The organism is Pseudomonas sp. GX19020 (genome assembly GCF_023371075.1).
Taxonomy (GTDB): Bacteria; Pseudomonadota; Alphaproteobacteria; order Rhodobacterales; family Rhodobacteraceae; genus Pseudogemmobacter.
The window spans coordinates 57,340-111,724 of sequence record NZ_JAMCCR010000002.1 but is presented as its reverse complement, the minus strand read 5'-3'; the positions used below and the strand labels follow the sequence as shown (position 1 = coordinate 111,724).

Genomic DNA, 54,385 nt, shown 5'->3' with positions numbered 1-54,385 from the left:
AGATGGGGCGACGCGCGACATGTTCCACTGGATTTCCGGCGCCATCGCGCTGCCGACCGTGGTGTTTTCCGCGCAGCCGTTTTTCAGGGGCGCCTGGCGCTCGGTGAAGGCGGGGCGGCTCGGGATGGATTTCCCGATCAGCCTCGCGATTGTGCTGGCCTGTTTCATCTCGATTTTCGAGACGATCAATTCCGGGCCGCATGCCTATTTCGATGCCGCCGTGATGCTGACTTTCTTTCTGTTGATCGGGCGCTATCTCGATCACCGCACCCGGGCGATTGCGCGTTCTGCTGCGCAGGAACTGGCTGCGCTGGAAGTGCCGCGCGCCATCGTGCTGACGGAGGGCGCCGAACTGGTCAAACCGATCAGCGAGGTTGCGGTCGGTGATCTGGTCCTCGTGCGCCCCGGCGGGCGGATGCCGGTTGATGGCGTGGTGACTGCCGGCGCCTCCGAGATCGACCGCAGCCTTCTGACCGGTGAGACACTGCCGGTCGCAGCCCTTCCCGGCGCGCAGGTATCGGCGGGAGAGGTCAATCTGACCGGCCCGCTGACTTTGCGCGTCACGGCGGCGGGCAAGGACAGTTCGCTGCATCAGATGGCCGATCTGGTCGCGGTGGCCGAGGCCGCAAAGACCCGCTACACCTCTCTGGCCGAACGCGCGGCGCATGCCTATTCGTCGATCGTGCATGTGCTGGCAGCTGCGGCCTTTGCCGGCTGGCTGATCTGGACCGGCGGCGATTTCCGTCTGTCGGTCAATATCATGGCGGCGGTGCTGATCATCACCTGCCCCTGTGCGCTTGGCCTCGCCGTTCCGGCGGTGCTGACCTCTGCTAGCGGAAAGCTCTTCCGCAAGGGGATGCTGATCAAGGACGGCACCGCGCTGGAGCGGATGTCACAGGTCGATACCGTGGTCTTCGACAAGACCGGCACGCTGACCATGGGCCAGCCGCTGGTGACGAATCTCGACGATCACCCGCTGCCCGCGCGCGAGGTGGCGCTGGCACTGGCGGCGGCCTCGTCGCATCCGCTGGCCATGGCGCTTGCCGGTGCGGCGCGCGCCGCAGGCATACGCCCTGCCCGGGTTGAGGAGATCCGCGAGATGCCCGGCTATGGGATCGAAGGCTGCTGGAAAGGGATGCGCGTTCGTCTTGGCCGCGCCGAATGGTGCGGCGCAGACGCGGGCAGCGAGACCGCAACCTGGCTTTCCACCGGCGAGGGCGCGCCGCGTGCCTTCACCTTCTCTGACCGGTTGCGCCCTGGTGCTGCCGATCTGATGACCGCTCTGAAGGCAGGGGGGCAGCGGGTGATCCTTTTGTCGGGGGACAATGCGGCGGCGGTGTCGTCACTGGCGGCAGAGCTTGGCATTGACGACTGGTCGGCAGGGGTTTTGCCATCTGAGAAAGCCGCGCGGATCCGGGATCTGCGGGCCGGGGGCGCCCGGGTCCTGATGGTCGGGGACGGGCTGAATGATACGGCGGCGCTGGCCGAGGCCTATGTCTCGATCTCGCCCGCCTCGGCGCTGGATGCGGCGCGGGTGGCCTCGGATATCGTGCTTCTGGGCCAGAATATCGCACCTATCGCCGATGCGATCCGCATTTCGCGTCAGGCCTCGAAGCGGATCGTCGGGAATTTCAGGATTTCCGCCGGGTATAATATCGTGGCAGTGCCGCTGGCGCTTTTCGGCCTCGCAACCCCCCTTGCGGCGGCGCTGGCAATGTCGCTGTCTTCGATTACGGTCTCGCTCAATGCCCTGCGTCTGAAATAGGGAGCGCTTATGGAAATCCTTGGCATCCTGATCCCGGTCTCGCTGTTTATGGGGGGCATTGGCCTTCTTGCCTTCATCTGGGCCATGCGGTCACGGCAGTTTGACGACCCCGAAGGCGATGCCAGCCGCATCCTGACGAAAGACTGGGACGACAAGCCGCGCCCGGATTGAGTGGGATTTCCTGACTTCGCGACCGTCTCACATGGGCGCTGGATGACGCTGAGTGACGTGAGGGGGCACCGGATGCGACATATCCTGTCTGCAATGGCTGCGGTCCTGGTTCCGGGGCCGGTCCTGGCCTGTCAGATTGCCCATGTTCCGACGCCGGAAAGCGCGGCTGCGGCGGAGTGACGGGGCAGGGGGAACGAAAAAGGCTCCGGGATCTGATCCCGGAGCCTTTTGCATTCAGTCAAACCTGTCAGCCGGAGAGGCTCAGGCCGGCCCCATCGTCTCGCAGGCGGTGCCGCGTGCGCGCAGCCGGCGGCAGGCAAGGTCAGCCTGGTCTTCGGTGAGGCCCAGGAAGGAGGCACGGTATTTTCCACCCTTCTGCGTGACCTTGCGCAGCCCCTGGTCGAGCGTGGCGCTTTCGGTCAAGCCGGTGCGCAAAAGCGCGCGTTCGGCCTCGTAATGCGAATTATAGGCGCCGACCGCGACACCAAAACCGCGCCCGCCCGAGGTCGATTTCGACACGACGACCAGCTCTTCAGCAGGAGCTTCGGGCACGGGCTCTGCCGCCGCCATGCGGACGGGTTCAAAGATCGGCGCGCGACGGGTCGGGGCCTCGGGATCGGTGACCATGGTTCGCGCATCCGCCGCCACGGTTTCCACGGCTGTCAGCGCGCCCTCATATCCCGACGGGGCAGGGAGTTCCGACACCACTTCGGGAGCGACATCGCTGACCCCGGCAAGCCGGATCTCTTCAGCAGCCGGTTCGGCAGCCGGTGCGACAAGCTCATAGACCGGAGCGGGTGCAGGGGCGACTTCAGCCAGCAGCGTTTCAGGTGCAGCATCGGGCACAACTGCAGCCCGCGTCACATGTTCAGGGCGGGGCATTGGCCGCAGCCCGGCCAGAGCCACATCCTGCGCGGCGGGGGCAACGGTCTCGGGCGCCGGGGTTTCTGCCGGGGCGCCACCCGCGGCCAGTGCCGCAGCCTGGGCCTCAAGGCTGCCCGGAGCGGGGGCTGGTGCCACCGCAGCCATTGCCACAGCCGGCGCCTCTTCGGCGACCGGTGTCGCAGCTGCCGCGACGGCCAGCGCCGCCTCGACCGCTTGCGGGTCAACCGTTTCGGATGCGCCCCCGGATGCGGCTGCAAGTTCGACGGCCTGCGCCTCAAGCGTGCCGGGCGGCGGCGGAACGGCGGTGGCTTCGGCCAAAGCCGATTCGACGCCTTCTGCAATGGCCGCCGAAAGCGCATCCGGCACCACGACCGGCGCCGCCTCGGCGATCAGCGCCTCGGAGGCACCTCCCCGGGCGGGCCGGGCTTTCGGACGCGGCGAGCTGGTCATCGCGCCAGACACGCGCAGCGTCTTGGCGGCGCCACCGGGCACATTCGGCGTGTCGATGGCCGCCGGGCTGTTATCGGCAAGCAGGTCGGCGGCAACGGCATCGCCGCCCTGGATACCGGCGGCCGCCGGCCGCTTTTCACGCACGCCATTCTTCGCGAGGTTAAAGCCCTTGTTCATCAGTTCGACCATCTTGGCGTTGCGCTGTGCGGTCGATGTGCCGCCAAAGACAGTGGCAATGATGCGCTTGTCGCCACGCTTGGCCGATGCGGTCAGGTTGAACCCGGCGGGCACGGTATAGCCGGTCTTGATGCCATCCGCGCCTTCATAGCCATCAAGGAACCGGCTGTTGGTGTTCACCACCTTGGCGATGCCGGCATCAGCGGTGCGGCGCGAGAAGATGTTGTAGAATTGCGGGAAGTCGTAAAACAGGTGCCGCCCGAGCAGGTTCATATCGCGCGCGGTCGAAAGATGGCCCGTCGCGGTCAGCCCATTGGCGTTTTTGAAGGTGGTGTTCTTCATCCCGAGCGCGCGGGCGGTGCGGGTCATGCGGCTTGCGAAAGCCGCCTCATTGCCGCCGATATGATCTCCAAGCGCCGAAGCCGCATCATTGGCGGATTTGATCGCGGCGGCGCGGATCAGATAGCGCACTTTGATCTGCTGCCCGGCCTTGAGCCCCAGCCGTGAGGGCGGCTGCGCGGCGGCATGTTTCGTCACGGTGACCACGGTATCAAGCGACAGGCGCCCGGCCTGGATCTCCTGGAAGGTGATGTAGAGCGTCATCATCTTGGTCAGCGAGGCGGGATGCAGCCGTGTATCCGCATTCTGCGACCAGAGCTCCTCGCCGGTGCGCGCATCCATGATGATCGCAGCAAAGGGTGCAGCATGGGCCGGAGTCGGCGCCAGCGCAGGAAGAATCAGCGCAAAAAGCGCAATGAATAGCGTGATGCTGCGGATAAACCGCCCGATAAGCGATGCCACGTCGCCGATCCTTTGCCTGTTTCGGACCCCGGTTTTTATGGGATCTCACTTCTGCCTGACAGACAGGCTAGCACAGGTCACCCTGGTGGAAAACCCGGAAATTTCAAGGGGTTTTCGTGGAAATTTCACCTGATGCAGCTATGTTTCACCCGCCATATCCAGGGTGAATGGCCGCAAACATCGCTATTTCCTGGGGGCCTGGCAGAGGTCTTGCAGCAATCCGGGCAGGAAAGACAGGTCCGCAAGGTGACGGTAGCGGGGGTTTTCCACCGGTTCATCGGCGGATTCCAGCTCCCAGGCGGGTCCGTTGGGCACATGCACACCCCAGGCGCCCGCCTCCAGCGGTGCCACAACATCCGAACGCATCGAATTGCCGGTCATCAGCGCGCGCGATGCCCCCTCGCCATGGCGCGCAAAGATCTTCTGGTACATTTCGGGCGTCTTTTCCGAAACGATCTCGACCGCGTCGAAATGATCACCAAGCCCGGACTGCGCCAGTTTGCGCTCCTGATGTAAAAGATCGCCCTTGGTGATCAGGATCAGCCGATACTGCCCCGCCAGCGCCTCGACCGTTTCACGGGCATGGGGGATCAGTTCGACCGGATGATCCAGCATCGCACGCCCGGCGCCCAGCAGTTCCGCGATCACCGAGGCCGGCACACGGCCCTCGGTCACCTCGATCGCGGTTTCGATCATCGACAGGGTAAAGCCCTTCACCCCATAGCCATAGGCGCCGATATTGCGCTTTTCCGCCGCAAGCAGCCGCTCATGCAGCTGATGCGGGTCGCTGTAATCGTGCAGGAGATCGGTGAAATATTCCTGGGTGAGGCGGAAAAACGCCTCATTCTGCCACAGCGTATCATCCGCATCAAAGCCGATGGAGGTGATCATCTGGCGGTTCCCCGGTGTTGTTGTGACACGGGCGTTGATGCATCAATGCGATCTTAACACTCTCGTGGCTCTTTTCGTGGTGAGAAAAGCGATTATATTCCTGTCAGATTCAAGACAATGCGAATCCTTTCAGCAGCCGGAGAACCCGATTTGGCCTATAACCCGTTTACCCTGTCTGACCGCGAAAATGGTCCGGGCGCCGGTGGGTCGGGTGGCGCGCCGGGCGAGGAGACATCGCTTCTCGCTAAGCCCAAGCCGAAGACACAGCGCCCGCCGCTTTATAAGGTCCTGCTGCTGAACGATGACTACACACCGATGGAATTTGTGGTCCATATTCTGGAACGCTTCTTCGGGATGAACCATGCTCAGGCCTTTGATATCATGCTGATGGTTCATAAAAAGGGTCTCGCCGTGGTGGGCGTGTTCTCGTTCGAAGTGGCCGAGACCAAGGTCGCCCAGGTGATGGATTTCGCCCGTCGTCACCAGCACCCGCTTCAATGCACGATGGAAAAAGAGTAAGGCGGGCAAAACTGGCCCTCGCGTTACAGGCGGAACATGCGTGCATCCCGGATAGAGCTGGCCCTGGAACAGGGCCTTTTTGTGCTTCCTTCAGAAGGCAGGATTGCCGTTTATCGCCCGCAGGAAGGCGATGACCTCTCTGCCCTTCCGAAAGATCGTACCACTGTGCTGACGAGCTTTCGTCCCGACCGCGACCATTTCGCGGCACGCGGTTACGCGGTCGAAGGCGAGGGGCCCTGGGCGGCTGCGCTTGTCTGTGTGCCGCGCGCGCGCGAATACGCACGTGCACTTCTGGCCGAGGCGGCAGCAGCGGTCAGCCCGGGCGGGCAGGTGCTGGTAGACGGGCAAAAGACCGATGGTATCGAGACCGCGCTGAAGGATCTGAAGCCGCTCGTCGCGCTGTCGGGCCCGATTTCCAAGGCGCATGGCCGTATAGCGGCCTTCCCCGCCGGACCGGAACTGGCAGCATGGGCCGCCCGCCCGCGCGAGATCGGGGGCGGTTTCATCACCCGGCCGGGAGTTTTCTCCGCTGATGGGCCGGATCCTGGATCGGTGCTGCTGGCACAGTCGCTGCCTGAAAAGCTCGGCCCGAAAGTGGTCGATCTGGGCGCGGGCTGGGGCTATCTGTCGCAAACGATCCTTGCGCGGACCAGCGTCAAAAGGCTCGATCTGGTCGAGGCCGAAGCGGTTTCGCTGAACTGCGCGCGCGAGAATATCCAGGACGCGCGCGCCCGGTTCCATTGGGCAGATGCGCTGAATTTCCGCCCGGAAAGCCTTGTCGAGACCGTGGTGATGAACCCGCCTTTCCATATCGGCCGCAGCTCTGATCCGAGGCTGGGGCTGGCCTTCATCCAGGCGGCGCGGAAGATGCTGGCGCCGGATGGGGCGCTCTGGATGGTCGCCAACCGCCATCTGCCCTATGATGAGGCGCTGACCACCCATTTCCTGGAATATGAGACGGTCGCGCAGACCAATGCGTTCCGCGTGACCCGCGCCATCAAGCCGCGCCGCCCGACCCGCTAAGCGCCGCCAGAACCCCGAGGCCCAGCATGTCCTTTTCGCTTTCCGGCAAGACCGCCATTGTTACCGGCGCCGCCAGCGGCCTTGGTCTCGCCATCGCGCGCCATCTGATCCACAAGGGCGTGCGGGTCATGCTGGCCGATGCGGATGAGGTGCGGCTGATCGCCGAGATGGGCGAGGCGGCCCAGGACGAAAGCTCGGTGCGGCTTTTCCCCGGCGATCTGACGAAAAAACTGACGCTGGTGAACCTGGTCTCGGCCACAATCGAGGCTTTTGAGCGGATCGACATTCTGGTTAATGCCGCGCGCCGCTGCCAGATCTCAGACGTGCTGAACCCTGAGGCGGATTATGTCGAGACGCTCTGGCAGCAGAATGTGGTTGCGACGCTGCGGCTCAGCCAGCTGGTGGCGAAACGGATGATCCAGGCCGCGGCCGGCAGCGAGCCGGATGAATATGGCGCTGTCGGTTCGATCATCAATTTCTCATCGGTGGCGGCGGTCCGGGTCCAGCCCGAATTGCTGGGCTATTCCATGGCCTCGGCGGCGGTGGAGCAGATGACGCGGACGCTCGCCGTGGCGTTGGCGCCGAAAGGGATACGGGTCAATGCGGTCTCGATCGGCTCGGTGATGAGCGCAAGCCTGCAACTGGCACTGAAAGAAGTGCCCGCGCTGCGGGAACGGATCGAGAGCGGCACGCCCCTTGGCCGGATCGCGGCACCCGACGAACTGGTCGAGACGATCCAGTATCTCGCCTCGGATGCGTCACGCTTTGTCACCGGTCAGGTGCTGGTGGTGGATGGCGGGCGCGGGCTGCTGGATGCAGTGGCCGCGCCTGCGTTTTAACGCCTGCGTCCCGGGGCGCCGGGCTTCAGCCCTGTTCGGCCACGAGCCAGGGCAGTTCCGAAAAATCCGAAAACCGCGCTGTCTGCGGCATCTCTTCGGCCGGCGATTTGCGGTAGCCTTCGGTGAAGAGGAGGAAAGGCAGACCGGCTGCGACCGCGGTATCGGCATCGACTTCGCTGTCGCCGACATAGAGTGCCGTCCCGCCGCCCAGTTCGCTGATGCACAGATGCAGCGGCGCGGGATCCGGCTTCAGCGCGACACGGCCCCCGCCGACGATGGCGGCGAAATAGCCGGTCAGCCCCATCTGGTCGAGGACGATCCGTGCTGCTGTCTCGGGCTTGTTGGTGCAGATGCCAAGCGGGTGGCCAGCGGCCTGCAATGCGTCAAGCGCCGCGATCACTCCGGGATAGATCCGCGTGCGCGCGGTGGGATCGGCCTCATATGCGGCCTCCATCGCGGTAACCAGCCGGGGATGTTGCGCCATGTCAACGCCCCGGGTCTCCATCGCGCGCTGCACCAGATTGGCGATGCCTTTGCCGATGAAAGAGGTGACCGTGGGGAGGTCGAAAGGCGCCAGGCCCTCGGCCTCGAAAACCTGGTTCAGCGCGGCCCGGAGATCGGGTACGGAATCGATCAGCGTGCCGTCGAGGTCGAAGATTACCGGGGTTGCAGAGGCGGTCATTGGCGGGCCGCCTCGGCCACGGCGCGCAAAGCGCGGATGTTCTCGCCATAAGGTGCGGGGTTTTTCACCGACCCGCCAGAGAAGACCGCCGAACCCGCCACCAGCACATCGGCACCGGCAGCAACGACCAGCGGCGCGGTTTCGGTGGTGACGCCGCCATCGATCTCGATATGGATCGGGCGGTCACCGATCATGGCGCGCAGGCGGCGGATCTTGTCGATCTGCGAAAGGATCAGCTTTTGCCCGCCAAAGCCCGGATTGACCGTCATCACATTGATCAGGTCGATCTGGTCGAGCAGATATTCCACCGATTCAATCCCGGTTGCCGGGTTGAGGCAGATCCCTGCCTTGACGCCGTATCCCCGGATCGCCTGAAGCGAGCGGTGCATATGCGGGCCCGCCTCAAGATGGACCGAGATGAAATCGGCGCCGGCTTTGGCAAAGGATTCGAGATAGGCATCGACTGGCGCGATCATCAGGTGGACATCCATCACGCCCTTGATATGCGGACGGATCGCGGCGCAGGTCGCCGGGCCGAAAGTGATATTCGGAACGAAATGCCCGTCCATCACATCGACATGCACCCAATCGGCGCCCTGGGCCTCGATCGCTTCGCATTCAGCGCCGAAATTTGCGAAATCGGCTGAGAGGATCGAAGGGGCGATCTTGATCGCGCGCGAGAAGCTCATTTTCAGTGCCTTTCCGACTGGGATGCGCCTGAAATAGCCGTGATCGGGTCCTGGTGCCAGAGCGGAATGTGGTCAACATCCGCCGCGCGGGGTCAGCCGCGTCGCAGCCAGACGTAAAAGGCGCCGGTGCCACCATGTTTCAGATGCGCTTCGGTCACCTCCTGTACTACCGCCGACAAAGGCGGCAGGCGCAGCCAGTGCGGCACCTGATGGCGCAGCGCGCCGATGGGGCGCGGCACCGGCTCATAGACCTGTTTGCCCTTGCCGGTGATCACCAGCACCAGCCGCTTGCCCGCAGCCTGCGCGCCGAGGAGAAAGGCGATCAGTTCGGGATGCGCCACGGCGAGCGTCATGCCATGAAGGTCGATCCGTGCCTCGGGGGCGATCTTGCCGCGGATCATCTTCTTGTGAAGCCCCGCATCCATCCGCAAAGGCGGCGGCGCGGCGGGCTTTTGCACGGGTACCGCCTTTTCCCCCAGCCGGAAGCGCGGCAGCACCGGCTCACGCGGCGGGAGGGGAAGGGGAAGCGTCTCTTTCGGGACGATGGCCTCCGGCACCAGATCCTCGGGGAGCGCACTGTTCTCAATGCCATGCATCGGGCGCAGGGTCCGCGCCACGGCCTGCCAGAGGTCACGCTCCTCGGGGCGGAGCACCCGTCGCCGTGCCATGGCTCAGTTCCCCCCGGTCAGCGCCCAAGCGCGGTCGATGGGCAAAAGCTGCACCATCCGCCCGCCATCGCGCACGATCCCGGCGGCATCGCCTGCGCGGTCGCCATAGCCGTAGAAAATATCCGCCCGCTGCGCGCCCTTGATCGCGCCGCCGGTATCCTGCGCCACCATCAGCCGGCTGAGGGCGGCCTGGCCCTCTTTCTCGATCCAGACCGGGGCGCCCAGCGGCACGAAAGCCGGATCCACCGCCAGCGAGCGCATCGGCGTGATTGACTTGCCCATCGCACCGATCGGGCCCTTTTCCGGGGCCAGATTGCTGATCTTGCGGAAGAAAATATAAGAGGGGTTGTGGTTCAGCAATTCGGCCCCGATGGCCGGATTGCGGCGCACAAAGGCCTGAATGGTCTGGGCCGAGACCTGATGCGCCGCGAACATACCCCGCCGCACCATCTCTTGCCCGACGGAGCGATAGGCATGGCCGTTGCGGCCCGCATAGCCCAGTCGGATCGTCGAGCCATCGGTCATCTTCACCCGGCCCGAGCCCTGGATATGCAGAAAGAACACCTCAACCGGATCATCGATCCAGGCGATCTCCAGCCCGCGCCCGCGCAGAGCCCCGGCTTCGATCTCGGAACGGCTGTAATGGACCATACCGTCCTGCAGATCCGGCGGGCGGCGGTAAAGCGGCCAGGCATAGATGGGCGTGCGGACCGGCGAGCCGTTCAGCTCCGGCTCGTAATAGCCGGTGAACAGCGCCGGTGGCTTGCCGATGATCACCGGGCGGAACAGGAGTTCAAAAAACGCCCGCGCCGAGGCATCGTCTTTCGGCACATCGCCGGCCAGCTTGCAGACCGGCCGCCAGTAAGGCGCATCAAGCTGGTTGCAGGTGACAAGAAACGCCTCGAGTGCCTCAAGCTGTCCGCCCTCGCGCCAGCCGGACAGGGATTCGAACTCCACCATCTCGGCGCGCGCGTCATCCGCGCCCGTCACCGCAGCCAGTCCGACCAGTAATGCGATGACCAGAGGGCGCAGCAGCATGGCATCAGATCAGTCGCCGGTGGCGACCAGCTGCCAGTTCGGATCGTCCGACCCCATTTTGCGGGCAAAGACCCATACATCGCGCTGACGTTTGACGGCCTTGGCGTCGCCTTCGATGACCGTGCCGTCTTTGTCGCGCACCACCGAAGTCAGCTCGCCGACAAAGCGCACGGTCAGTTCGGCAAAGCCGGAAACGCGGTCGAATGTCGCCTCTTGCAGCGCCATTTCCTTCAGCCCGACGAAATTCGCCTCGACCGTCAGTCCGCGCGCCTCGCGGGCCTGGATCACTTCGGTAAAGCTGGCCTCGACCTCGTCACCGAGGAAATCGCGGATCGGGTCGAGATCGCCACGCTCAAAGGCCATAAGGATCATCTCATAGGCCTGACGCGCGCCCGAGAGGAACGGCGTCAGCGCGAAGGAGGGTTCGGCCTTTTTCATGCCCGCAAGGGCCTTTGCGGCATCCGAGCCCTCAGCCACATGATCGGTGATGTCACGGTCAGGCCCGCCCTCGATCACCTCGAAATCGCGTTTCACCGGGGCCTGCGCATCTTCGAGCGGGAGCGGTGGCTTTTCGAAACCGTCGCGGGTTCCCAGCACCGAACGGAGCTTGAGAACCAGGAAAATAGCGACCCCGGCAAGGACCAGGAGCTGGATAAGCATGGAATTCATCGGTCATCCCGCCAAAAAACACTGTCGCCGCCCTGTCGCAATGGCCGGAAGGTGCGGCAAAGGCTTGGGGAGGCGTGATTGATCTCCTATGTAGGTTTTAGCAGGCCGCAAGTAAACCTTGCGACAATGATGCTTTCGACAAGGACCCCAAAATGCCGCGTTTTTTGCTGATTCTGGCCTGGCCACTGATTGAAATCGGTTTGTTTGTGGTTGTCGGGGGCTGGATTGGCCTCTGGGCGACCCTTGCCTGGGTGGTCGGGACGGCGGTTGTCGGCATTGTGATCCTGCGGATGGTGGCGCAGCGCGGCGCCGGGCTTTTGCGCAACGGCCTCAACGGTGGTCTGAACCGGGGGCTGAGCGGGGCGGCGCTGGCGGCCGATGCGCCGGTTACCGGGCTGATGCGGGGGCTTGCAGCCGTCTTGCTGATCCTGCCGGGGTTTCTGACCGATGCGCTTGGTTTGTTGCTTTTGCTGCCACCGGTGCAGAGCCTGGTGAAAGGCGCAGTGCTGGCCCGCGTCAGCGTCATGGGCGCCGGCGCGTTTTCGCAGCATCAGACTGGCGCGGGCAGGGGGCAGGCCGGCATGCAGCAAGGCGATGTGACGGTCGATGGTGAATGGGTCGAAGTACCGCCCGAACATCCCGCGGGTCCTGGCCGCAACCGCCCGTCGCGCTGGACCGAAATCGAATAGCCGCTGCGGGAGCTGAGCCCGGTCCTGGAACCGGAGCCGCCCCATGGGCCGGCCCCGGAGCTTGCCATTGAGCGCGGCCCCCCGCTCTGCTAGGGGAAGGCGGTAGCTTTGACTGGCGCGGCGCGCCCCCGGGCGGGCAAACTGCCTCTGCCCGCGCAAATTCCAGGAGGATTTCGATGACCGAAGAAACAGGTGCGAACGGGGCTCAGGCTCCGCAGGTCCGGATGCAGGTTCTGGCGCAGTATATCCGCGACATGAGCTTTGAAAATGTCGTGGTGCAAAAGGGCCTCGCCGGCGTCGAAGTGCAGCCCGATGTGCAGGTTGCGGTCAGCCTTGATGCGCGCAAGCGCAGTGTCGAGCACCAGTATGACGTGATCACCAAATTCAAGGTCACCTCGAAGAACAAAACCAATTCCGAAACGCTGTTCCTGCTCGAACTGGAATATGGCGGGACCTTCCTGATCGATGGCGTGCCTGAGGATCAGCTGCATCCGTTCCTGCTGATCGAATGCCCGCGCCTGCTGTTTCCCTTCGTGCGCCGCATCATCTCGGATGTCACCCGCGATGGCGGCTTCCCGCCGCTGAATATCGACAATGTCGATTTCCTGGCACTTTACCGTCAGGAAATCGCGCGCCGTCAGGCCGCGCAGACCGAAGCACCGCTGGTCACCAACTGATCCGCGCGCAACAGGCGCAGAATATGACAAAGGCGGCAGAGCGATCTGCCGCCTTTCTGCTTTCCCGGAGGGTGCGTTCAGACCCTGTGATAGGGCCCGCCCGCAAGGATTGTTGCCGCACGGTACAGCTGTTCGGCAAGCATCACCCGCACCAGCATATGAGGCCAGACCATCGCACCGAAACTGATCGAGTGATCGGCCCTGGACCTGAGGTCAGGGTGAATACCATCGGCACCGCCGATCACAAAAGCCAGGTCCTGGCGCCCGGCATCGCGCCATTTCGCCAGCAGACCCGCGAAATCCGGCGATGACATCTGCCGCCCGCGTTCATCCAGGGTGCAGATCAGCGCGCCGGCAGGAATCGCGCGTGACAAAAGGGCGGCCTCGGCCTCCATGCCGCCGCCTTTTTTGTCCTCGACCTCAATCTCGGCAGCGGGGCCAAGCGCCAGCGCGCGGCCCTGCTTGCCGAAACGGTCAAGATAATCGTCGATCAGATCGCGTTCGGGCGAGGCACGCAGCCGCCCGACCACGCAAAGATGAACCCGCATGGCTTACAGCGTGCGGGCGGCCCCGACCTGTCCGGCGGGCAGCCACATCTTTTCCAGCTGGTAGAATTCACGCACTTCCGGGCGGAAGACATGGACGATCACATCGCCCGAATCGATCAGCACCCAGTCGCCGGTTTCTTTGCCTTCCATGCGGGAGACGATGCCGAAGGCCTGCTTCAGTCGTTCCGACAATTTCTCGGCAATCGCGGCCACCTGGCGCGACGAACGTCCCGAGCAGATCACCATGTAATCGGCGACATCCGAGCGGCCGCGCAGGTCGATCAGCACGACATCCTCGGCCTTGTCATCCTCGACCGAGGCCATGACGGCGTCGCGAACGGCGTCCGAGCTGAATTCCGTCTGGGCAGGGCGTCCGGCGCGCGGGGCAACCGGCAGGCCGGTTGCAGGGTCAGTATGGGACAGGGAAGTGTCCTCCAAAGCAGCGCGCAAGCCCCGCGCCGGGCATCTCAGGCCAGCCTATCACCCGGAGCGGGTAATCTCAACATTCGACGGATCAGGTCGCATGGCAGCGGCGGCCGGGGGCTCAGAGCGCGAAGGCCGCGACTTTGGCGCGGGTGCCGAGGCGGCAGCGCCAGACCATCATCTCGCCCGCCAATGGCCGCCCGCCCACCGAGGCGGGCAGATCTTCGCGCCGCAGTGCAACCCGCTCAGTCAGCGCCTTAATCGCTGCCGACAGCCGGGCTGGGTGATCCGGACCGCCGACCAGAAGTGTAAGGCTGCGCGGGCGGGGTATCACATCGAAGGTGATCCCCTTCCAGCCCGGGACCGGGAGTTTCATGTGCCTGTCTGCTGTCGAAACCGGCAGACAGAACCGTCAGGTCTCGCCCCAGGAGGCCTTGATCAGCGGCTGGTGATCCCGAGCGTCCGCCTGTCGTGATTCTCGCCGTTGAAATAGCCTGAGCGCGCCTTCCATTCCGCGTCAGACGGGGTCTGCCCGCCTTCGCCATGGCGCCATCTGGCCCGACCCTTGCCTGAAACAGGATTCGGGGCTAGATACCAGCTTATGCAAGGGTTCATCTATTTCAACATCACCGACCACGCGCGTCTTCCGGCGCGGTTTTTCGGTGCGACCCGCAACATTCTCGCACGTCTTTGACGCGGCGGGCAGGATCACCTGCCCAGACGCCGCCGGACCTCGTGAACCAGTCAATCTGAAAAGCTATCCCAAAAGGTGAGAGCCATGACCGCCCCTAAATCGGCCGCTCCGAGAACACTCTACGACAAGATCTGGGACGACCACGTCGTCCATACGTCGGAAGACGGCACCTGTCTTCTGTATATCGACCGCCATCTGGTGCATGAAGTCACCAGCCCCCAGGCGTTCGAAGGCCTGCGGATGACCGGTCGCAAAGTGCGCGCGCCCGAGAAAACCATCGCGGTGCCCGACCATAACGTGCCCACGACCGAGGGCCGTGAGACCCATATCGACAATGAGGAATCGCGCATCCAGGTCGAAGCGCTCGACAAGAACGCGCGTGAATTCGGCGTGGTTTACTATCCGGTGACCGATATCCGCCAGGGCATCGTGCATATTGTCGGCCCGGAACAGGGCTGGACGCTGCCGGGTATGACGGTCGTATGCGGCGACAGCCATACCGCGACCCATGGTGCGTTTGGCGCGCTCGCACATGGGATCGGCACGTCCGAGGTCGAACATGTTCTGGCGACGCAGACGCTGATCCAGAAAAAATCGAAAAACATGAAGGTCGAGATCTCCGGCAAGCTCTTGCCCGGCGTGACCGCGAAAGACATCACCCTGGCTGTGATCGGCAAGACCGGCACCGCGGGTGGCACTGGCTATGTCATTGAATATTGCGGCGAAGCGATCCGTGATCTTTCGATGGAAGGCCGGATGACGGTCTGCAACATGGCCATCGAAGGCGGCGCCCGCGCTGGTCTGATCGCACCGGATGAGAAGACCTTCGCCTATTGCATGGGCCGCCCCCATGCGCCGAAAGGCGCGAAATGGGAGGCTGCGGTCTCTTACTGGAAAACGCTCTTCACCGATGAAGGCGCGCATTTCGACAAGGTGATCACGATCAGAGGCGAAGATATCGCGCCGGTCGTGACCTGGGGCACCTCGCCCGAAGACGTGCTGCCGATCACCGCGACGGTGCCTTTCGCCGCTGACTTCGAGGGCGGCAAGGTCGAGGCCGCGCAGCGCTCCATCGACTATATGGGCCTGACCCCTGGCATGAAACTGACCGATGTAAAGGTCGATGCCGTGTTCATCGGCTCCTGCACCAACGGCCGCATCGAAGATCTGCGCGCCGCCGCCGGGATCCTCAAAGGCCGCAAACTGGCGCCGGGCGTCCGTGGCATGGTTGTGCCGGGTTCGGGCCTCGTGCGGCTTCAGGCCGAGGAAGAGGGTCTGGCGCAGATCTTCACCGATGCCGGCTTTGAATGGCGTCTGGCCGGGTGCTCGATGTGCCTCGGCATGAACCCTGACCAGCTGGCCCCGGGCGAGCGCTGCGCTGCCACCTCGAACCGCAACTTCGAGGGCCGGATGGGCCGTGGCGGCCGCACGCATCTGATGTCGCCGGTGATGGCGGCCGCAGCAGCAATTACCGGCCACCTGACTGATATTCGTGATATCATGGCGGAAACCGTCTGATTTCACACAGTCAAAGGACAGTCGTCATGAAGGGTTCCACTACCAGCATTCTTGCAGGCGTGCTCGCCGTAATCGCCGGGCTTATTGCACTGATCTTTCCGCTTCCTGCTTCATTGGCGGTGGCGGTGTTTGTTGGCCTGGCCTTTCTGATTTCGGGTGCGCTAGGGCTCTTTGCCGCCTTTTCGGACAAAGCGCTGCCATCGCGCGGCTGGCTGATGCTTCTGGCACTGATGCAGCTGGTGCTGGGCGTCTGGCTGCTGGCCAATCCGCTGGCGGGCCTGATTTCGCTGACGATTATGGCGGGGGCACTGTTCTTCGCGACCGGCGTGTTGCGGCTGGTCTGGGCCTTCCGTCTTGGAACATCCGCAGGTCAGGGCTTCTGGGTCCTGATCCTGACGGGGCTGCTTTCGGTCGGACTTGGGCTCTATGTCCTTTTCTTCCTTCCCGCAGCCAGCGCGATCCTGCTTGGAACGCTTCTGGCCATCGAACTTCTCTCTGTCGGCGCCGCCTTGATCGCGATGGGCATTGCGCTGAGAAAACTCCAATAGGCGAAAACCCATGGATAAATTCACCACCATCACCGGGATTGCGGCGCCGATGCCGCTTGTGAATATCGACACTGATATGATCATCCCGAAGCAATTCCTGAAAACGATCAAGCGGTCCGGCCTCGGCGTGAACCTGTTTGATGAGATGCGCTACACGCTCGACGGCAAGGAAATCCCGGATTTCGTGCTGAACCAGCCAGCGTATCGCGAGAGCCAGATCATCGTCGCAGGCGATAATTTCGGCTGTGGCTCCTCGCGCGAACACGCGCCCTGGGCGCTGCTGGATTTCGGGATCCGCTCTGTGATCTCGACCTCTTTTGCGGATATTTTCTACAATAACTGCTTCAAGAACGGCATTCTGCCGATCATCCTGCCGCAAGACGCTGTCGACTACCTGATGGACGACGCGAAAAAGGGCGCCAATGCCCGCATCACCGTGGATCTTGAGAACCAGACGGTTTCGGCCTCGGATGGCAAGAGCTTTGCCTTCGAGGTGGACGCGTTCAAAAAGCACTGCCTCCTGAACGGGCTCGACGATATCGGGCTCACGATGGAGAAAGTCTCGGCGATCGACACATTCGAGAAGCAGAACGCGGCCGCCCGCCCCTGGGCCTGACCCCTTTAAGTCTGCCTGGGGCAAACCCGGGGTGGTTGATTTCAACGCGGCATCCCCGGGGTGCCGCGTTTTTTTTGATGCGTTGAATTCTCGTGATTTTTTCTTCCGGATTCACCGGGGATTGTCGCTTTTGCTCCATTCTTGCAACATCTTCGCCCTGTTTCGGCCACAGGGCCAGGGTCTCATAGGGATGATAGTTGCTTCACTCGGCGAAAGTAGGCAAAAGTTGGGCAAAATTGAGGCGATCCGCCATAATGTCGGCGGGATCATGGGAAACAGGAGGCGGCATCGTATCGCTTCCGTCCATGTTGAGGAAGTGAAGGCAGTGGTCTCACGGCTGACCGGCGCCCTTGTGCGCGCATTTCTGGTGATGCTTCTCATCGCCACACCCTCGGTGATCCTGCCGGGGACGGGGCCTGATACGCAGCAGATGGTGGCACTGATCGCTTTGTTCGGCGGTGTCCTGACCTTTGCCGAATATAATGCCGTCTATCCGAGCCTTGTCGAATTCCGCGACGCGCCGCCCTTCAACCGCATCCGTTACCTGGCGCTGTTTCTCACCGTTTTCATTCTTTCGGTGATCGAGGCGGCCAATATCGCCCCCACTTCCTTTACCCGCCTGTTCGAGGCGCTTGGCCTGTTGATCGGGCATTCGCTCGACTTTCCCTATTCGCCCGTCCGCCTTGCCACGATGATGATGTCGGAAAATGCAAGCGCGGCCGATATTTCGGCTGTCCGCAGTGCCGCCGGTACGGCCTATATCATTTCATTGATTTCGCTGGCTTTCTTTGTTGTGATCTTCAAGCTGAAAGGCTGGCCGTCGCGCCACAAGGATTTCAATGTCTGGGTGAACTTGCCGACATTCGAGCCGACTGCCGGCGGCGATGTGGTGGACCGGCTCGAGCGCGACGCGCGTCTTAACCTTTCCTTAGGCTTTCTGCTGCCATTCCTGATCCCGGCGGTGGTGACACTGGTCTCGGGCGGGTTTGATCCGGTAACGCTCACCTCGCCGCAGACCCTGATCTGGACGATGGCGGCATGGGCATTCCTTCCGGCTTCTCTTCTGATGCGTGGCGTCGCCATGGGGCGGATCGCGGCCATGATCCGGCAGCGCAGGGTCGCCAATCTGCCGCCCACTCATCCGGGTATCGTTGCCGCCCTCTGATCGCCTGGCTTTGCCTGATCCTGTTGCCCGTCACTGCCGCGCTGGCTGAGACGGGGGTGAAGCTTGCAGTGTGGAATATCGAGCTGGAGCGCCGGGGGCCCGGCCTTTTGCTGCGCGACATCGTCAGCGGCAAAGATGCGCAGGTCGAGGCGGCGCTTCGGGTGCTGGCAGATCTTGATGCCGATGTGATCCTGCTTGCAGGGTTCGATTATGACCACGGGCTGCTGGCGGCGCGGCATTTTGCCGACCGTCTGGCCCTGATCGGGCCGGATTATCCGCATCTCTTCGCGCTGCGGCCCAATCGGGGCATCGCGACCGGTCTCGATCTGGATCTTGACGGGCGGCGCGGCGGGCCGGGGGATGCCCAGGGCTGGGGCTATTTCGCCGGTCAGTCCGGTATGGTGATCCTGTCGAAGCTCCCGACAGACGGCGCCGCTGCGCGTGACTTCAGCCCTTTTCTCTGGGCCGATCTGCCCGGTGCGCTCTGGCCGCAATCCCTGCCTTCTGAGGCGCGCGAGGTGCTGCGGCTCTCGACCACCGGCCATTGGGAGGTGCCGCTGATCCTCCCTGATGGCAGGCGGCTGCGGCTGCTGACCTGGCATGGCGCGGCTCCGGTTTTCGGTGCGCCGGGCGAGGTGAATGCGCGGCGCAACCATGATGAGACCGCCTTCTGGACCGCGTTGATCGAGGGGCGGCTGCCATGGGCACCGCCTGCGCTCCCCTTTGTGGTGATGGGTGTCAGCAATCTCGACCCGATTGACGGGGATGGCCGGCATGATGCGATCCGCAGCCTGATCACGCATTCCGCACTGCAGGACCCGGCGCCGCGTGCGGCTTTTGCACCGGCAGATCCGGATCAGCTTGGCGATCCGGCGCTGGACACGGCGGTTTTTGCAAAAACCGGGGGCCTGCGCACGGCAGTGATTCTGCCCGATGCCGCGTCTGAGGTGGCTGAGGCGGGGATCCTGCGCCCGGCACCGGAGGATCCGCTTTCGGAAGCCTCCGGTGCCGCGTCGCGCAGCTTTCCGATCTGGATCAGGCTGACGCCATGAGCGCGACGTTCAGCCGATCCGGCCCATCTGGCGCCGGATGCGGCGCGCCTGATCCAGCTCCGCATTGATTGCCCCGCCTGCGAGAATTGCCCAGACCGAGAGGTAGAGCCACATCATCAGGATCACCGCGGCTCCGATCGAGCCATAGATCCTGTTGTAACTGTTGAAATTCTCGAGATAGAGCGAGAAGCCCATCGAGACCCCCGCCCAGGCCAGGGTCGCGAAAATGACCCCGCCCGAGAACCAGCGCGAACGCTCGTTCCGGGGGACATTGGGGCCGTAGCGGTAGAGGATCGAGAGGCAGATCAGCACCAGCAGCAGCATCGCCGCCCAGGGCAGAAAGCGGGTCAGCCGTGGCGCGAAATCATCCAGCGGCATCCAGGACAGGAAGATCGGCACCACCACCACCGTGGCCAGCGTTCCGATCAGCGCGCCGATCAGCGCGAGCGTCAGAACAAAATCACGCGCCATGCCGCCCAGCCAGGAGCGCGGCACTGCGCGATGCACCACATCAAGCCCCTGGACCAACGCCGAAACCCCGTTGCGCGCCGAATAAAGCGCGACCAGCAGCGAAAGCACCGTGGCCCAGCCCAGCGTTGTGCGCGGTGCATTGACCAGTCCCATGACCTGCTCATGGATCAACAGGCTGGCATCGGGGGGCAAAAACCGCTCGGCCACCTGGAGATAGCCCGCGATCACCACCGGATCGGCCATCATCCCCCAGATCGCCACCACTGCCGCAAGGCCGGGAAAGACCGCGAACATGGCGTAAAAGGCCACTCCGGCGGCGACGAGGCCGAAATGGCCATCGGTCATCCGCTCGCCCACCGCCGGGATAAAGCGCCAGATCCGGCGCAGCGCCTTCATTGCCTGATCCATGTGGAGAAATCTGCGCCTGGCGGCATTTCGCGCGCGCGCGGCGAGATCAGGGCGCGGGCGCGCTTTTCGTCCAGCGTGCCGGGCCCGGCAAGGGCGCCGAGGCGGTCGAGATATTCCGGCAGCAGGCCCGGCATCACGAGGCTGCGGTCCAGCGGCAGATCGGAAGACAGCACCCGTGCCAGTTTCCACACCACCGAGGCGCAATTCGCGGTCACGGTATTATACCAGGCGGGCCGTTCGTTCAGGTCATTGCCCAGCCTGAGAAAGCCAAGAAAGACCGCGATCTGCTGATCCTGGGTCAGATCCAGCGGGTAGAGATGCACCTCTTCGGCGCGCGGCACGGCGCGCCATTGCACGATATCTGCCTCATCAGCGGCGATCAGCGACAGCTCGAACTGGCGGAAGAAACCGCCAAGCGCCGAGAAACTCTCGCCTTTCTCGCGGCGGATCTCGACCGAGAAGGTCAGGGGGGTGCCGTCCTGAAAGCGGAAGCTGACCAGCAGATGTGCGATTTTCGGATTACCCCAGGAGGAGGTGATCATATCGACCCCGTCGAGTTTCGCCAGGTCGACGGTCCGGCTGGTCCAGCCCTCAACTGCCGCATCGGCGGTCTTCCAGCGGAAGGTGCGGATGTTTTCCAGATGAACCAGGCTGCCTTCGGCCTCGCCCTTGACTATATACGCGACATCGGGTGCCCAGTCGCGATCCTGGCGCGGCTGCAGGCTGAAAAACCAGCCCAAGACCAGAACCAGCAGCAGGGCAAGCCCGGTCCAGCCCCAGCCGGGCCCCAGCCGCGCCCAGGCCACCAGGAGGACCGCCATTCCCAACCCGGCCAGTGCCAGCGGGCGTGCATGCGGGAACTGCACCCACAGCGCCGCCGCCGCCCAGGCCGCAAAAAGACTAAGGACAAGCCAGAACACCACTGCTTTCACCGTTTTACACTCGCCGTGACATAATTGACCGAAAGATCGCGCGAAGACAGGCTCCAGCGCCAGGAGACCGGGTTGAAAACCATCCCCTTGCGATCCACCGGGTCAAGCCCGGCCTGCCGGATCAGATCGTAAAGCTCATCCGGCGTGATGAATTTCGCCCAGTCATGCGTGCCTTTCGGCAGCCAGCGCATGATCCATTCGGCCCCTATGATCGCCATGGCGAAGCTTTTCGTGTTGCGGTTCATGGTCGAACAGATCATCAGCCCGCCGGGCTTCAGCAGCTGCTGGCAGGCGGTCAGATAGGCCAGCGGATCGGCGACATGCTCGACCACTTCCATATTCAGCACGACATCATAACGCTCACCGGCAGCGGCCAGTGCCTCGGCGGTGGTGTGGCGATAGTCGATCCGGAGACCCTGGGTCTCGGCATGGACGCGGGCCACCGGGATATTGCGCTCGGCCGCATCGGCACCGGTCACATCAGCCCCCAGCCGCGCCATCGGCTCGGATAAAAGCCCGCCACCACAGCCGATATCGAGGAGACGCAACCCGTCAAAAGCGCGCGGTGCTGTCAGATCACGGCCAAATTCGCCGGCAATCTGGCTGGTAATATAGTCAAGCCGGCAGGGGTTCATCAGATGCAGCGGGCGGAATTTACCCTTAGGATCCCACCATTCCTCTGCCATGGCCTGGAATTTGGCGACTTCGGCAGGATCGATAGTGCTTGCGGCTGACATCGCATGTCCTCGTTCGACTTTGTCTTTTCATCACGTTATATAGACCGCAATGGACCAGAGATCAGGACAAAAACGCGCATCGGATTTCCTTTACCCGCCGGTCGAGCCTTTCGACCAGCGTATGATGGATATGGGCGACGGCCATCAGGTCTATGTTGAACAATGCGGCAATCCGGATGGCGTTCCGGTGATTGTCTTTCACGGCGGTCCCGGGGGCGGCTGCAGCCCGCTGATGCGGCGCTATTTCGACCCTCGCCATTACCGGGTGGTGCTGTTCGATCAGCGCGGCTGCGGAAGATCGGTGCCCCGCGCCTCGGTGATCCGCAACACGACCTGGGATCTGGTCGCCGATGTCGAGCGTATCCGCGAGGCACTTGGCATCGGGCGCTATATCGGTTTTGGCGGCAGCTGGGGGGCGACGCTGGCGCTGATCACCGCCATCACCCATCCAGACCGCGTTTCGAACCTCGTGCTGCGCGGGGTCTTCCTCATGACGCGGCGCGAGCTCACCTGGTTTTACGGCGGCGGCGCGGGGGCGTTTTTCCCCGAACTGTGGCAGCGCTTCATCGACCCGATCCCGGAGGAGGAGCGCGGCGATCTGATTGCGGCCTATCACCGGCGGCTCTTTTCGGGCGACCGGATGACGGAAATCCGCTACGCCCGGATCTGGTCGGCCTGGGAAAACGCGCTGGCCTCGATCAGCAGCGACGGCTGGATGGGCGAAAGCCCCGCCGATTATGCCCATGCCTTTGCCCGGCTCGAGAACCATTATTTTATCAATGGCGGCTTTCTGGACCAGGATGGCTGGATCGTACAGAACCGTGCCCGGATCGCAGATATCGACACCGATATCGTCCAGGGGCGCTATGACATGGTCTGCCCGCCGCAATCGGCCTGGAACCTCGCGGAGGGCTGGGCCAAAGCGCGGGTGCATTTCGTGCCCCTGGCTGGTCACGCGCTGTCGGAGCCCGGCATTTCCGAAGCGCTGGTGCGGGTGATGGACCGTCTGCGCTGAAACACCGTGCTTAATTGGGACAAGACTGCTGATAGCTGACTGATAGCTGACATCGAAGTTTGCAGGGCGTGACACGCAAGGTTGCAGCAGTGATAGCTTAGTGTGCGGGGTCTCCTGGCGGGCGAGGTATGGGAGCGGCTTCTAGCTCTAGCCACCAGCCAAGGATCGCCTCTCGGACAATGTGTGCGAAGGTTCCAAGAAGCATCGGCGTTTCGTCGTGTAGCCAGTTTGCATCCCTCGTCTCCGTGCCTACGCCCCACGGGGTCTCCACTACCTCCCCCTGCTTGCCGACCGATGGAGGCAAACACATCGGTAGGGGCATGGCAGTGCCACTATGCAAGGCATTGCTACGGTGTGTGTAGATACTTTTCATAGCCGCTCGAACCGACAACTCTGAGAAGTCAAAGGCCCCGTGCTGAGGTCGTGGTTCGGGCGGTCGCGGTGAGAAGCGGGCTATGAAGTGAAGGAACTTTGCCAAGGCGCGTGTTTGGGGTCGGAGTGCGCCAAGAATCTCGGGCAAGAGGTCCATCCTCCCTGACTTCTCAAGTATTTTCACTATTTTTGGATAGGAAGTTGCGGGGTCAATGTCGGGCGCGCTCGCGCCTGTGTCATATCTAACTGCGGTGGTTTCCGCAGCGGACACGTACATGAGCCACGCCATTGCCGGATCAGCGTTGGCGATCCAAGTCGCGTTCTGGAACATCCGAGCCGCCTTCACAAGCGCCGTCGCATCAGCTTCGCACAGTTGCCCCAGCGTCGTTAGGCGCGAGAGTGGCTCCATGCTGGTTTGACGGAGAAGTCTTGGCATTTGCTCTGAGCGCCTGCCTGGGTTGTAGCTGGGCTCAAAATCTCGGTGGTAAAGTGTGGGCCGGCCAAACGGATCGTCATCGATGAGAAAATCACGTTCTGGCAAACCTGCGGCTACCCTTACATCAAGTATCAGACCTAAAAGCGCGGCTGCCTCGTCAAATATTTGCCCGCCATGATAGTGAGAGAATGATGATGTTTCCTTGGGTGACCAAGCCTCCATTGGTCGATGATCAAAGGTCCGAAGTATCGCAACGGGCTTCATCGCATAGTCGTCACCGTATCGCCTATGCGGGACGCCATTCAACACCGAGATAGGTCCGAGATCTCGGGCTTCTCCCAGCAAGAATGCATCGGAAAAAAGTCGGCACTCGAACACATTGTGGAGTGGTGCCCCCAGCTCGAAAAATTTGAAATTTTTCCAGAGCTGGGGCGCTGCAGTGTGGATGATTTTCTTGATCGGATCTTGATCCATATCGCTCTAGCCGTTCTGGGGTGGGAGGTTGTGAAGACACAATACCCTCCCTCGAATCAAACGATCTCTAGCAGATGCCCCCAGCCGAGTCTTACCTCGACCTGATCAGCAACTCCGGCGCGCGCTGCGTGTTGCCCTTTCCCGCGATGGAATAAGTGGTCTCCACCTCCTCGATCTGCGCCCAGGCGAACATGCGACGGACCTCGGAGACATCGTTGATGGAGAGCAAAAAGCCGCCTTTAAGGCCCCTTAAAGCCTCGGCCAACCGCTCGAAATCCTGCCGCGCGAACAGCTCTTTGCCGTAGTCGCCCTCGCAGCCCCAGTACGGCGGATCGAGGTAGAACATGGTGCTTGAGCTGTCATAGCGCCGGATGAACTCGCCGAAATCGAGGCATTCGATCACCACGCCTGACAGGCGGGAATGCAGATCCTCCAGCATCGGCTCCAGGGTCGAAAGGTTGAAGCGACCGGGTCGATCCAGCGCCACGCCGAAATTCCGCCCCGAAACCTTGCCGCCGAAGGCCGTGCGCTGGAGGTAGAGAAATCGCGCCGCCCGCTCCAGATCGGTCAGGGTGTCGGGCCGCGTTTCTACCAGCCGGTTGAACTCGGCCCGCGTGGTGAGCTGGAATCGCAGCGTGTCGAGGAACTGGGGATAGTGGCGCTGGAGGATGCGGAACAGGTTCGCCACATCGCGCCCGTAATCATTGATCACCTCGGCGCGCGGGCGAGCTGACCGGCGCAGGAAGATACCGCCCATGCCGACAAACGGCTCGGCGTATGTGGTGCAGGGCGTCGCATCGAGGATCTTGCAGATCCGCTTCGCGAGGTTTCGTTTGCCGCCCAGCCATGGCGCAACAGGCGCGACCGGGGTCACGGGAATCATCGACTCTTTCATATTGGTGTGGTCCAAGGTGCCGCCCTCGCGAGGGTGGAGCGGCCATAAGTTTTGACTGGTCGGCGGGGGTGCTTAGCGGTGTTCCCCGTGTCAGAGGGGGTTTGCGGCCCCCTCTGGCCTCCCTTGAGGCCAAATCACTTCAGTTTAGGTCTGCTGCTTTTCCGCCGCGCTATCAGCCCATGCTGCGGCTCCGCCGAGGATCGCCCGTCCCTTACGCGGCCAGAAGTGGCTGGATCTCGTCGTACCGCTCGGTGATGAAGGACAGCACCTGTGCGTCGGTCCAGTTCTGGGGAATCTGCGTGACGCTGCTTCGGTGATACTTGCCACGTACGCTCGAGCCGAAGCCGCCACTGATAGTCATGTATCCAGGGAAAATGGTTCCCGACACCGGACCTTCCTGAGGATTCGTGTGAGGATACGAGCGGTTCGCAAGGGTCGCTCTCAGAACTTTATTTACATAGAGGCGGGCAGTGAAAGTATTCGAGGTCGGAGTGTCTCGTTTGATAACGATCACCAGTTGCAGTGGGATGTTGCGGAGACCGGCCAAAGAAACCTCTTGGGTGGCAGCCCCAGTCTCGGTGGCTCCGTGAACGCGGAACCTGATTGCGTTTGTCACCTGATTTACAGTCAGACCCCACTGCATCCAGATACCGTTCTGGTGTCCGAATCCGATAAGGTTGGCGTCTTGCTCGGTGCCTCCCATACCGGCATCCGTGATCGTAAGCCAATGCTCCATGATCACAGATGCTCCGTCTCCGTAGCTCCTCAGGTTCCACGGGCTGGCGGCAACAGCCGCTATATCGGGGACGTTGTTTCCGAGCCTTGGAGTGAAAGTGAAGCTTTTGTTGGCCTCGTCCCTAAGCAGGCCTTTGTTCGCGTGCACGTTGGAATAGGGGTTGGCGATGTTGGGCATGTTGCCCTGCTGCTGACCGACGATGAAACCCGGAACAAGCGCGTTCTGGGCGAACGCATCAGGGCCGTAATGTCCGATGAAGTCGAAGACAGAGCGGGTTCCGCCCAGAACGACAGCATTGGGATCAGTCTGAATCCCGAGGCCAGAGAGCCGGGTCTCAAGATCTGGGACAAACTGCGGATCAATGATAATCAGTGCCATGGTCAGTATCCTCTTGCCATGAGTGCCCGAGCCACGAACGGCCCTTCGAACTGAGCCTGAAAGGCTGCAGTCATGTGTGTGCTGTCACTGAAGAAGCGATCAGGAATGCAGTCGGCGGCTCGGGCCGCGAGGTCGTCTGCATCAGGGGTCAATCCCATCTCTTCGACCGCTGTCAAAACTGCCGCCTTGCGCATGTCGAGGTATATCTGACCGCCGACTGCTTCCTGGACCAGGCGGTTGGTTTCCATGATCGCTTCATATGCTGCAGTTCCAGACGGTTCTGTGGCGCGGAACTGGTTGTAAATGGAGATGACCACTGCATGCATCTGACGGACGTCAGCATGGTCGATGTGCCGTAAGATCGAGTCACGGATGGCCATGCGCGCAGCATGAGTTCCCTTAACACCATTCCGGCCAAGCCTCAGGACACGAACCCGACCCCGAGGCGGGAGTGTTGCTGGAATGCTTGAAGTCCCCAAGGTCGGATGCAGGATGAAGGTCGTGCCATCAGGAACAGGAATTGCGGCGCCGGCAATCTCCCTGTTGATCGTCCAATTTCCTGCGCTGTCGGAAGTCAGGACGCAGGTATTGCCGATACCAGTGGAAGCAAAATAACCGCGAGCTGTACCGCCGAAAGAGCCGCCACTGGACAGGATGTTCGTCGACTTGGAGCCGACTGCCACAGGTGAGCCGTCGGCGGGCACGGAACCGCCAGCGACAGCACCAATAGTCAGAGGCGCAATGCCGCAGACCACTTCCATGCCGGGGGACGTGAAGCCACCTTTTTGCTGCACGACGGTCGCTCGCCCGCCGAGCAATGACGCCACCACATTGACCCAGTTCCCGGTGGTCATGCTGTCGCCGACAAACGAAAGATCAAGTGATGGAAAGAGCTTAGATGCAACCGGGTCATAGGGGTTACTGTTGGGTAGCCGGGCCGCAATCATATCTGCAAACCGCTGCGAAGGACGCACGGCATCGAACTCGCCAGCGGGGTTCAAACCCCACAGCATGACCTGCGGATCGCCCGCGAAGAGACCGGGAGAACGAGACGGGTTAAGATGCAAGACGTCCGGGGGCAGAAGACCTAGATCTTGGGCACGTTCGACCACTTGGCGGATCGAATAGTCATGCATCTGGAGCAGGATTTTACCTGCCTCGTCCCTTGAGATCAGCGACACATTAGGTCCGCCCCAAAGTGTCTTGGAGGTAACCGCCTTCACGATCCCATCGGAAAATCCGACCTTGATATCGGCAGGACTTCCACCCGTATCCAGCCATACACTGCCGGTCCAGCGATGGAGATGACCATTATCTGCGGTGACAGCAGTCTGGCCGATGCTGGGACTGAGGGCGACAAGCCCTGCGGCAGTCGCCACCCCGTAGCTTGCACCCACCGCCTTCGCCAGCGCGTCCAGAGATGCCTTTTCCGCCAGAGCCGAAGGCATCGGAACCTCATATTGCAGGGCAGCGACTGGCCCAGCGTCTTTTCGGTAAACGCGATACTCGATGCCATTGGCGCGGACAGGAACCGAAAAAAGCCCGCCAATCGCCACGGATGAGCTGGCGAGCGCAGCAGCCGTGGTGTTGAAGCTGGGCGTGGCAGCCAGCGCCGTGGATTGCAGCGCCTGGATGTCCTGACCCTGCTGACCGACATTACCGGTCAGGGACGTGAGATCTGTCCGCAAGCCAGCCGAAACGGCACCTGCAGCATCGATCTGGACCTGCAGGTCGGGAATGACACCCGCCTCTGGAAGTCGTCCGGCAAACGGTTCCGTGCCGGCCACCTGTGCCACGAGATCCCCGAAGGACTGGCGACCGGTTCCCTCAGGCCCATTGACCAGCACCTCGGCAGCGAGGCTGACGGGGTTGATATTTTCAGAGCTGATGCCGCCTGCCATGCCTGTCTCCATTGGGATCAGTCATGGCTTTACGCGCGCGCGCGATGGTCAGGCCGGGGGATGTAGTTTCACCCCGGCCCGGCGAGTGTCAGATCACGATGATCGGGAAAGGACCGCTGACCGGGCCGGGAACGCTCGCTGATGTCTGCGGCTCCAGCCAGATGAAATGCTCGCCCTGCGACAGGCATGCGGCGGTTTCGAGATAGGCAACCACTCCGGTGATCGAGCCGTCGAAATCCGACGACGCCAGAAACTCGATCCGGTTATTGCCGCTGACCGCCTGAATGCGGTCGAGATGCTCGCCATCTGCCGCTGCCGCCTGGCCGGTGCGCTGACTGCCCCCGACAAGGCGCGGCGTGACGCTGCCGGCAGTGCGCCCTGTTATGGTGTAAGCAAGCCGGTAAAACTTGCCTGTTTCCGCCGCGAAGGCCTGCCCGATGGTATCGCTGGTGCCGGGTGTATGAGTGGCGAGACCACCGCTGATCGCCCAGCCTGCGTCCATTGTCCATGCGGCGGGATTGGCCATGGTGCCGCCGGAAATCATGTTGGAGCGGGTCGTGTCGCCCAGCGTGAAGGAATAGGGCTGGAGCGGCGCGACCGGGTGTGGCGCGCCAAAGGCATCGGTTTCGCGATAGAGCAGATCCCAGTTGGCGCGATAGATCTGGATGCGAGCCGTGTTGGTGTCATCGCCGGTCGAGAGCTGGATGAGGGCGCCACCGGGCAAAGCCGTGATCGAGATGGCCGAGGTGTCGATCACCTCGGGCAGATCCACGTCACCGCCGACCACAAGCGTTGCCCTCGGGGTATAGGCGCTCGGAACATTGGCAGCCGAGATCGCGCGAACATGGAGCTGGACGGTGGCGCCGATCTCATAGTCATCAATCGTGGCACCACCATTGACCGCCGGAATGGAGAGCTTGATCCAGGGCGAAAGCAACCCCGAGCGATGCTCCAGCTCATAGCTGACCGCAGGAACGGACCCGGTGCCCGGTGCCAGAAGCACAGAAATCCGGCCCGGAAACTCCGCATCGATCCCGGCTGAGGTGATTTCCAGAAAGCGGGGCACAGCCGGCGCGGCCAGATCGGGCGCGATCTCGCTACCGACCCGGCCAGACCAGGCGGGAATTTCAGCGGCATCAACCAGCGTATCAATCTCCGGCGCAGCATCCACGGCGCGCAGGATGCTGGTCATGCCCTCGCCGGCCTCGATGCCGGTGACAAGAAGGCGGTAGCTTTCCTCTCCTGCAGGCCCAAAATGAAGGATGTCGCCGATCTGGGGCAGATCATCCCCCGGCCCGGTGACGGTGATCAGGCGCGAATCACCCTCCACGGTCTGCAATGCCCTGACAACGGAGCGGCCAATCATGTCCTGAGGCAGATGCGGAGGCCGCTCGTCATAAACGCGGAAGCGGATGGCATAGTCAGTCCCGGATTCCATGGTTACGAGGCTGTCCAGCTCGATCAGATTGCCAGAGACATAACGCACGCGCGCGGCGTCCAGCACACGGTCGAGGATAGGGGTGCTGAGCGCGATGTGATCGCCCCGCGTGGCCACGCGGAACGGCGCATCCTGCATCACCTCATAGGTGTCGGGGCGCAGCATGATCTCATACCAGCGGCGCAGGCCTTCCCGGTAGACCTCAGCCGGATCGGTTTTGCCCGACATCGGCAACTCCTCGGTCAGCTCCGGCTCACCGACGAAGCCGGGGCGCGGCACAAAGCGCTCTGCCGGCTTGTAATCGTTGGTGGCGTCGAGGAACGGAACCCGGAAGGCATCCGGCAGGCGGGTGTAGTTCCGGGTCGATCTGTGCGCCGAGCTGTTGCGCGCGTTCAGGTGATCGATCACCGGCAGATCCGGGCGGTCGATCACCACGGACCAGCGCAGGCCATCATGACGCGGGCTGGCCCGGCCTGCCGCCGCGATCTCGGCCAGAACATTGCGCAAGAGCGTGTTCTGATCGACCAGCTCGCGGTCATATTTCAGGTTCTTCAGGCGGCAGAAATCATGCCAGTCCTGCAGCGCTTCCAGGTCAATGCCGGCATCGGCCTCAGGGCGAGGATTGGCCGGGCTTTGCAGCGCCAGGCGATAGAGGCTCGCCGGGTTCGAGGTGACGCGGGTCACCCATGTGCCAGAGACATGATCCCAGTCGAGGCAGCGCCGGCGGGCGATGAAATTCAGGTTATCGAGCGAGCCGGAGAGCTGGTGGGTGGCTTTCACCCGCACCGCGACCAGCGCGAGCGGCTTGTTGAAATTCAGCGGATATTCCGGGCGCACGGTCTGGAGACCGACCCAGCTCACGCGGCGCTGGCGCTTTGCATCGGTGGATTCCACCGTCAGCATGGTGACGCGGACCTGCCAGCGCCCGCGCATCGGGAATGTCCAGCTATGCTCGCGGTAGAAGGTTTCGAGCTTGCGCGCAGTCATGTCGAGCTGGGCGACCTGGCTCCAGGCCTCGCCTGTGATGAGCCGCTGCTCGATGCGGATGCTAACGGACTCGGATTCGCTGTTCCCCTCGTCATTGTAGCGGATCAGACCTGAGGGAAAGGCGAGGATCACCGTGGCGCCGGAGGCATCAGCGCCGGTGGTGCGGGTCACTGGGGTTTCGGGGCCAGGCAGATCCCCCATGACATTGACGGTGACGGTTTCCCATTCGTCGCGGCTGACCCTTCGCCCCTCAGTCCGGGTGCCGATGATGCCTCGGATGACATTGCCATTCTCATCACGCTGCAGGAGCCGGGTCAGCTCCACGCCAACGCTTTCCTCCAGGATCTGCCGGGGGAACATCTCAACGGGCAATTCGCCTGGAAGGCCGTAGCGGATCTCCAGTTCCAGATTGCTGTACTCGGAGATCGAGGTCTCGCCGATTCGGATGTCATCGATCTCCAGCGGGCCATAGCCGGCGCAGAACAGCGCCCGGACATACTGCCAGTCGCCGACGATCTCGGTATAGGGCAGCGCGGCGAAGGGCGGTGCCACGCGCAATCTACCCATGATCTCGGGCACCGCGCCGTTAGGATCGATGGGGTTCTTCCAGCCGGAAATGCTGAAGCGATTCTCGGCCTTGCGGTTCTCGGGCTTGATCGGTGGCACCAGCGCCGAGACCAGCAAGGTGCCGACAATGGAAACCCCCACTCCTATTATTGCGGTGCCGACCGCCACTTGGGTGGCCGCTGCCGCCCCCGGCAGGAGCATGGCGCCGAACTGCGCGCCCCAGATCTGGCCGGCTGCAAAAGCGGCGATGGTGACCACGATGGAGAGGATCGCCCGCAGCGCGTCCTTATCGGGCACAACCCGGATCACGATGCGGATTCCGGGCCGTGGCCGCACCCGGTCCCAGTTCTCCTCTGGGATAATCCACTGCCCCCGGTCGCTGACCAGCGCCACACGGCACTGGGCCAGCTCGGCGGCTTTGGCGCCCGGCAGCGCGGCCAGAACGATTTCGCGCAGGGTCATGCCCTCGGGCAGGTCCAGAGACAGACGGGCGGCGTCAGGGTCGATCTGGCGCGCGGCAATAACGTGGATCGGCGCGGGTTTTGAGGCGGCTTCACGGGTCATTAAACGGCCCTTTCAACATGTCTGTAATGGCCGAGAAGGCGGTGGCTCCATGCCCCGTTGCGGTAGCTCTCGACCTTTGCGGCATCCTCGCCCTGCATGTGCAGCATCAGGCCGGGACGGATGACGAGGCCGACATGGGTGGAAAGCCGGCCCCGCCGGAACACGGCGACATCGAGGGCGAGTGGCGGAGCATCAAGGCGCTGCCAGCTAGGCGAGATCCGCGCGCCGTCGATCAGCGCGGCAATCTCGGCATGCTCCTCAACCGAATCATAGGCGAGATAGTCAGGCAGACTGATGCCCAGCTCATCGGCATAGGTGAGTCGCACGAGGCCGTAGCAATCGCAGCCCGCACGGGACCGGCCCAGCTCCAGATATGGGATGCCGACATATCGATCCGACCAGATCACAGGTGCAGCCCCGGAAACCTGTTCCGCGTCATGCGCCCGGCGGGGAAATACTCCATCTCGATCTCTTCGCGAGACAGGCTGACAAGGATCGAGCCGGGATCTTTCTCGGAGGAGACGAGCTGAAGGCCAGACCATTCCTGCTCGATCAGATCCGGCGTGTCAGCCAGCACCACAGCCATGTGAACCGTGGCCGGCGTGGTGAAACTGTTGAGAAGCCGCACCATCTCGCGGTCAAGGTTCTCGATCACGAGCTGGGCGCTGGCCGGCGCGTCTTCCAGATCCGATGGCAGCACCGTCGAGGCGATGATCCACAGAAAGGGCTCAGTGATGCGGTTCGCGCCGCGCCAGTTAGACCGGGTGCCGTACATCAGGTCAGGATCTGAGGTGACGCGCTCGGTGTTATCGGTGGAGAGCCGGATCGGCGCTGAGAGGTCGGGATGCTCGATATGGAAAAGGACGGCATAGATTTCAGCCGTCGAATCCGCGTCCTGAGCCATTCGGAAGTTAAGGGAAACCAGCCTCACGGCATCACCACGATGTTGAAGGATTTGCGGAATTTGACCTGCTCGGCAATCGTCTCGACCGGCGTCTGATCCCCGAAGCTGCAGAGCCAGCGCGCGGCCAGAAGAATTGGGGTGCCGTCTGATGTCAGAAGCGGCTCACCTGACGAGGTCAGCAAGGGCCAGCCATCGGTGGTCGGATCAGGCATCCAGAAGAGCAGAGATCCCTGTTTGCAGGTCTCAGCGTAGAACTTGTCGAAAGCTCCCTTCTCATTGCGGGTCAGGACGATGGAGAGATTGACCAGCTTCGCTGCATTGGAGAACCGACGCCGCCAGCCCGGCGGGCCGGCATCGCCCTGACGGCGCTGGCGGGCGTCCTGCATCTGAACCTGCCAGCCTTCACGCTCGAAACGGGTCAGGGCCTCGGGCCAGTTGGGATGGCTCATCGTCTGATCCCCGTTTCTTCGACACCGAAGGTCCGGCTCATTGCGCCGCGCGCCGCGCCGCCGCGTGTATTCAGGCCGGTGGCAACGGCATCAGACAGCACATACTGCCGCTGCCGCCCGCCCTGAGGCGTGGTGGTCTCGCGCTCCTCGACCTCCAGAGGGGTCCGGGTGTTGGTGATGATCTGCACCGGCGCCGAGACCTGGACGGCCTGATTGGACTGCGCGGCCAGCGCCGACAAAGAGGAAATCAGCGCGCCGGCATTCTCCAGCGCGCGCGAGGTCAGCATCTGTTCCCCGTTTTTCATCATGGTGAGACGCTCATCCGGGCGCGGCGTGTCGCCATAGCCGGCGAAGGCATAGGAGCGCATGACGCCCGGCGAACCGGTGTGATTGGTCGAGAGCGATGCGCCGGCTGCAGGGATGAGGCCGGGCGCGATCGCGCCGATAATGGCGTTCAGACCCGTGGTCAGGCCCGGCATGATCATCTGCTGAAATGCGAGGCGCGCGAAGGCCTCGGCCACGAAATCCACGAAATCACCGATGGAAGCTTTGCCGGTGGTGACGAATTTCGCGAAAGCATCCTCACCGGACTCGGCGAACTTCGTCACGGCGTTTTCCGTGAAATCGGCCCAGCTCGTCATGTCGTCTTCCAGCTGCAGCGTGGCGCGCGCGACACCAGCCGCCCAGTCATCGCGGCGCTCCAGATCGGCTTTGTAGGCTTCGGCCAGCCGCTCCTGGAAGATGGTCTCCACATCAGCGGCATATTCGGCGTAGCCCTCTTTGCCCTTCTTCAGGGCTGCGAGAGCCTTGTCGCGCCACGCCTCGGCAGCCGCGACATCGGCCTCAAGAGATGGCTTCAGGCGGGCAATCTCGTCCTTAACCGAAGAAATCGCGCCAAGGCCGCTCGATCCGCCGCCCCCTTTGCGCCGCGCTTCACTCTCAAGGCGGCGGGCCTCCGAACGGGCGTCTCCGAGGTTTGCGTCCAGTGCGTCACCGGTCGCCCCCCACCAGCGTTCCACCCCGGCCACGGCCTGACCGAACATGCCGCCGCCAAGCGCGTTGCTGCGGGCATTATACTGAGCGGAACGACGCGTTTCCTGACCGCGCGCAGCAGCTTCAGCAATGGTCGCTCCGCCCTGCAGGGCTTGCAGCTCGGCATTTTTCGCCGCTCGGTCGATCATGCCACCGCCGATGCTGGCAATGGCTGACATGATCCCCTCGATCTCGCCACGCACCCCTGCCATCGTATCGGCCCAGCGCGCGGTCGCATCCGTCACCGTGTTGTGCTGGTCGAAGATCTCCAGAAGCCGGTCGCGCTGTGTGCCGAAGACGTTTGCCCGCTCAAGCTCCAGTTCATAGTTCTCGCGCGCAATCCTGTCGCGTTCGGCCTCAGCTTCGCGGCTTTCGTCACCATGACGCGCAATAACCTGTGCAAGCGAGAGTTCATTCTCGGAAATGCGGATGCGTTCATTGGCCGATTCCAGTGCCTCTCGGCCCTGTTCGCTGGATTGCTGCCAGATATCTCCGACTGTAGCCACCAGTTCTGCCCACGCCTTTGCAGCCTGAGCGGAACCGTTGAACTGTGCCTCGACCTCGGCTGTCTGAGTAGCAACTTTGCCGAGGCTCAGGAGCATATCCAGAAAGCTGTTATTCATATCGGTCAAAGGGCCATCAGCCGCAAAATCGCGGATTAGCTGGGAGACTTCCGCCGTAACCGCTTTTACGTTTCCAGCCTTGGCCAAGGCATCAATCTCGGCACGACGTGCTGAAAAGTCATCGTAGTCGGGGCCGCGACCACCCGTGAACTCAGTGTAATTGTCGCGGGTCACTTGCTCCTGTGATCTGGCAGGAGCGCCCCGGCTGCCAGATAGTGCCTCCCACAGCTCCGAAAATTCACCCGCCTCAATGTTCTCTTTAAGAAGCTTGTCCAGAGTGCTCTGCAGGTTCTTCAGCTCTGCGGCGCGTTCCAGCCTCAGCAACTCTTCGGTGAGTGAGCGGATTTCTCCCGTCATGCTCCCGAAGGTCGACGACAATTCCTGATCGCGCAGGATTTTCAGCTTGTCAGAAACACCGCTGAGCGATCCCTCAAGTTTCTGTAGCCGTTCGTCCAGATCTCCTGCGGCATCGCCAGTGGCAAAGAACCAGCTCACCAGCGGAACGCCCAGCGCCACAACCATCCCCAGAACCGCGCCAAGCGCGCCAAAGCCGCCAAGGAGCTGAGGGAGCTGCTGCGCCAGCGCCAGCGAGGCCGATTGCCCGGCCTGCACCTGAACTACGAAATCGGTGATCTGATAGCTGGCATTCTGGACGCCCATCGCCATGGTCACGCCACTTGCGCCCACCTGACGCTGGCGGGTCTCGAACAGGGCAAGAGTGCGGGTCGCCTCCTCCTGGGTGATCGTGCCGTTGCGTACGGCGCTGTTGAGCTGGTTCTGCGTTTGCGTCAACTGCTGCTGGGCGCGGGCTGCCGGATCGACTGCAAGCATCAGGGCGCGGACGGCGCGCTCTTCCTCTTCCAGCGCACGCTCTATGACAGCGGCGCTCTGGGCAGCGCTGCTCTGCGCCCTGACCACCGACTCATAGCGGTTTTCCAGTTCGGCAAGGGCACGAGCGGCCTGGGTGTTGGTCGCCTGACCTTGCTGAACCGCGCGATTGACCACAGCCTGCGCCTGAGCCAGCTCGCGTTCGGCCCGAATTACCGGATTGATGCTGGCCTCAAGCATCGAAAACGCCTGAGCTGCAGCCCGTGCCTGCTCGGCCTCGAACTCACGAAAAATCCGCGCCGATTCCTCGGAACGTGACTTTTCGGTGAAACCGGCCTCAAACACCCCGGCGCTGATGCGGGCGGAACCGGCATCCGGGTTGCGGCGCTGGCTGGCGATGAAGGCGTCGTATCGCTGGGTCAACTGATCCAGCATTCGCACGGCTTCTTCCTGCTCGGTCACGCCGGTGGCCACGGCAATGGCAATCCTGAGCTGGGTGGCCTCGAATTCGCTCATAGCCCGCATCGCCGGATCGAGGCTGTTCGCCAGATCGAACATTGCCTGTTCGTCGCGCTCAAAGGCTGCCGTGAAAACGTCCGCGGAATCCTCCGCCGATTTCGCGATCTGATCGAGGGAGGTTTCCACCATGCGCCCGGCTGAAGCCGTCTGCCGGAAGGAGCGATCCAGTGCCTCCTGCTCCTGGATCAGGGCGCGGTTTGCGCGCGCGGCCTGCACCGCTGCCTCCTGCCGCATGGCAATGGTCGGATCGACCGAGGCCGGCGCGTTGGGGCGATTGATGGGTGCGCCCATTTCCCGGCGGAACTCCCGCCAGGCCTCGGATGCGCGCCGGCCTTCCAGCACGACGCTGTTGGCATCGGCTGTGACGATCAGAGAGGCGCGCATTTCCGAGCCGTTCACCGGGGTTTCCTCATGGATTTGAGGGCCTCACGCTCCATGATGGCGATGCCGTCAAAGATGTGGGCCGAGGGCTGGATGCCGAGCCACTTCGCAGCGACATCGACGGCGGTGAGATCGAGGGCGATGGGGCGGGAGCCGCCCAGTCCATAAGGCGCGGTGCGCCACTGGCCGGCACTTGCCAGAGCGAGGCGGATAGTCTCGCGCTCGCTCACCGGCAGGACGATGGTCTGTTCGTCGGAACCGAGCATATGGCGCGCGATCCTGACAGCCTCTTCCCGGTCAACACCGGTCTCGGCCATCACATCCGAGACCAGCTCATCTGAAACCGCCGCGCCGCCCCAGAGGGCCTGCGCGGCGCGGGTCAGTTTTTTTCACGATCCCCGACAAGGGCTTCGTGCAGCGCCCGATCCACCCCGAGCCGGATAGCGCGGTTCTTCAGAAGGCGGTCGCGGTTCTCTTCTGAAAAGGCCAGCTCGCCGCCACCGACGACCTGAATGCCGCGCCAGCCGATCCAATAGCGCGCAATCCGCGCTTTCGCGGCCTCGATCATGCCGGGCAAATCATCGGCGGTGACGCGCTCGAAAATGTCCTTCTCATCCTCCGGCTGGCGGAAGATGCCGGTAAATTCCTGCTTCTCGCCGCCGGGGTGATCGACCTTTACGGGCCATTCAAAGGTGTAGTCGGGATTGAAAACAAACATGGTACCGGTCTTTCAAAAACGGGATCAGAGGGGCTGGGCGAAGCGCATTTCGATCTCGTCATTGCCCGCATCGGGTTCAAAAACGAGATCGAGGTTGATGCCGAGGTCACCCTCAATATCCTGCTCGCCTGCCCATTTGATCTGAACCTTCGGCGCGCTGATCGACATGAAGGTGGTGGCGTCACCAAGGGTCCAGACGAGCGGCTCGGTCACGCCCTGGCGGATCTGGGTCAGCAGATCCTTGGCGGCATGGCTGGGCCATTTGACAGTGATTCGGCCAGTCATGCGGCGCGGACCGAGCGTAGTGCCCTCGCAGTTCATGTACTTATCGACGACCGGCGAGCGGCCATCGGTGAAGTTGAAGCTGCGGCAGCAGAGCTTGGTGCCGCCCAGGGTGACCGCGAACATGTTCTCCGGGGTGCAGTCGAGCGCGCGCGGCCAGTCGTCGAAATTATGCGTTTCAGCAACATAGGCCGAAGGCGGCTGGTATCGGCCCATGCGATTGAACCGGAAGAACGGCTTGCGGCCCACCTCCGCAGTGAAGGCAAGCGAGCCGCGCAGGCCAGAGATCACCTGCTGCAGCGCCCCGTTCTTCATCATCAGGGTGCAGGCCGGAATGACCGCGCCGGGGTCCATGGGCGTGAAGACGATATCGCCGTCATCATCGGCCATGTCCCAGCCCGAGCTGCGGATCAGATGGGCATATTGCGGCGGGGTCTCCGGGGCATTGGCGAAGGCAGCCTCGACCTCATACTCGGCGCCCGAGCGGACATTGTAGAGATCTTCGCCCTGCGCGCCCTCGATGCCGATCACGAAATCCCGCTGCTGATATTCAGCATCGAGAAAGCGCATCGTGACATTGCGGGCGAGGATGGCATCCGTCGCCGTGGTGGCGATGGCGGTGTCAGGATCAACCTGAATTTTCTCGCGGATAAGGCGCTGTGCCCAGGTAGCCATGTGGTTCTCCTCAGGTGATCTGGATGCGCCGGTCAAAGCGCAGGGTGTAATTGTCCTGCCAGAACAGACCGCCCTGGGCGTCTATCCCGGATTGAAGGGCGCCCGACGCAAACCGGAAGGCCTGCCCGCCGGCCTCAGGCACAAAACGTCCGAGGCTGAGCAGCACGGCCTCGCGGATCGGCTTCAGGGCCTTCCCGGCCTGAGCGCCGGTGCGGTCGGCAATGTCGCGGATCGCCATGATGATGCCGACGCGGGCGGTGATGGCCTGCTCGATCATATCGGTGCCGAAATAGCGGTTCTCGCCAGCCTGCTCGCCGAGCAAGACCACCCAGGCGGAAGGCCAGCGCAGGGTCTGCTGGCGGACGGTACCGAGATCGCGGGCAAGCCCGACATGCTCGAAAGCGGCAACCGTGGTTTCCAGCCGGTCGCGGATCTGGGTCAGATCGAGGGTCAGCATCAGCCGCCCCTCGCGCTGGACCGGGACCGGCCCCCAAGGAGGTCATCCACGAAAATCGCGGTGACATCCTGAATGGTGGCCTGCTCGGCCTCCGAGATCCCGAGATAAGGCCGGGCCGGAATGGTGACCGAGCCGACCACCACGCTGTCGCCGTTCGCGAGCGTGAAACTGAGGCCCTTCGCGGTCTTCGCCTTGATGGTCGCCCCGGCCTGATGCACGCCGGCATAGATCATGTTCGAACCGACCATCACCTCGCGCGGCGCGGCGTGACTGGTGATCGAGCGCATCAGCAACCCGCTTTCATGCAGGGTTCTGCCACCATCCTCCTTTGCCCGCAGGCTCTGCGGCCATGCGACACCATCCGGCGAAACATTCGATGAGCTGATGCGCTCGATTGCGCCGTTGACGAGAACCGAACCCACCAAATCCATGAGATCGGTAAGATCTTCGGCCCCGTCCGCAATGGCCTCAAAGCCCTCGGCAATGCCCAGGTCTTTGAAATCGACATGATACTGAACGCCGGTCATCAGAACCCCTTCAGCCGGTCGCGGGTCATCTGACGTTCGGGGCCTTCGGTCATAGCCACGCCCGGAGTGCTTTCGACGCGCTGGCCGGTGCCATCATCGCCGAGCGAGGCTTCGCCCTTTTGGACCTGCCGCAGGTAGGCGAGGATCGAGCTGCGAACCTTGTCCCGGCTGGTCATGTCATGGCCGAGATTGACGTAAAGGCGGTGCATCGCCAGATCGCGGCAATGCACCTGCAGGATGCGCGGCAGTTCCGCCAGACCCGCGACCAGACCGCCAACATAGCTGTCGATCTCTGCCGAGGCATCCGCCAGCGCCTCTTCCAGCCGAAAATCTGACGGCTCGTCCTGACCTTCGAAGTCGGTCAGGAGCTGCAGATCCGAAAGCGGGATCACGGCTTTGAGCTGTGCAAGGGTGGCGTAGATCACGGCGGGGCCTCGGGGTGACGGATCAGGTGGGCAGGATCACGGTGAAACGGGGATCACCGCGCAGAATGGCGATTTCGGTATCGGACAGCTCGCCCACCGGGACGGGCGTCTCACCCTCGGGCCAGCGACGATCAAGGCGGCGACGGCCATCTTTGGCGTGGCAGATCACCGTGATCATGGCCGGGTCATCAGCGGGGCCACCACCGCCGGTGGCACCAGCTTCCGGGGCGAGGACGTTTCCCGCGCCACCGGGCTGTTCCAGCCCTTCGAAGGTGCGCAGATCCTGACCGCCGGTCGGATTGGTGGCGGGGAGGATTTCGGCCTCCCCGCCTTGCCCCGGCGCTGACCCTTGCGGGCCTCCCGGAGCCTGCAACAGGGCCTCGGCGGTCTGACCCGCGTCATTGGCCCCCTGGGTATTCCCTGCGGCGAAGGCCGTATCGCCTTCGCCGCCCGCGTTGCCGCCAGCCTGCTCGGCAAGGCTGGACGGCGGGGTATGGGTCTGATCCGGTTTCCCGGTGCCGGTCTCCCCCTGGGTATTGGTGTTCGCCTGGTCCTGACCCTCGGTCTGGGCGGTATTGGGTTTCGCCGTTGCGCGGGTGGTCGTGGATTTACGGGCCATTACTTTCTCCTGTCGGCTTATCGTCAGGGCGGGATAAACCCGCCCCTCAGGAAACCGACCGCCATGCAGGCGGGGCTGGCTCAGAGGCTCAGACGGCCTTCAACATGCAACGCAGCGGTGTTGCGCCATTTATTGGTGGCACCCGCCGCATCGCGTTCATTCAGCAAGAGGTCGCGCGCTGCGCCTTCGAGGCTCGCCGGAACCACCAGCAGCTTCGGCTTCAGGTTCAGCTTGCGATCACGATGACCGCGCGCGCCGATCATTGCTGCGCGGGCGGCAGCATAGTTTTCGGGGGTCAGCGGCAGGCGCGAACCGTAGGCAAGCTGCCAGGCCCCGAAACCGGTGGCGCAGCGGCGCTTTGCGCCCCAGATGAATTCGTCCCGGAAGAAGACATTGTCGTCGGTCAGGCTGGCTTTCGGGGTGATCTGGGCCTTCTGTCGATCCTGGAAGATGATCGGCTTGATTGCCCGACTGTCATCAATCAGATACCAGGCCGCGCCGGTGCCGCCCTGGCTGTTCGAGACCGATTGCTCTTTGCCTTCGGCATCCATGACGGGGTGGTCGGTATCAAAGAAGAGCTGGCCGTCGAAATGCTCTTTGGTCCAACCCAATTCGAGCTGCTCCCAGACCAGTTCATCCGGCAGTTCAGCAGCCGTCTGACCAAGATCTGCCACCAACGGTGTGTAAATGCCGTATTGATCATCATCGATCTTGTCAGCAGGCACAGCGACGGTGTTTTCAAACTTCCGGTTGCGGATAATGAAACCTTCTTCTTCCAGGCGCTGGATGTGGCGTTCGCCAATCCATTCGCGCATACCACCCAGCTCTTTCAGCTTGGGATAAGCTTCCTGCGCGGTGGTCGAAGTGACCGTCATGGCGATCCGGGTATAGGTGGTTTCAGCCCCGGTCAGGCTGTCGTTGAAGGCCGTTTTAATGGCCGTATCGAGCGCATCCAGCGCTTCAAAGCTGACATCCATTATGGATCTCCGATCAGAGGATTTCGACGGTGACGCCCTCAGGCGTCACATCAAGGCATTTGCCCGCCACGATGGTGCCGGTAGCGGAGGAGCCGACCGTGTTGTCATCGACGACATAGACATTGGCGCCGATATGGGCGCGGGTGACCGGGTTCGTCGTGTCATTGGCAACAAGGAACGGGCCGCGTTCGATATCGACCGACCTGTCACCGATTGCGCCGGTGGTGTTGTCAGCCTCCTCCAGCGCAACACCACGAATACGGGTGGCGGTTGGGGCGGCGCGGATTGCATTGCCCGCCGCATTCAGCGCGACCATCGACCCGGCGAAAATGCGGGTCGCCGCAGCCACGGGATCACGGAAACGCTGACCGAATCCAACGCGGGTTCGCGGAGCGTTTTTTGCGAGAGCTGTCATGTCAGGCCTCCTGCTTTTCGGCGCGGGTTTTGAGGAAGGCCTCCTGACTGACGCCCATGCGCGAGGCGATCTGTCGCTCAAGAGAATTCAGGCCATCGGCGGCGATTTTCGCGGGCGGCTTGCGCCCGGCAAGCTGGCGCTGGCCGGTAACATCGACCCGCACCGGGGCCGTTTTGCGCCATGCCTCGAAATCGTTCATGCAGCGCGAAGCGAGATTGCGCACCCACGGCTCATCTGCCGGGACCAGTTTGCCTTCATCACGGGCGAGCTGGAGCGCGGCATCAACCTTGCCGTCGCCGACTTCCTTCTGAAGCGAGGCAAACTGGGTCTGCAACTCGGTGAAGGAAGCCATCGGCACGAACTTTGCCGGGTCGGGATCGGCGGCGGAAGTGATCAGGCGCGCGCAGATCTGGCGCGCAGCATCTTCTCCCGAACCGGCAACCTTGCCGGCGACGAGGATCGAGGCGAGCTGGGTTTCAGCGCCCAGAAGGGCAATGACGCGAGCGACGAGCTGCGCGGGCTGATCAGCGGGCAAGCCGAGCTTGCCACCGATCTCTTTGGCGAGATCCATCTGGATTTCCTTTGACGCAAGTTGACGGATTTGCGGGAGCGCGGGATTGTTGACGAGGCCCGCACCCTCGATCAGAGCGACCCGACCATCGGGCCAACTTTTGAAGACAGGCGAAATGAAGCGGTAAGACCGACTCGCCAGAGCGGCGCGCCCCTCTGCGGTCCAATCCACCAAAGCTATGACCCGATCACCTTCGACCTCCAGCCCAGTGATCCAGCCAGCAGCCCGACTGTCAGCGCTGCCCTGTTCGGCAAAGCTGCGGTGATCGAAGTCGATAGGCAGCACCTTGCCGCCAGCGGCATGCAGGAAGCTGGTCGCGATCACCGCTGCAGGATCATCCAGCACGAAAGGCGGGCGTCCGTCTGCGGTGCGAAATGCTCCGACCGGGATCAGCTCGATCCGGTCAGGGGCCGTTTCCGGCAGCGCCGCCATGGCGCACATATTTCGGAGGGTTTGGGTCATAGCCCAGTTGTCGCAGGTTAGATGCGATCAGGGCCGGGGGATGTAGTTTCGGGGGCAAGCCGCGCCGGCAAGGAGGGGCGGCAGAGAGCGCGACGGGATACCGTTTAAAACCCCCGGAGCGCCTCCAAAAACGCCCACCTCCGCTTTTCAGGTGGATCGGGGCGGCTGCGCTGTCAGCGCGCCTGTGCGGGGCGCTGCTTTGATGGGGTCATAAGCGCATTGATATGCGCCTCGACATGGGCAATCCGCGCTGGTGCCGCATCATCGTCCCGCAGCTCTTCCAGCCTCACGAGCCAGGCATCGAGGTCTAGAAGATCAGGATCAGCGCGGAAGGCGGCGGGCATTGATCATCCTTGAAAGCAGGTCCGCATCCGCATCCATGATCTGCCGGACGCGCTCTGACATGCGGAAATGATAGGTGAGGATGCCCTCGTTCTCAAGCCAGAGCATGCGGGCGTGAGAAAAGAGCAGATCTGGATCTTCGATAGCCCGCAATTCGCTTTTGAACTCGGGTATGATCGAGGAAAACTCGGCCAGCCCGGATGCAATATCAGCGTCAGGATTGCGCACCGCGCGCCAGATCGATCCGCCGGGGCTAATCGCCGTGAATGAGCTGGCCCGAAACTCGGCCATGGCAGAAAGATCATCGCTTGCCAGCGATGCCTCCGAAATATGGCTGCGCAGGAAATGCGGGGTGGCGGGAACACGCATGCCATCGACCGGGATCAGGTCCGGGCTGGCCGGGTCGGCAGTGCGCTGTGATACCGGCACCCCGTCCGAATCCGCCACTACCAGCGTCTCTCGACCATCGCCGAGGCGGCGAAGGCGCAGACCCTCGATGGTGCCGCGACCTGAGGCACGGGCACCAGACGAAATGTCCGGCGTCATTTCTTCCCAGTCCTTGCCCAGATCCAGCCACGCCGCGCCGGGATTGCTGTCAAAGCCGGGATTGACGCCCTTCGGCACCTGGAACACCTCGCCGGTGCGCTTATTCGTCCACGGCTGTTCGTCCAGATCCATGGGCGGCGAGACAGTCAGACCCTCGCGCTGCATCTGGCCTTCCGTGAGCTGGCGAACCGTGCAACCGCAAAAGTAGCCATTCGGCGGATAGATACGCTGCCAGATTGGATCATCGACATGCCAGATCTTGCCATGAAACCGCGCGTGATCATGCCGCTTCGTCGGGCGCTCGATCTGGATGTATTGCAGATAGGGGAAAGCCCGCTTCGTGCGCTGAATGCGCGCCCAGTGCCCGGCCGCATGGGCTGTCCTCATATTGGTGTCGAAGATCACCCGCAGCCGGCGCATTGAGCCGAGCTGGACCTCAGTCAGCTCGCCGGTCAGGGGATCGGTTTCCAGAGACTTGCCCCACCAGCCGAGTTCCTTCAGGCGCGGTGCCAGATCCTCCTGAAACTGCGCCAGCGTCCGGCCTTCGGCCAAGGCGCGGTCAACCTCGGCCCGGATCGCCTGGCTGACATCATCTCGCATCGCCTTGGCGACAACCCAGTTGCGGGCATGCTCCTCTCGGAACGTGTCGAGGTGGTGGAAGCGCTGGAGCTGAGGCGCAAACCCCTTGGAACGGAAATACTCAATGGCCTCGCGATGGTGCAGCGGCTTCAGCTCGATCCCGGCCATGGTCAATCCTTCAGGGGGGCGCCCACTTCGCCCGCAACCCGCGCGGCAAAGGTTGAGCGGGTCAGCAGATCCTGCACCGCGTCGGGTGCGCTGTCACCGAAAGCCGCAAGAATGTCGCGGACCTGATCCATATTCTGTGCTGAGGTCAGCGCCTCGATCAACTCGCCGATCTCTCCTTCCATAGCCTGCTGGATATCACCGCTGCCGATCTCCTCATCAATCAGCGCGTCGATGCTGTCGCGGGGCGGATCAATACGGGATGCGGCCTGCCGTTTGGCATCAGGCGCGGTCGGAGCCGGAGCTGCTGGCGCGGGCCGGACAACTGGCGGATCTGCTTCCCTCTTTTTCGGGGTGATCACTTCTTCGCCGTCCTCGGGCTTGCGAAGCGCAAAGACGTGCCGGATCTGACTGACCGCGATGGTCAGGTCTTCCGGGCCGCGCTCAATCAGATCGAGGAGAAGCTTTGGATCGGCGGTCTCGGGCGGCGGGAAGCTGATAGTCGGCAGCGCCACATTGTCCGCGAAATGGAGCCGGCGGAATGCGCCTGCCACGTCACGCTGCAGGGTGGCCGCGAGCTGCTCGGCATCGGCATCGCGGATATCGTCGCGGACGCTTTCGTGGATCTTGCCGACCGCATGCCCGCCCGCGATGGCATCAGTGGTGGCAACCTGGCCGAGGACGCCTTTCGAGACCTGTTCATCCCAATATCGCGCATTGCCCTCGTAGAGCTTTTCTGCCCCGTTGATGGCTGCGGCAATCACCTCCAGATCCATATCCTTCGGGATGATCGCCGCCATATCCACGCCGATCTGGCGCGCGGCGCGCAACAGCGTCCGGCGATCTTCGGCTGAGGAGCTGGGGCCGTATTTCCCGAGGCGCAGCGGGTGCCCATAGGCCTCAAGGAAGATGGACCAATCCTTGATGGTGTAATTCTTGAAGAGATAGGCCCAGGCGGCGAGACGAGCGAGACCGCCCCGAATCGCAAGGCCCGATTTCGCCTTCGCCATATGGATGATGTAGGTATCAGGCCGGAGCGGCTGCGGCCCGGCATTGTCGCGCAGGAAAAGATGAGCGCCATTCTCGCGGCTGAACTCGAACCAGCGGGGATCGACATGTTCAACGCCGGCCAGCTTCAGGCCTTTGCCCTCGCGCTCCCACACCATCTCGCAGACAGAGAATGACTTGCCGAGCGCATCCATCATGTCGATCAGGCTGGTTCGGACATGGGCAGAGGTCAGGGCTGCCCGCGTCATATCAGCCAATTCGCCCGCCGCGCCGGTATTGTCACCGGCATCGACCTGCACGTCGAGCGAACGGATCGCGCGCTTCCTGACCCCAAGGACGGCTGCATAATGGAGGTCTTTCTCCTCCATCTGCTCAGCCAGTTCCAGATAGGCGGTGGCATCGCCGGTTTCGGACTCGCGCAGGATTGCGGCCAGGCGGGGCGGCGTCAGACCATCTGCAGGATGGCCCGACTGGATAGAGCGGACGCCGCCCAGCGTAACCACGGCCTCACGCTCAAGCATCTGCGCGACTGGCGCGCGCTGCATCGGACGCCCAAACTGATCAACAAGCATCACCATGCCCCTCTGCTGCCCCAGCGTTCGCCGGATGAATTTTCGTCGTCGTCGTCATTGTCGGGTGCGGCCCAGCGGGATCGGGTGCCCGGCACACCCTCATAGCCAAAGGTCTCTTGGCCGAGATCCGCCGCCGTGACGGCCAGAGCCATCGCCCAGAAGCGGTCAGCGTGACCATCAGTGTCACCATCAGCGAGGAGGCGTCGAATGCCGGTCAGGCCGACCTGAGACTTCACAGCATGCAGATCGGCGCGCAGAAGCGGATTACCTTCGGGAATCCGGGTCTTGCGATCCTGCATCGACTCCTTCAGCCGGGTCGCCATGTCGAGTTTCGTGGCCGCGCTGAAAAGGACGCCCTGAACGCGCTCGGTGCCATGGTTGCGCTTGGCATCCTCGACTGGCTTTTCACCCATGCCGGTCTGGTCCATTGCCACCCGCACAACGCGGTAGCGCTTCACGACATCGGCAAGAAGCCGGTCCTGTTCGGCAAAGCTGATCCGCTTTTCGGCAACAATTTCGCGGGTGATCAGCACTTCGCCAACCAGCTCCATCACCACGATCACGAAGAGGTCGTTTCGGGCCGCGATATCGACTCCGACGAAACACATGCCGCCCTTGTAGAGGAGCGGTATCCCTGCCGTGTTCAGCTCGCAGGCCGAGATCAGGTCATAGTCAAGCCAAGCGCTGGCGGCATCCAGCCATGCCAGTTCGAATTCCTGCGACCAGGCATCCTCGTCAGCCATACCGCCGCGCAATTCGTCGACATTGACATCAAGGCCCTGTTTTACAGCCTCGTAGATATCGACGTGATGGCGAGACCAGATCTTGCCTTCTTTCTCCGCCGTCATCAGCTCGTAGAATTTGTTCCCCTTGCCATTCGGGGTGCTGATGACGCGAAGCTTATGCCCGCCCCGAGCGACCACCGGAAAAGCCGACCCCCAGATCCGCCGACTGTCTGCATGGAACGCAAACTCGTCCAGCAGAAGATTGCCGCCAAAACCACGGGCCGCGTCCGGGCTTGCGGACAGGGCCACCACGCGCGAGCCGCCCGGGAAATGGACTTCCTGAGTTTTGTATCGGGCTTCAGGAACCTCGATCATGAAGGTCTGATCGCCCTGGCGGACCTCTTTCACATGCGCGGGGACGTGAAATTCGCCCTCGCTGAACTCGGGTTTCGGGCGGTTTGAAAGACCCTTCAACACGGCGTAATAGGCCCGTGTCATAGGCTTCAGCGCGTCTTCCAGCGCCTCCTTCGCCGTATTCTCCGACCGGGAAAGGATCGTCCAGCGCACCTTGCGCCGGTCGATCTCAGCCCGAGTGCAGTCATCAACGATCTCGCCGCAGGAGCCGAAGGTCTTGCCGCCGCGCCGGGTGAACATCCCGATCTTGAACCGCGACTGATCCGCGATCCATGCCTTCTGGTAAGGCAAAAATTTGATGATCGGGCTGTCGGGAACGGCGGCACTCACTATTCACTCTCCACTTTCCAACCTTTTTTCCGCAAGTCGGGCCACAGAACTGCCGCTGTTCCTTCATCAAAAGACATGCGGATGCCCGAAGTCGCGTCAGTGAAGCTGGTTGAGACCGCAGAAATCACGGCGCCCTTGATGGTTTTGCGCCAGCGACCGCGACGGCCATCTGGCGCAACCCAACGAAATCTCGGCTCTGGGCGAGGCATGAAGGATCACTGAGCTGCGGCGGTGATCGCAGCGAAGCGCTGGCGGTCGCCATCGGCCACGGCGCGCGGCACCGTGATGAAACTGCGAACGGTATAGCCCCAGTCTTTCACGGTGCGCCCGCCCGGTGTCGGCACCGAGAGCTTCTCCGACAGGTAGAGCTTGCCGCCGTTGAATTCGAGCGCGTCAAGGTCGTGGTCCCAGAGCTGGCCCAGCTTCCAGCCCTGACCCAGAAGCGACTGCACATCCGGGCTGTCGGATTTGCGGACCAGCAGAACCGCGTGGATCTCGCCCATCTCTGCCGAGGCATTGGCCAGCTCCAGCGGATCATTGACTGCGCGGGCCTGTGCCCATGCGTCACCGCTGCCCTGATCGCCGTTCTCGATCTTCACGATGGTGCGCCAGAAGAGATCGGAACCGGAGCCGATGGTATCGACCAGCACCGCCGATCCCGGCCCGAGTTCCTCCAGCTCGTCAAGTTTCGAGCCGGGCGGAAACAGCAACAGCGCCACCTCGGCACCATAGGAGGCGACGGCCTTCATCTGGCAGCCTTCGAGGGACCGGGCATAGATGGCGTCGATCTGAAGGATGCCGATGCCGGCACGGCCAGAGCAGACAGCAAGACTGATTTCATCCGAGCCGTTCAGGTTGAGGATCTCGGCCTCGATGCCGCGCTGTTCGAGACGCTGCTCGATCTGGATGGCACGGCGATCATACCCACCCCCGGCTTTGCCGGTGGCGATGGTCAGCGCCTCTGCCGAGGATGGCGCTGACAGGAAACTCGCCATGGCAATGCCAAGGCAAAGAGAGGTTAGGACAGACAAAAGGGAAAAGCGGCGCATGAATGCTCCTCAGGGGGTTTCACGGAAAGAAAGGAGGTAGGGCTTGCCGCGCCAGAAGCTGACACGGCCCTCCCTGCCGAGGTGACGGACGATCTGATGCCGTCCGAAGACCCAGGCGCAGGCGAGCTGCCACCAGCGCGCCTTTTTGTATTGAGCGTTGGCGACGAAGATCAGCGCGCCCTTGGCCTCATCACTGTTTGGCACGAGCCGCCTCCCGCTGGATGCGGCCAGGCTGAAAGCCCGTCCAGGTATCCTCTGCACCCTCGACCACGGGCAGACTGCGATAGCCCGCATTGATCATCCGGGCGGCGGCGGCAATGTCCTGATCGAGGTCGACATAGGTCACCTCCAGCCCGAGGCGCTCGGCCTCGCGGCAGGTGTATTGGCACTGAACGCAGCCGGCGCGCCCGTAAACGGTGAGGCCCGCCATTATGCAAACCCCATGATTTCCCGCGCCTTCTGGCGGAAGTCCTCGGACACCTCGCCAGCATCGACAGCCGCATCGAGCTTCGCCGCCTGCGCTTTTTTCTCTTTGTCCTGCATGGCCTGCACGATGCCCGAAGAGGACATGACGTCCTTCATCATCCGGGCAAGGAAATGCAGGTTTTGCGGGCTGATATCGTCACCGGATTTATTGACCTCGGCCTGCATCACCTTGAAGGCGAGCGTGGTCAGCATCTGGAAAAGCACGTTCTGACGCTGGGCCTGATCCTCCATGCCCATTTCGCTCATCCACTCTTTGGCCCAGTCCGAGGACTGTTCCTGCAGGCGGACAAACTCCTTGTATTCTGAGCCGAAGGCATGGATCGCGGACTTCTGAATCCGCAGCTCGATCCCGGCCCCCTCCAGACGGAAATTCAGGCGCTCCGCAATTCCCTCATAGTCAGCGAAGCCAGACTCGCGCAGTTCCTCCTGCAGCTCGCGCCGGAACTCGGGTGGCAGAAGATCGATCTTGCGGGGTGGCGGCATGTCAGGCCCTCGGGCCTGGGCGCTGGATCTCGGGATGCGTGGCCCGCCCCATGGCGACCTCGACACCGCGCGAGGTGGCGGTTGCGACGCGGAAATCGTCCCGACCGCCGAGGCTGACAAAGCCATTCTCGCTCAGCCAGTTAAGCTCGGTAACGGTCTGATCGCGCGTGGTGCTGATCCCGATATGATTGCTGTTCAGCACATCAGTCAGGATCGACACATTCGACGTGTAGCCGGGGCTTTCTTCGAGAAAGCGCAGGATGGCAATGCGGCGGTGCCTGCTGTTGAAAGCGTTAAAATCGCTCATTTTCGCTCCAGAAGAAATTGCTCGACGCGGGTCAGCCCCATATCGAGACGCCGGTTTGTCTCCACGGCAGCCGATTGCACGGCGCGCATCTCGCGCAGCTCGCCGGTCAAGGCAGAGATCCCGAGGCCAAGGACGTGCATATCTTCCTTCGTCGCCGCGCTGCGCAGGGCGGCCTCTGTGCTGGCAAGGCGCTGATCGAGGCGATCCATCCGGTCGCGACCATCCCGGAACCGGAGTTCGACATTCTGGTCGCGGGTGCGCCACCATGTGAAAAACAGGTTGGCGATATTGAGAACCGCGAGCAGCGCGGTCAGCTGGGGCAGCGCCTGCACCAGAAACGACTGATCAGCCATCAGCGGCGCACCTCAGTCGCAACGGTTTCATCCGGCTGGCCTGCGATGTCGATCCCAAACAGAGGAATGGCAGAGTGCAGCTTCGCCTCGGCGAGCCGCTTAAGATCATCAACGCCGAGATTGAAGAATTCGACCGCATCACGCGCGCCCGCGCCTGCAGCATGCTGGATGGCCGCAGCGATGGCGGCATCAGCCTTCAGCCCTCGGGACAGTGCCGCCGTGATCCCTGTCATCATGGCCGATTGCAGCGCCTCGCGGTGGCGGGCCTCGATCTCGATTCCCCAACGCGTTTTCAGGATGCGAAAGAGGCCGGCCAACAAGATCGCAATGACCGCGCTGGCAACTTCGGTGAGGTGGGGCAGAAGTGTAAGAAAGAATGCCTGGACAAAGGACATTATTAGGCCTCGTTGGTGCTGATGGAGTCCGATGCCGAAAGGCTGGGAAGATTGAGAGGCAAAGCGGCGAATGTTTTCGGCCAGCGCGCGCCGAGCAAGCGCTTGCGATCAATGCGCGCGATAGTCACCGCGTTGGACTGATTGCCGCCCAGGACGTGGAAACAGGCTGGATCAGCGCCAACCGCGAAACCCACATGACCACCACTGCCGCGCTCGAAAACGAGGACAGCACCATAAGTGGGGTTGGTCTTCTGACCCAGCTCCAGCCAGTTCCGCGCCCAATAGGGGTTCTGGCCAAGACTTCCGGGAAAAGGCTCTCCCGGAAGAGCGAGGCGAATGCAGGTCTCCACGAAATCGCCACACCAGGGCAGCTTCGCAGGATCACCAAGAGTTTTGCCGTCAGATTTGAGCCAGGACCGCAACAGGCCGTTATCGCGGACTTCATGCCGACCGAGAACGCGCTTGCCCTCAGTCATCCAGGGCAGATCACCACTCGACGGCGCTTTAGCAGCCGTACCTCCAGCCGCCAGCCATGCTTCGGCGGCGGCTTTGGTTCTGGGGCCAAAGATCCCATCAACCGCGCCCGGCTGATAACCGAGGTCGCGAAGGCCGGTTTGAATTGTCGCGTTGGACATAATGAATCACCCGATTAACGGGCGCTCACACCCGGTCAGGGACCGGAGTGCCACACACTATATATGATAGGCCGGGGGATGCAGTTTCGGGGTCAGATGCCGGGAAGCCAAAGCTGCTGATCGGCTTCCATGTCGGCGCGCATCTGCGCGCGCAACTTCTTGACCCACATCGCGGTGACGCCATGCTCACGGGCGACATCATTGGCCGTGCGCGTTGGATTGGTCAATCCGGCATCAAGGATCGCCGCGCGCAGGAGGCTGGCCCTGCGCTGGACTTCGCCACCACGGGCCGAGGGAAAGTCAATCCTAAGCCCGGCAAAACGATCCGCCAGCCAGACTACCGCCTCGGCACCAATCTCAGCGGCCAGCGCGGACTTCCTTGCATAGGCCGGATGCGGGATCTCGCGGCTCTGACCGCTGGTATTGGCGACCACCCGCAAGCGGGCTGGCATGCCAAGATCGCGCTCCAGCTCGTCAATCCAGGCGTTCATGCCGCCACCCCGAACTTGTCCACTTCATTGCCCCAGCAGGACCAGCCCTCGCGCCGCTGACGAGAAAACAGATCGAGGCGCTGAGCGCCGGGCATGAGCTTCTCGGCTGCGGCATAGGCCTTCTCAGGCTTCCGGCTGTTCTCTCGGCGCAAGTCATGGATGGTGTCGCGAACGCCCTTGGTGGTTTTCGGGGAGCCACGGGTGCCGATCAGATACGGCTCACCGGCATTGCGAAGGATGTAACCGGTGCCAAATGCCTGCTTTCCCTTCGGGGTCATTTTCGACCACCAGCCCATGGTCTTGAGGGAAAAGCCCCACGCCTCCAGCACCGCGATTCCATGCTTAAGCTGCGCACCGCGCGCCCAGAGCCAGAGCAGGCTGTGCTTTGCCGCGAGGATCTGCACTGGCATTGCGCAGATCTCTTCCAGCGGCATCGTTGGGTAATGCGCCTCCGGGCTTTTCTTCAGCCCTTTGTCAGAGCGCATTTCGCTCTTCCAGGGCGGGTCGGCCATGATCAGCCCAAAGCCACCGGCAGGGCGCAGGGCGATGAACTGTTGAAGCATGGTCATTTCAGCGCGATCCCCTCGCGCTTGCACATATCCTTCAGGGCGCGGATCACGGCATTGATCTGCCCGGCATCCTGGAGCGCGTCTACGTCCAGAGGAATCGCATCCCATTTCGAGGCGAAGCGCGAACGGATGAAGGCGTTGAGGCCAGCGCGATCCGGGCTGTTCAGTTTCCCGGCCTTGCCGAGCTGACCCCAGAGGACGTGGATAAAGCGCACATCGGCGCGCCCGGCCTGCACGTTTGCGCGGCCTTTAAAGGTGCCTTTACGGGCCGAATAATAGGTGTTGCCGGAGGCGTTAAAGCCGCGCTGTTTCAGGGCCTCGACCATCTTCAGAAGGTCAGCCTCGGACATATCCGACATGCTGGCCTTGCCGGTGGTGAGCAACTGCAGATCGCGGCGCGCATCATTGTCGATCCCGCACTGCCTGCAGCCGGTATGGATCATCTTGCGGAGGTTAGCAGCGGTCATTGGAACCCTCGTAATAGCTGGGGCGGGCGGCAAGCTCTGCCGCGATAAAATCCTCGGCAAAGAGCGGAAATTTCCTTTCGATACGGCGGCGCAGGTTGCGCTGGCGCACTCGGGCGCGGGCCTTCTGGCTCCAGCGGCGCACAGGACGCTGGTCGATCCGTTCCCAGCCAATCGCCCAGCCGGTACCGACGCCAAAGTCAAGGTTATTCCTCTGAAACGCCTCAATCTCGGCAGGGATCGGATGGGGGCGGTCAGTCAGAACGGCGAGGACGATGCGCGGCAGCCCCTGCGGAGGGGTAGTGGTCGGGTTCCCCCAGAACAGCCGGCATCGCCATTTCGCACTCACGCCCGGTCCTCCGGGTTGCAAACCGGGCACGGCACACCGCGCCGGATCGCGGAATCCTGCATGTCGAAACGCCAGCCCAGATCGTGACCGCAACGCGAGCAGACAAACTGCCCGCCCTTCGATGTAGTCCAGCCGGGCATCATTCCAGGAGCCTGCCCGATATCGACCGCGTGAGCGCGGACGAGACGGGGTTTCACCGGGAGTGGTCCGAACAGATCGGGCTGGCGAGCCATCACGCGGACACCGCAAGATGATGAGACGATAGATCCACCGTGATCGAGACGACTTCGCCAAAGGCAGTATCGCAATCACTGATGATGCGAGGCTCGACCGGACCATCGAGCCGACCACCCTTCGAGATCATCCGGGCAATCCGCACTGCCGCCCGGTAGCTGGCGCGGTCAGAGAACCAGAAATAAGAGGAATGATCGTGCATCAGATCGCTCGCATCCTCCCCCGCCGACGCGCGCAGATTGACGTTGGCGTCAGAAAGCGTCCGCACAGAGATATGCGGCATTGCACCGAGTTCAGGATACCCCGGCACGAAGCAGCGCCACATGTCGATGCCGTCGATCCCGGCCTCGTTGCCAAGCGACTGGAAGATCGGCGCTAACTTCTCGGTATCAAAGACCGATCCGATCAGGCTTTCCGCAGCGGTCAGCCGCTCGCCATCCAGTGCGCGGGCATGTTCCGAGTTGAGAAAATTCACATTCACCATGGCACCCTCACAGCGAGCTGAAGTCGAGGTTGATATGTTCCATCTGCCCGGTCGCCTCGTTGCGGCGATGGGCGCGGAAATAGGTCGCGGTTTCGTCGTCAATCACCGCGTCACTGATCGCATCCATGGCGCGCGCCCAGCGTTCGTCCGGGTTGCCCTCGGCATCCTTGATCGGCAGGCGGCGCAGGCCGAGGACGCGGCGGGTATCGATCCGCCCGGCCTTGTTCACCTGGAATGCGTCGTTGATCAGAACGATGATGTTCGGATCGGCACCCTCGGCCCAGGAAGCGATGCATTCGTCGATCAGCACCTTCGCGGCCTGCAGCTCCGTGCCGAATTTCAGGATACCTGAGACATCGATCCTGACCTCGACCGAGCCGTCATAGCTGCGAAAGCCGAAGCCGCCCTTCTTGCCGCCGACCTTCGCGCCGTATTTCCCGAAGATCAGATCCTTTGCGGCATACATTTCCTCGAACGCGCGCTTCTTGAACGCCCGGATAACCTCCTGAACACGATTCGCGTCCTCGGCGAGGCTGAGGGCCAGATCGTGCTTCATGCGGTCGGCATCGGTGACGAGGTGATCGGGAACGATGCGCCCCTGCGGGTCCGTCCAAGTTTTGATTTCGGAGGTCATACTGAGTTCCTTCAGATCAGATAGTTGTATCGCCGGGCGTGGCGCCCGGTCGGAGAAGCTGGAGCGCGGCGAGGCGCGCATCGGCATCGGAGAGATTGCGGTCTGCCAGGACGCCCGCCGCAGCGGTCAGCCGGGTGCTGTCAGACAGGACCGGTGCCGGCGACAGAGCCTCACGCATCGCGGCGAGCATCCGGCGCAGCCGCTCTGCATAGGCCTGATCGTCGGTTATGCGGATGGTGACCGCGTCGAGTGCACTATCGATCACCTTGACCGAACGCCCGCCGAAAACTCGACCAAGATCGGCAAGCGGCCCCCCGTTGAACTGGTTGACCGCCCAGATCGCCTCGTTCCGGCCCTTGCTGATTTCCGGCGTCATGGCATAGCCGGTCAGATCGGCCA

The 54,385-nt window shown here is 62.7% G+C and carries 64 protein-coding genes (2 of these 64 running past the window's edge); 13 read left to right on the top strand and 51 right to left on the bottom strand.

The features are described 5' to 3' along the window. Positions 1-1,765 carry the 3' portion of a heavy metal translocating P-type ATPase gene (locus tag M3484_RS05225; RefSeq protein WP_249496039.1) on the top strand. 446 nt of this gene lie to the left of the window's left edge, so only the last 1,765 of its 2,211 coding nucleotides appear in the window; its start codon lies off the left edge, out of view; the stop codon is at positions 1,763-1,765. A 9-nt stretch (positions 1,766-1,774) separates the two neighbouring features. Next, positions 1,775-1,936, top strand: a complete 162-nt coding sequence (ccoS, locus tag M3484_RS05220; protein WP_092900746.1) for a cbb3-type cytochrome oxidase assembly protein CcoS — start codon at positions 1,775-1,777, stop codon at positions 1,934-1,936. A gap of 261 nt (positions 1,937-2,197) precedes the next feature. Here ccoS and M3484_RS05215 read toward each other — a convergent pair whose 3' ends face one another. Both M3484_RS05215 and M3484_RS05210 read right to left on the bottom strand, forming a co-directional pair. Next, positions 2,198-4,249, bottom strand: coding sequence for a serine hydrolase (locus M3484_RS05215; protein WP_249496038.1), 2,052 nt, complete (start codon positions 4,247-4,249; stop codon positions 2,198-2,200). A gap of 183 nt (positions 4,250-4,432) precedes the next feature. After that, positions 4,433-5,140, bottom strand: coding sequence for an HAD family hydrolase (locus M3484_RS05210; RefSeq protein WP_249496037.1), 708 nt, complete (start codon positions 5,138-5,140; stop codon positions 4,433-4,435). Positions 5,141-5,290: 150 nt separating this feature from the next. Between M3484_RS05210 and clpS the strand changes: the two genes are divergently transcribed. The 3 genes from clpS to M3484_RS05195 are packed head-to-tail and all read left to right on the top strand — an operon-like array spanning position 5,291 to position 7,521. After that, complete coding sequence (gene clpS, locus M3484_RS05205; protein WP_249496036.1) at positions 5,291-5,659, top strand: ATP-dependent Clp protease adapter ClpS; 369 nt, start codon at positions 5,291-5,293, stop codon at positions 5,657-5,659. A 36-nt stretch (positions 5,660-5,695) separates the two neighbouring features. Further along, positions 5,696-6,682, top strand: a complete 987-nt coding sequence (locus M3484_RS05200; protein WP_249496035.1) for a class I SAM-dependent methyltransferase — start codon at positions 5,696-5,698, stop codon at positions 6,680-6,682. A 26-nt stretch (positions 6,683-6,708) separates the two neighbouring features. After that, a complete protein-coding gene (locus tag M3484_RS05195; protein ID WP_092900754.1) occupies positions 6,709-7,521 on the top strand; it encodes an SDR family NAD(P)-dependent oxidoreductase in 813 nt (270 codons plus the stop codon). 25 nt (positions 7,522-7,546) lie between these two features. Here the strand turns inward: M3484_RS05195 and gph are convergent, their stop codons facing one another. From gph to M3484_RS05170, 5 genes are all read right to left on the bottom strand, one after another. Continuing rightward, positions 7,547-8,203, bottom strand: coding sequence for a phosphoglycolate phosphatase (gene gph, locus M3484_RS05190; RefSeq protein ID WP_249496034.1), 657 nt, complete (start codon positions 8,201-8,203; stop codon positions 7,547-7,549). Beyond that, positions 8,200-8,892 (bottom strand): ribulose-phosphate 3-epimerase, encoded by a 693-nt coding sequence (gene rpe / locus M3484_RS05185; protein ID WP_249496033.1) that lies wholly within the window; start codon positions 8,890-8,892, stop codon positions 8,200-8,202. Before rpe ends, gph begins: the two co-directional genes overlap by 4 nt. A gap of 92 nt (positions 8,893-8,984) precedes the next feature. After that, positions 8,985-9,560 (bottom strand): Smr/MutS family protein, encoded by a 576-nt coding sequence (locus M3484_RS05180; protein ID WP_249496032.1) that lies wholly within the window; start codon positions 9,558-9,560, stop codon positions 8,985-8,987. A 3-nt stretch (positions 9,561-9,563) separates the two neighbouring features. Further along, positions 9,564-10,598 (bottom strand): murein transglycosylase A, encoded by a 1,035-nt coding sequence (gene mltA, locus M3484_RS05175; protein ID WP_283258321.1) that lies wholly within the window; start codon positions 10,596-10,598, stop codon positions 9,564-9,566. 9 nt (positions 10,599-10,607) lie between these two features. After that, positions 10,608-11,267, bottom strand: coding sequence for a Tim44/TimA family putative adaptor protein (locus M3484_RS05170; protein WP_092900768.1), 660 nt, complete (start codon positions 11,265-11,267; stop codon positions 10,608-10,610). A gap of 152 nt (positions 11,268-11,419) precedes the next feature. Between M3484_RS05170 and M3484_RS05165 the strand changes: the two genes are divergently transcribed. Both M3484_RS05165 and secB read left to right on the top strand, forming a co-directional pair. Next, entirely contained in the window at positions 11,420-11,956 is a 537-nt protein-coding gene (locus M3484_RS05165) for an FxsA family protein (protein ID WP_249496031.1), read from the top strand. 176 nt (positions 11,957-12,132) lie between these two features. Continuing rightward, a complete protein-coding gene (gene secB, locus M3484_RS05160; protein WP_249496030.1) occupies positions 12,133-12,633 on the top strand; it encodes a protein-export chaperone SecB in 501 nt (166 codons plus the stop codon). A 77-nt stretch (positions 12,634-12,710) separates the two neighbouring features. Here the strand turns inward: secB and rlmH are convergent, their stop codons facing one another. From rlmH to M3484_RS05145, 3 genes are all read right to left on the bottom strand, one after another. Beyond that, positions 12,711-13,181 carry a 23S rRNA (pseudouridine(1915)-N(3))-methyltransferase RlmH gene (rlmH, locus tag M3484_RS05155; RefSeq protein WP_092900777.1) on the bottom strand — a complete coding sequence of 157 codons (471 nt, stop codon included), beginning with the start codon at positions 13,179-13,181 and terminating at the stop codon, positions 12,711-12,713. 3 nt (positions 13,182-13,184) lie between these two features. Then, the gene (gene rsfS / locus M3484_RS05150) at positions 13,185-13,631 is read right to left on the bottom strand and encodes a ribosome silencing factor (protein WP_249496029.1); all 447 of its coding nucleotides are present in this window, start codon (positions 13,629-13,631) and stop codon (positions 13,185-13,187) included. A gap of 94 nt (positions 13,632-13,725) precedes the next feature. Continuing rightward, positions 13,726-13,980, bottom strand: a complete 255-nt coding sequence (locus M3484_RS05145; protein WP_249496028.1) for a hypothetical protein — start codon at positions 13,978-13,980, stop codon at positions 13,726-13,728. 402 nt (positions 13,981-14,382) lie between these two features. Here M3484_RS05145 and leuC point away from each other — a divergent pair, with 402 nt between their 5' ends. The 5 genes from leuC to M3484_RS05120 all read left to right on the top strand — a co-directional run bounded on the left by leuC (position 14,383) and on the right by M3484_RS05120 (position 19,197). Beyond that, a complete protein-coding gene (gene leuC, locus M3484_RS05140; RefSeq protein WP_249496027.1) occupies positions 14,383-15,816 on the top strand; it encodes a 3-isopropylmalate dehydratase large subunit in 1,434 nt (477 codons plus the stop codon). A gap of 26 nt (positions 15,817-15,842) precedes the next feature. Further along, the gene (locus M3484_RS05135) at positions 15,843-16,364 is read left to right on the top strand and encodes an HdeD family acid-resistance protein (protein WP_092900790.1); all 522 of its coding nucleotides are present in this window, start codon (positions 15,843-15,845) and stop codon (positions 16,362-16,364) included. A 10-nt stretch (positions 16,365-16,374) separates the two neighbouring features. Continuing rightward, positions 16,375-16,980: a 3-isopropylmalate dehydratase small subunit gene (leuD, locus tag M3484_RS05130; protein WP_249496026.1), complete on the top strand. Its 606-nt coding sequence runs from the start codon at positions 16,375-16,377 to the stop codon at positions 16,978-16,980. A gap of 226 nt (positions 16,981-17,206) precedes the next feature. Continuing rightward, positions 17,207-18,145, top strand: coding sequence for a hypothetical protein (locus M3484_RS05125; RefSeq protein WP_249496025.1), 939 nt, complete (start codon positions 17,207-17,209; stop codon positions 18,143-18,145). Between the two features lie 56 nt (positions 18,146-18,201). Then, the gene (locus M3484_RS05120; protein WP_249496024.1) at positions 18,202-19,197 is read left to right on the top strand and encodes an endonuclease/exonuclease/phosphatase family protein; all 996 of its coding nucleotides are present in this window, start codon (positions 18,202-18,204) and stop codon (positions 19,195-19,197) included. A gap of 9 nt (positions 19,198-19,206) precedes the next feature. Here the strand turns inward: M3484_RS05120 and M3484_RS05115 are convergent, their stop codons facing one another. Genes M3484_RS05115 through ubiG form a run of 3 tightly spaced genes read right to left on the bottom strand, consistent with a single transcriptional unit; the run spans position 19,207 to position 21,745 of the window. Continuing rightward, complete coding sequence (locus tag M3484_RS05115; protein WP_249496023.1) at positions 19,207-20,076, bottom strand: YihY/virulence factor BrkB family protein; 870 nt, start codon at positions 20,074-20,076, stop codon at positions 19,207-19,209. Continuing rightward, positions 20,061-20,996: an Lnb N-terminal periplasmic domain-containing protein gene (locus M3484_RS05110; protein ID WP_249496022.1), complete on the bottom strand. Its 936-nt coding sequence runs from the start codon at positions 20,994-20,996 to the stop codon at positions 20,061-20,063. The genes M3484_RS05115 and M3484_RS05110 overlap by 16 nt, the downstream gene beginning before the upstream one ends. An 8-nt stretch (positions 20,997-21,004) precedes the next feature. Further along, positions 21,005-21,745: a bifunctional 2-polyprenyl-6-hydroxyphenol methylase/3-demethylubiquinol 3-O-methyltransferase UbiG gene (gene ubiG / locus M3484_RS05105; RefSeq protein WP_092900802.1), complete on the bottom strand. Its 741-nt coding sequence runs from the start codon at positions 21,743-21,745 to the stop codon at positions 21,005-21,007. 49 nt (positions 21,746-21,794) lie between these two features. On the opposite strand from ubiG, the gene pip reads away from it, so the two are divergent. Further along, a complete protein-coding gene (gene pip / locus M3484_RS05100) occupies positions 21,795-22,760 on the top strand; it encodes a prolyl aminopeptidase (protein ID WP_249496021.1) in 966 nt (321 codons plus the stop codon). A gap of 97 nt (positions 22,761-22,857) precedes the next feature. Here the strand turns inward: pip and M3484_RS05095 are convergent, their stop codons facing one another. The 38 genes from M3484_RS05095 to M3484_RS04910 all read right to left on the bottom strand — a co-directional run. Further along, a complete protein-coding gene (locus M3484_RS05095) occupies positions 22,858-24,042 on the bottom strand; it encodes a hypothetical protein (RefSeq protein ID WP_249496020.1) in 1,185 nt (394 codons plus the stop codon). A gap of 91 nt (positions 24,043-24,133) precedes the next feature. Then, a complete protein-coding gene (locus tag M3484_RS05090) occupies positions 24,134-24,925 on the bottom strand; it encodes a DNA adenine methylase (RefSeq protein WP_249496019.1) in 792 nt (263 codons plus the stop codon). Positions 24,926-25,148: 223 nt separating this feature from the next. After that, on the bottom strand, positions 25,149-26,051 hold the full coding sequence (locus M3484_RS05085) for a hypothetical protein (RefSeq protein WP_249496018.1): 903 nt from the start codon (positions 26,049-26,051) through the stop codon (positions 25,149-25,151). Positions 26,052-26,053: 2 nt separating this feature from the next. Beyond that, positions 26,054-27,952, bottom strand: a complete 1,899-nt coding sequence (locus M3484_RS05080) for a hypothetical protein (protein ID WP_249496017.1) — start codon at positions 27,950-27,952, stop codon at positions 26,054-26,056. Positions 27,953-28,040: 88 nt separating this feature from the next. Beyond that, a complete protein-coding gene (locus M3484_RS05075; protein ID WP_249496016.1) occupies positions 28,041-31,508 on the bottom strand; it encodes a TipJ family phage tail tip protein in 3,468 nt (1,155 codons plus the stop codon). Then, positions 31,508-31,915 (bottom strand): C40 family peptidase, encoded by a 408-nt coding sequence (locus tag M3484_RS05070; RefSeq protein WP_249496015.1) that lies wholly within the window; start codon positions 31,913-31,915, stop codon positions 31,508-31,510. Before M3484_RS05070 ends, M3484_RS05075 begins: the two co-directional genes overlap by 1 nt. After that, entirely contained in the window at positions 31,912-32,412 is a 501-nt protein-coding gene (locus M3484_RS05065; RefSeq protein ID WP_249496014.1) for a hypothetical protein, read from the bottom strand. The genes M3484_RS05070 and M3484_RS05065 overlap by 4 nt, the downstream gene beginning before the upstream one ends. 23 nt (positions 32,413-32,435) lie before the next feature. Further along, on the bottom strand, positions 32,436-32,861 hold the full coding sequence (locus tag M3484_RS05060) for a hypothetical protein (RefSeq protein WP_249496013.1): 426 nt from the start codon (positions 32,859-32,861) through the stop codon (positions 32,436-32,438). Further along, positions 32,858-36,262, bottom strand: a complete 3,405-nt coding sequence (locus tag M3484_RS23770; RefSeq protein WP_249496012.1) for a phage tail tape measure C-terminal domain-containing protein — start codon at positions 36,260-36,262, stop codon at positions 32,858-32,860. The genes M3484_RS05060 and M3484_RS23770 overlap by 4 nt, the downstream gene beginning before the upstream one ends. Continuing rightward, on the bottom strand, positions 36,259-36,561 hold the full coding sequence (locus M3484_RS05050) for a DUF1799 domain-containing protein (protein WP_249496011.1): 303 nt from the start codon (positions 36,559-36,561) through the stop codon (positions 36,259-36,261). Before M3484_RS05050 ends, M3484_RS23770 begins: the two co-directional genes overlap by 4 nt. A 62-nt stretch (positions 36,562-36,623) precedes the next feature. Continuing rightward, positions 36,624-36,962: a hypothetical protein gene (locus tag M3484_RS05045; RefSeq protein WP_249496010.1), complete on the bottom strand. Its 339-nt coding sequence runs from the start codon at positions 36,960-36,962 to the stop codon at positions 36,624-36,626. Positions 36,963-36,986: 24 nt separating this feature from the next. Beyond that, on the bottom strand, positions 36,987-37,919 hold the full coding sequence (locus tag M3484_RS05040) for a phage tail tube protein (protein ID WP_249496009.1): 933 nt from the start codon (positions 37,917-37,919) through the stop codon (positions 36,987-36,989). 10 nt (positions 37,920-37,929) lie between these two features. Next, positions 37,930-38,376, bottom strand: coding sequence for a phage tail terminator protein (locus tag M3484_RS05035; protein WP_249496008.1), 447 nt, complete (start codon positions 38,374-38,376; stop codon positions 37,930-37,932). After that, complete coding sequence (locus tag M3484_RS05030) at positions 38,376-38,903, bottom strand: phage virion morphogenesis protein (RefSeq protein WP_249496007.1); 528 nt, start codon at positions 38,901-38,903, stop codon at positions 38,376-38,378. Before M3484_RS05030 ends, M3484_RS05035 begins: the two co-directional genes overlap by 1 nt. Next, positions 38,903-39,328 carry a gp436 family protein gene (locus M3484_RS05025; RefSeq protein WP_249496006.1) on the bottom strand — a complete coding sequence of 142 codons (426 nt, stop codon included), beginning with the start codon at positions 39,326-39,328 and terminating at the stop codon, positions 38,903-38,905. The genes M3484_RS05030 and M3484_RS05025 overlap by 1 nt, the downstream gene beginning before the upstream one ends. 22 nt (positions 39,329-39,350) lie before the next feature. Continuing rightward, positions 39,351-39,947, bottom strand: a complete 597-nt coding sequence (locus M3484_RS05020) for a hypothetical protein (protein WP_249496005.1) — start codon at positions 39,945-39,947, stop codon at positions 39,351-39,353. Between the two features lie 80 nt (positions 39,948-40,027). After that, the gene (locus M3484_RS05015; protein ID WP_249496004.1) at positions 40,028-40,924 is read right to left on the bottom strand and encodes a Mu-like prophage major head subunit gpT family protein; all 897 of its coding nucleotides are present in this window, start codon (positions 40,922-40,924) and stop codon (positions 40,028-40,030) included. Positions 40,925-40,937: 13 nt separating this feature from the next. After that, positions 40,938-41,339 carry a hypothetical protein gene (locus M3484_RS05010; protein ID WP_249496003.1) on the bottom strand — a complete coding sequence of 134 codons (402 nt, stop codon included), beginning with the start codon at positions 41,337-41,339 and terminating at the stop codon, positions 40,938-40,940. Position 41,340: 1 nt separating this feature from the next. Further along, on the bottom strand, positions 41,341-42,372 hold the full coding sequence (locus tag M3484_RS05005) for a phage protease (protein WP_249496002.1): 1,032 nt from the start codon (positions 42,370-42,372) through the stop codon (positions 41,341-41,343). A 173-nt stretch (positions 42,373-42,545) separates the two neighbouring features. Next, positions 42,546-42,716, bottom strand: coding sequence for a hypothetical protein (locus tag M3484_RS05000; protein WP_249496001.1), 171 nt, complete (start codon positions 42,714-42,716; stop codon positions 42,546-42,548). Then, entirely contained in the window at positions 42,694-44,007 is a 1,314-nt protein-coding gene (locus M3484_RS04995; protein WP_249496000.1) for a phage head morphogenesis protein, read from the bottom strand. The genes M3484_RS05000 and M3484_RS04995 overlap by 23 nt, the downstream gene beginning before the upstream one ends. Positions 44,008-44,009: 2 nt before the next feature. After that, positions 44,010-45,584 carry a DUF935 domain-containing protein gene (locus tag M3484_RS04990; RefSeq protein ID WP_249495999.1) on the bottom strand — a complete coding sequence of 525 codons (1,575 nt, stop codon included), beginning with the start codon at positions 45,582-45,584 and terminating at the stop codon, positions 44,010-44,012. Further along, positions 45,584-47,053 (bottom strand): phage terminase large subunit family protein, encoded by a 1,470-nt coding sequence (locus M3484_RS04985; RefSeq protein WP_249495998.1) that lies wholly within the window; start codon positions 47,051-47,053, stop codon positions 45,584-45,586. Before M3484_RS04985 ends, M3484_RS04990 begins: the two co-directional genes overlap by 1 nt. A gap of 215 nt (positions 47,054-47,268) precedes the next feature. Beyond that, on the bottom strand, positions 47,269-48,102 hold the full coding sequence (locus M3484_RS04980) for a TAXI family TRAP transporter solute-binding subunit (protein WP_249495997.1): 834 nt from the start codon (positions 48,100-48,102) through the stop codon (positions 47,269-47,271). Between the two features lie 9 nt (positions 48,103-48,111). After that, a complete protein-coding gene (locus M3484_RS04975) occupies positions 48,112-48,306 on the bottom strand; it encodes a hypothetical protein (RefSeq protein WP_249495996.1) in 195 nt (64 codons plus the stop codon). After that, the gene (locus tag M3484_RS04970; RefSeq protein ID WP_249495995.1) at positions 48,293-48,532 is read right to left on the bottom strand and encodes a glutaredoxin family protein; all 240 of its coding nucleotides are present in this window, start codon (positions 48,530-48,532) and stop codon (positions 48,293-48,295) included. The genes M3484_RS04975 and M3484_RS04970 overlap by 14 nt, the downstream gene beginning before the upstream one ends. Continuing rightward, the gene (locus tag M3484_RS04965) at positions 48,532-49,071 is read right to left on the bottom strand and encodes a phage protein Gp27 family protein (protein WP_249495994.1); all 540 of its coding nucleotides are present in this window, start codon (positions 49,069-49,071) and stop codon (positions 48,532-48,534) included. Before M3484_RS04965 ends, M3484_RS04970 begins: the two co-directional genes overlap by 1 nt. 1 nt (position 49,072) lies before the next feature. Then, the gene (locus tag M3484_RS04960) at positions 49,073-49,378 is read right to left on the bottom strand and encodes a VpaChn25_0724 family phage protein (RefSeq protein ID WP_249495993.1); all 306 of its coding nucleotides are present in this window, start codon (positions 49,376-49,378) and stop codon (positions 49,073-49,075) included. Continuing rightward, positions 49,375-49,731 (bottom strand): DUF2730 family protein, encoded by a 357-nt coding sequence (locus tag M3484_RS04955; protein WP_249495992.1) that lies wholly within the window; start codon positions 49,729-49,731, stop codon positions 49,375-49,377. The genes M3484_RS04960 and M3484_RS04955 overlap by 4 nt, the downstream gene beginning before the upstream one ends. After that, positions 49,731-50,126 carry a hypothetical protein gene (locus M3484_RS04950; protein WP_249495991.1) on the bottom strand — a complete coding sequence of 132 codons (396 nt, stop codon included), beginning with the start codon at positions 50,124-50,126 and terminating at the stop codon, positions 49,731-49,733. Before M3484_RS04950 ends, M3484_RS04955 begins: the two co-directional genes overlap by 1 nt. Positions 50,127-50,128: 2 nt before the next feature. Then, entirely contained in the window at positions 50,129-50,761 is a 633-nt protein-coding gene (locus tag M3484_RS04945; RefSeq protein ID WP_249495990.1) for an NlpC/P60 family protein, read from the bottom strand. A gap of 92 nt (positions 50,762-50,853) precedes the next feature. Beyond that, on the bottom strand, positions 50,854-51,252 hold the full coding sequence (locus M3484_RS04940; protein WP_249495989.1) for a hypothetical protein: 399 nt from the start codon (positions 51,250-51,252) through the stop codon (positions 50,854-50,856). After that, a complete protein-coding gene (locus M3484_RS04935; protein WP_249495988.1) occupies positions 51,249-51,821 on the bottom strand; it encodes an MT-A70 family methyltransferase in 573 nt (190 codons plus the stop codon). Before M3484_RS04935 ends, M3484_RS04940 begins: the two co-directional genes overlap by 4 nt. Further along, positions 51,818-52,288: a regulatory protein GemA gene (locus tag M3484_RS04930; protein WP_249495987.1), complete on the bottom strand. Its 471-nt coding sequence runs from the start codon at positions 52,286-52,288 to the stop codon at positions 51,818-51,820. Before M3484_RS04930 ends, M3484_RS04935 begins: the two co-directional genes overlap by 4 nt. Further along, positions 52,275-52,634 (bottom strand): hypothetical protein, encoded by a 360-nt coding sequence (locus tag M3484_RS04925; RefSeq protein ID WP_249495986.1) that lies wholly within the window; start codon positions 52,632-52,634, stop codon positions 52,275-52,277. Before M3484_RS04925 ends, M3484_RS04930 begins: the two co-directional genes overlap by 14 nt. Positions 52,635-52,866: 232 nt before the next feature. Beyond that, on the bottom strand, positions 52,867-53,352 hold the full coding sequence (locus M3484_RS04920; RefSeq protein ID WP_249495985.1) for a hypothetical protein: 486 nt from the start codon (positions 53,350-53,352) through the stop codon (positions 52,867-52,869). A gap of 7 nt (positions 53,353-53,359) precedes the next feature. Then, positions 53,360-54,073 (bottom strand): DUF3164 family protein, encoded by a 714-nt coding sequence (locus tag M3484_RS04915; RefSeq protein ID WP_249495984.1) that lies wholly within the window; start codon positions 54,071-54,073, stop codon positions 53,360-53,362. Next, positions 54,003-54,385: the 3' portion of a hypothetical protein gene (locus M3484_RS04910; protein ID WP_249495983.1), read on the bottom strand. 61 nt of this gene lie beyond the right edge of the window; 383 of the gene's 444 nt are visible here — the last part of the coding sequence; its start codon lies beyond the right edge, outside the window; it ends in the stop codon at positions 54,003-54,005. The genes M3484_RS04915 and M3484_RS04910 overlap by 71 nt, the downstream gene beginning before the upstream one ends.

Excerpts from the sequence above, each read along its gene's own strand:
- ccoS (WP_092900746.1), top strand. The coding sequence starts at position 1,775 with ATGGAAATCCTTGGCATCCTGATCCCGGTCTCGCTGTTTATGGGGGGC.
- M3484_RS05210 (WP_249496037.1), bottom strand. The coding sequence starts at position 5,140 with ATGATCACCTCCATCGGCTTTGATGCGGATGATACGCTGTGGCAGAAT.
- M3484_RS05200 (WP_249496035.1), top strand. The coding sequence starts at position 5,696 with ATGCGTGCATCCCGGATAGAGCTGGCCCTGGAACAGGGCCTTTTTGTG.
- M3484_RS05195 (WP_092900754.1), top strand. The coding sequence starts at position 6,709 with ATGTCCTTTTCGCTTTCCGGCAAGACCGCCATTGTTACCGGCGCCGCC.
- gph (WP_249496034.1), bottom strand. The coding sequence starts at position 8,203 with ATGACCGCCTCTGCAACCCCGGTAATCTTCGACCTCGACGGCACGCTG.
- rpe (WP_249496033.1), bottom strand. The coding sequence starts at position 8,892 with ATGAGCTTCTCGCGCGCGATCAAGATCGCCCCTTCGATCCTCTCAGCC.
- M3484_RS05180 (WP_249496032.1), bottom strand. The coding sequence starts at position 9,560 with ATGGCACGGCGACGGGTGCTCCGCCCCGAGGAGCGTGACCTCTGGCAG.
- mltA (WP_283258321.1), bottom strand. The coding sequence starts at position 10,598 with ATGCTGCTGCGCCCTCTGGTCATCGCATTACTGGTCGGACTGGCTGCG.
- M3484_RS05170 (WP_092900768.1), bottom strand. The coding sequence starts at position 11,267 with ATGAATTCCATGCTTATCCAGCTCCTGGTCCTTGCCGGGGTCGCTATT.
- M3484_RS05165 (WP_249496031.1), top strand. The coding sequence starts at position 11,420 with ATGCCGCGTTTTTTGCTGATTCTGGCCTGGCCACTGATTGAAATCGGT.
- secB (WP_249496030.1), top strand. The coding sequence starts at position 12,133 with ATGACCGAAGAAACAGGTGCGAACGGGGCTCAGGCTCCGCAGGTCCGG.
- rlmH (WP_092900777.1), bottom strand. The coding sequence starts at position 13,181 with ATGCGGGTTCATCTTTGCGTGGTCGGGCGGCTGCGTGCCTCGCCCGAA.
- M3484_RS05145 (WP_249496028.1), bottom strand. The coding sequence starts at position 13,980 with ATGAAACTCCCGGTCCCGGGCTGGAAGGGGATCACCTTCGATGTGATA.
- leuC (WP_249496027.1), top strand. The coding sequence starts at position 14,383 with ATGACCGCCCCTAAATCGGCCGCTCCGAGAACACTCTACGACAAGATC.
- M3484_RS05135 (WP_092900790.1), top strand. The coding sequence starts at position 15,843 with ATGAAGGGTTCCACTACCAGCATTCTTGCAGGCGTGCTCGCCGTAATC.
- leuD (WP_249496026.1), top strand. The coding sequence starts at position 16,375 with ATGGATAAATTCACCACCATCACCGGGATTGCGGCGCCGATGCCGCTT.
- M3484_RS05115 (WP_249496023.1), bottom strand. The coding sequence starts at position 20,076 with ATGGATCAGGCAATGAAGGCGCTGCGCCGGATCTGGCGCTTTATCCCG.
- ubiG (WP_092900802.1), bottom strand. The coding sequence starts at position 21,745 with ATGTCAGCCGCAAGCACTATCGATCCTGCCGAAGTCGCCAAATTCCAG.
- pip (WP_249496021.1), top strand. The coding sequence starts at position 21,795 with ATGGACCAGAGATCAGGACAAAAACGCGCATCGGATTTCCTTTACCCG.
- M3484_RS05095 (WP_249496020.1), bottom strand. The coding sequence starts at position 24,042 with ATGGATCAAGATCCGATCAAGAAAATCATCCACACTGCAGCGCCCCAG.
- M3484_RS05090 (WP_249496019.1), bottom strand. The coding sequence starts at position 24,925 with ATGATTCCCGTGACCCCGGTCGCGCCTGTTGCGCCATGGCTGGGCGGC.
- M3484_RS05085 (WP_249496018.1), bottom strand. The coding sequence starts at position 26,051 with ATGGCACTGATTATCATTGATCCGCAGTTTGTCCCAGATCTTGAGACC.
- M3484_RS05080 (WP_249496017.1), bottom strand. The coding sequence starts at position 27,952 with ATGGCAGGCGGCATCAGCTCTGAAAATATCAACCCCGTCAGCCTCGCT.
- M3484_RS05075 (WP_249496016.1), bottom strand. The coding sequence starts at position 31,508 with ATGACCCGTGAAGCCGCCTCAAAACCCGCGCCGATCCACGTTATTGCC.
- M3484_RS05065 (WP_249496014.1), bottom strand. The coding sequence starts at position 32,412 with ATGGCTCAGGACGCGGATTCGACGGCTGAAATCTATGCCGTCCTTTTC.
- M3484_RS05060 (WP_249496013.1), bottom strand. The coding sequence starts at position 32,861 with ATGAGCCATCCCAACTGGCCCGAGGCCCTGACCCGTTTCGAGCGTGAA.
- M3484_RS05050 (WP_249496011.1), bottom strand. The coding sequence starts at position 36,561 with ATGGCCGAGACCGGTGTTGACCGGGAAGAGGCTGTCAGGATCGCGCGC.
- M3484_RS05045 (WP_249496010.1), bottom strand. The coding sequence starts at position 36,962 with ATGTTTGTTTTCAATCCCGACTACACCTTTGAATGGCCCGTAAAGGTC.
- M3484_RS05040 (WP_249496009.1), bottom strand. The coding sequence starts at position 37,919 with ATGGCTACCTGGGCACAGCGCCTTATCCGCGAGAAAATTCAGGTTGAT.
- M3484_RS05035 (WP_249496008.1), bottom strand. The coding sequence starts at position 38,376 with ATGCTGACCCTCGATCTGACCCAGATCCGCGACCGGCTGGAAACCACG.
- M3484_RS05030 (WP_249496007.1), bottom strand. The coding sequence starts at position 38,903 with ATGACCGGCGTTCAGTATCATGTCGATTTCAAAGACCTGGGCATTGCC.
- M3484_RS05020 (WP_249496005.1), bottom strand. The coding sequence starts at position 39,947 with ATGGCCCGTAAATCCACGACCACCCGCGCAACGGCGAAACCCAATACC.
- M3484_RS05015 (WP_249496004.1), bottom strand. The coding sequence starts at position 40,924 with ATGGATGTCAGCTTTGAAGCGCTGGATGCGCTCGATACGGCCATTAAA.
- M3484_RS05010 (WP_249496003.1), bottom strand. The coding sequence starts at position 41,339 with ATGACAGCTCTCGCAAAAAACGCTCCGCGAACCCGCGTTGGATTCGGT.
- M3484_RS05005 (WP_249496002.1), bottom strand. The coding sequence starts at position 42,372 with ATGACCCAAACCCTCCGAAATATGTGCGCCATGGCGGCGCTGCCGGAA.
- M3484_RS05000 (WP_249496001.1), bottom strand. The coding sequence starts at position 42,716 with ATGCCCGCCGCCTTCCGCGCTGATCCTGATCTTCTAGACCTCGATGCC.
- M3484_RS04995 (WP_249496000.1), bottom strand. The coding sequence starts at position 44,007 with ATGGCCGGGATCGAGCTGAAGCCGCTGCACCATCGCGAGGCCATTGAG.
- M3484_RS04990 (WP_249495999.1), bottom strand. The coding sequence starts at position 45,584 with ATGCTTGTTGATCAGTTTGGGCGTCCGATGCAGCGCGCGCCAGTCGCG.
- M3484_RS04980 (WP_249495997.1), bottom strand. The coding sequence starts at position 48,102 with ATGCGCCGCTTTTCCCTTTTGTCTGTCCTAACCTCTCTTTGCCTTGGC.
- M3484_RS04970 (WP_249495995.1), bottom strand. The coding sequence starts at position 48,532 with ATGGCGGGCCTCACCGTTTACGGGCGCGCCGGCTGCGTTCAGTGCCAA.
- M3484_RS04965 (WP_249495994.1), bottom strand. The coding sequence starts at position 49,071 with ATGCCGCCACCCCGCAAGATCGATCTTCTGCCACCCGAGTTCCGGCGC.
- M3484_RS04960 (WP_249495993.1), bottom strand. The coding sequence starts at position 49,378 with ATGAGCGATTTTAACGCTTTCAACAGCAGGCACCGCCGCATTGCCATC.
- M3484_RS04955 (WP_249495992.1), bottom strand. The coding sequence starts at position 49,731 with ATGGCTGATCAGTCGTTTCTGGTGCAGGCGCTGCCCCAGCTGACCGCG.
- M3484_RS04950 (WP_249495991.1), bottom strand. The coding sequence starts at position 50,126 with ATGTCCTTTGTCCAGGCATTCTTTCTTACACTTCTGCCCCACCTCACC.
- M3484_RS04945 (WP_249495990.1), bottom strand. The coding sequence starts at position 50,761 with ATGTCCAACGCGACAATTCAAACCGGCCTTCGCGACCTCGGTTATCAG.
- M3484_RS04940 (WP_249495989.1), bottom strand. The coding sequence starts at position 51,252 with ATGAACGCCTGGATTGACGAGCTGGAGCGCGATCTTGGCATGCCAGCC.
- M3484_RS04935 (WP_249495988.1), bottom strand. The coding sequence starts at position 51,821 with ATGACCATGCTTCAACAGTTCATCGCCCTGCGCCCTGCCGGTGGCTTT.
- M3484_RS04930 (WP_249495987.1), bottom strand. The coding sequence starts at position 52,288 with ATGACCGCTGCTAACCTCCGCAAGATGATCCATACCGGCTGCAGGCAG.
- M3484_RS04920 (WP_249495985.1), bottom strand. The coding sequence starts at position 53,352 with ATGGTGAATGTGAATTTTCTCAACTCGGAACATGCCCGCGCACTGGAT.
- M3484_RS04915 (WP_249495984.1), bottom strand. The coding sequence starts at position 54,073 with ATGCCGATGCGCGCCTCGCCGCGCTCCAGCTTCTCCGACCGGGCGCCA.